The organism is Ferrovum myxofaciens, from assembly GCF_013181415.1.
GTDB classification, from domain to species: Bacteria; Pseudomonadota; Gammaproteobacteria; order Burkholderiales; family Ferrovaceae; genus Ferrovum; species Ferrovum myxofaciens.
In genome coordinates this window covers 2,409,548-2,466,617 of record NZ_CP053676.1, presented here as the reverse complement: position 1 = coordinate 2,466,617, position 57,070 = coordinate 2,409,548, and the positions used below count along the sequence as shown (strand labels likewise).

Sequence of the window (57,070 nt, the reverse complement as noted above, 5' to 3'; positions counted from 1 at the left end):
CCGAGATTGCCACCGCCGGCAAGAACGGCCAGTTCCGCACCCCGCGCCACATCATCAAGCTGATGGCCGATCTGGTGCAGCCGCAATTGGGCCACAAGATCGCCGATCCGGCCTGTGGTTCCGGCGGCTTCTTGCTCGGGGCCTACCAGTACATCGTCACCCAGCTCGCCATCAAGGCAGACACCAAAGACCTCGCACCCGACGAAGATGGTTTCGTGCGCACCTCGGTCGCCGCTGCCCTCACCGAAAAAGCCCAGGCCATTCTGGCCAGCTCACTGTGGGGCTACGACATCGACGCCACCATGGTGCGCCTGGGGCTGATGAACCTGATGATGCACGGCATCGACGAGCCGCACATCGACTACAAGGACACCCTTAGCAAGAGCTACACCGAAGAGTCGGAATACGACATCGTGATGGCCAACCCGCCATTCACCGGCAGCATCGACAAGGGCGATATCAACGAAAACCTGCAACTGGGCACCACCAAGACCGAGCTGCTGTTTGTCGAGAACATCTACCGCCTGCTGAAAAAAGGCGGCACCGCCTGCGTGATCGTGCCGCAGGGCGTGCTGTTTGGCTCCGGCGGTGCGTTCAAGATTTTGCGCCAGTTGCTGGTGGAGCGCTGCGACCTCAAAGCCGTGGTTACCCTGCCTAGCGGCGTTTTCAAACCTTATGCTGGCGTCAGCACTGCCATCCTGCTGTTCACCAAGGTGTGGGGGCCGAAGGACAAAATCACTCAGCCTGCCACCGAGCACGTCTGGTTCTACGAGATGGCCGCTGACGGATACGGCCTAGACGACAAGAGGCAAAAAGATCAGAAGAGCCCATTCGGTGATCTGCAAGACATTATTTCAAAATACCACGCACGTAACGCCGCCACCGATACTGACCGTACGGCCAAGTACTTCATGGTGCCGCGCGCTGAAATCTCGGATGAGAAAAACAAATATGACCTATCGCTATCCCGATACAAATCGGATGATTTTGAGGCAGTACGTTACGACGCGCCTGCCGTGATTCTGGATCGACTGATTCAGGCAGAAGTGGGTGAGGTGGACGAGGCGGAGCTGGCCCAGGTGCAAATCGGCATCGTGCGCGAGTTGCTGGAGCTGAAGGGGATGCTGGGATGATCCCAATGAAGCAAACCCCGTTGAGTCAACTTGCTACCGTTTCAGCAGGGCAAGCAGCACCGAAAGACGATGAATTTTCTGACCACGGAATTCCGTTTGTCCGAGCCGGTAGCTTGGATGGCCTGTTGTCAGGGAAAAGCGAGTCCGACCTTGAACTCGTCAGCGATGAAACAGCAAAGCTGCGGAAGCTGAAAACTTACCAGAAGGGCACCGTTCTCTTCGCTAAGAGCGGAATGTCGGCAACCAAAGACAGGATTTACGTACTTCAGAACCCCGCTTATGTCGTCAGCCATTTGGCAACACTGATCCCGAATGGCAATGCTCATCCAGACTATCTGCGTTTGGCCCTGAAGCGCTTCCCGCCTTCGGTGCTAATTAAAGACCCGGCCTATCCGGCAATCAGTCTCGGCGAAATTCAGAGCTACGAAATTCCTGTACCTGAACAGATCGAAGACCAAATCCGCATTACCCATCTGCTCGGCAAAGTGGAAGGGCTGATGGCCCAGCGCAAACAACACCTGCAACAGCTCAACGACCTACTCAAGAGCGTGTTTCTGGAGATGTTTGGCGACCCCATCCTGAATCCCCATGGATTTCCAGTAAGGCGGCTTTTGGAGTTCTATGTCAATCCGAAAGAGGGCACCAAGTGCGGTCCGTTCGGAAGCGCTTTGAAGAAAGAAGAACTGGTCGATTCCGGCGTGCCCGTCTGGAATATGGATAACATCGCCGCTGACGGTCAAATGGTGCGGCCCTTCCGCATGTGGATCACGGCCAACAAGTATGACAACCTCGCAGCGTATTCGGTACAGGATGGCGACATCATCATTTCGCGAGCCGGTACCGTTGGAAAGATGTGTGTGGCTCGCATGAACGGTCAGCCTGCAATCATCAGCACCAATCTCATTCGCCTTCGCTTGGGCGCTGAGCTACGACCCCTGCACTTCGTTTCACTAATGCTGTACTGCAAAGGTCGAGTGGGGCGTTTGAAGACAGGCGCTGACGGCGCGTTTACGCACATGAATACAGGAGTCCTGGATTCGCTTGAGTTCCCATATCCGCCCGTCGATCTTCAAGACCGATTCGGGGAAATTGCCAGTAAGGTTGAGGGTGCCAAATCCCGCTACCAACAAAGTCTCGCCGATTTGGGAACTCTTTACGGCGCGTTGAGTCAGCAGGCCTTCAGGGGCGAGTTGGATCTGTCGCGCATGCCCATGCCGGACACAAAACCTGAGGAAGAGAAAGCCATGCCAGCAGAACCCTTACAGGCTCGCACCGAACAAGACCTTGTCATCCACCTGCCCGACACCGACCACCTGCCGGATGCGCTGGAAAATGCTGAGGCGCGAGCGGCGCTGATCTCGCAGTGGCTGGAGGCCTATCGCAGGCAACTGGGCAGCACGCCGTTTTCGGTGCAGCACTTCATGGCGGCGGCGCAAACCCGCTTGGCCGAACTGCACCCGGACACCGACTTCGAGCTGGGCGCCAACGACTACGAGCATATCAAGACCTGGGTGTTTGAGGCATTAGCCGCCGGCATGCTGACACAGGCGTTTGATGACGCGGGTAACCGCATCGAACTCCGTGCCGTGCCGGCATGAAACTGCTGCGCCTCAAGATCACCGACCCGGCAGGCTTTCGTAGTCTGCCCTGTGGTTTTGAACATCACTTTCGCAGCGAATGGAGCTTGCAGGACGAGATGGCCCAGCCCGAAGGCTTCGCGCCTTTCGTGTGCGTCGGACCCAACGGCAGCGGCAAATCCAATCTGCTCGAAGCGCTTGCGGCGATTTTCTTTCAGCTCGAAATCCTGCGGGTGCGCCGTAGTTTTCTGCCAGAGGTGTTGCAGAACGCCGATCAGGGTTTTTCGCCCGTGGCGTTTGAGCTGGATTACCTGATTCAGCTACCCGCAGACTATGTGCGCCAAGGTAGCCCGGCATGGGCCAAAGTCTGCCTTAGAAAGGCGGTTGACAAGCCAATCACTTTTCTTTGGGAGGACTGGGCCACTTTCAATACAGATATATACCGAGACCAAAGCGCTCAGATCGTTGATCTATTGGCTCCCCAATACGTGCTGGCTTATTCATCCGGTGAAAACGAAATTCTCAGCCTACCTTTCTTCAAGCTGTGGTTCGTGCAATTCGACGAGTACTGGAATGCGCTGACCCGGCAATTGAGCTATCCCGGTCATCCGGAAACCCGCTTGGCATACCTCGACAACGGCTTCAGCCAAGCCATCTTGCTGTGTAACCTGCTGTTTCAGGATGAAGCCACCTTGCAACCCTTCCGCGAGGATGTCGGTATCGAGGCGCTGCGGGAGTTCCGCATCATCATCCGGCGCAGCATTCCCATCGCACTGGAGCAACTGGCCGCCTTCGCCAGCGAAGACCAGAACCAGCGCCAATCGCTTGATGACATCGTCAAAAGCAACCTCGCCTTGCGTAAAGAAACGGATGACGCTGGCAGCACCCGTTACCGCCTGAGCCTGATGCACCTGCTGGAGGGGGATGAGAAATCGTCGCTGGTGGTGAGCGCCCTCAAGCGCTGCGCCACATTGCATTACGAGGATGAAGACACTGACACACTGGTACTCGATTATTGGGTTAATGACGCCACCAAGGAGGCATTCCGTGAGAACTTCGATGGTTCGCCGCTGGCGCTGTTCCAGGCTTTTCAGGTCTTGCTGACACTCAATCTGTATGCCGTGAGCGATGCGCTCAAGGGCGATCTGTATCGGTCCACCAGCCATTACGCCAGCGAAACGGTGCCGACGCTGGCCTCTGACCAGCGCATCATGCGCTTCAAGTCCGTGCGCTTTTCTAAGCAGGGCGTGACCCAGCCGATGATGCTGAAAGAGCTATCGGACGGCGAGCACCAGTTGCTACACAGCCTGGGTTTGTGCCTGTTGTTTCGAGAGACCAACAGTCTGTTCCTGCTGGACGAGCCCGAGACGCACTTCAACCCGGACTGGCGCGCCAACTTCATCACCCGCCTGCGCCAGTGCCTGCCGGGCAATGGCGGTGTCGGGCAGGAAATGCTGATCACCACCCACACGCCGTTTCTGATTTCGGACAGCAAGCCGGACAAGGTACTTGTGTTCGCCAAGGACAAAGCCAGTGGCGCGGTCAGCATCAGTCAGCCGGGCTACAACACGCTGGGCGCTTCGATCAACAAGATCACCATGAACACCTTCGACAAGCGCGAAACCATCGGCGGCCGTGCGCAGGCACTGCTGGAGGCGCTGCGCGAGCGCTTTGAGAAAGGCGACGAAAACAAAGAAGCGTTGATTACGGAAATCCAACAGCAACTCGGCGACTCGGTGGAAAAAGTGCTGCTGATCAAGGCCATCCTCGACAGCGATCAGCAGGGTGATGGGGAGGCGCAGGGCTGATGCTGTTCCCGTACACCTACGTGCCGCACCAGATGGACAAGATGCAGTCGTTCATCGACTTCATTTTTCATGAGGTGTGGTGCAAGGCGCCAACCAGCGGCCCGTTTGGCCTGCACCTGTTCGACGCCAACGCGGAGTTGCGCGAAGTGATGGCGGCGTTCTATTACTCCGACGCACAAGGTGCCGATTTCTTTTATGGCCATGTGGAGCGAATCTACGACCTGTTTTCCGCATTGACCGCAGCGCAGATCAGCCAGTTTCAGCAGTGGTACCAGGGCAATAACGATCTGGAGAAAGTGTGCGTCAATGATCCGACGGTGCAACTCGCCCGTTACGCCGACATAGTGATTGCCCATAAAGACCTTGGCGAACAACTTGCCGTCTTTTTCAAGGGCTTGTACTCACAGTCGCTGCTGGACCTCGCTGCACTGCGAGCCAAGATCGGTGACATCGACGATCACTACCAGACTTTCGTGCAGATCAACAAAACAGGCAAATGCCCGTTTTGCGGCATCGGCGATATCAAGGGTGCGCATCACAGCAAACGGGAGGCCTACGACCACTACTTGCCCAAGGCGCTGTATCCGTTCAACTCTATCAATTTTCGCAATTTGGCGCCCGCCTGCCACGAATGCAATAGCACCTATAAGCTCAGCAAAGACCCCGCACACAATCCGGCTGGGCGGCGCAGGGCCTTCAATCCGTACGCAGAAGCGGGCTATGCCATTGAGCTGCGGGTGACCCTGCAGCATTCCGATATCGAGAAACTGGCACCCGCAGACGTCAGCCTGCAATTTGGCCCCGCTGCCATCAACGAGGAGATAGATACCTGGAAGGATGTGTACGGCATCGAAGAGCGCTATAAAGCCAAACTCTGCGGGGAAAACGACGGCAAGTACTGGCTGACGCAAGTTCTGGACGAATGCCAGGCGTATGACAAGCAGCCTGTCGACATTCTGAATATGCGCGCCCAACAGGCGCAGAGCCGACCGTACGCCGATTGCAATTTCCTCAGAAAGCCATTCCTCGACGCTTGCCAGCAGATCGGCGTTCTTTGAAAATTCCCACAGCAACCCGCAGATGTACTCACTTTATCCGAAGAAACGCGCTCGAGCCCATGGCGCTTTCGGCGGTAATCACCGATTTGCGGGGATTCCTGTTGCCGGTGCTGGCGTCCATCTCGGGACAGCAACCTAAAGATGGTGTGGCGGGCGGCATAGGGGTGGTAGTATGCGGACAAAACCGACAGGAGTGTCGGCGGTTGCTATTACCCCTTACACGAAAGTCAGCCGGCAATTTGTGTAGGTCGCCAATAGGTTTTCACGTCCTTGCCCCACCTGAGCCCAGCGGCCTCGACAGCGGCCGGAAGAATTCTGCGCATCCGTTCGCGGTTCAGATTCGTGTCCACGTACCAGCCGTCCACCAGCGTTCGGCTGTACCGCTGGGCCCACGCCGTCGGTTGGCCCGGGAACAGCTCGGCGAGCGTCTTGGCGACGTATGCGCGCGTCGTGCCATAGCAGCCCATTGCCTTCGCCATTGCTTCCCGCCGGTCCGGGAACTCAGTCCACAGCCGGCGCAGAAGTTCGGTATGGATGTCGATGTAGTTCCAGTGCACGGACATTGCCTCTCGATACTCAAGCCCGGGCCCGATCATTTTCATCGGTGCCTTCGTGATCACAAGCTGCGGGCGCGTGATGCGCTCTAGCTCTGCAGTCAGAGCCTCGCGACGATTTTCGAGTGTCGCGAGCCATTGCAGCGATGCCCGGATAGTGGACTCGATCTGTTCTAGTTCCCATATCGGAAACTGGGGTTGTGCGTTTGGGATAGTTTGCGTTTGCATTACTTTCTCCAGAGATGACGAGTGCGATGGCCCACGGTGATCGTGTGGCCGTCCGTGCTTTTCACCTTGTAAGCATCGAACCATTCCGCGAGCCGTGACACAGGGCGACGACCCAGGTCGCGCTCCATTTTCCTGATGCTGTCCTTGTTGAGGTAGAAGATGATGGCTCCGTGCCCGTCATGCTCTTCCTGCCCGTACAAGTCGAGCAGTTGATCGATCAGCGGTGGGATACAGCGTTGCTGCGCCCGAACTTCTGCATGCTTGGTGTTCATGGCAGGGGCTCCAGCTCTGCCAGCAACTCATCTAGCTTCGCGCGATGTTCCTGTTCGGCTCCGTGGCCGGGAATACGCCAATCAGGCATGTAACAACTCAGGCCAAGCAGGTCGTTGTTGCGCACTTTCTGTTCGAAAATAGTCGTGTACAGGTTGTCCGCTGGCGCGACGGCACCCGTAAAGTCGCGCTTGACCCGAATACTCTTGCCGCTCTTGGGCTCAATGTAATCCTCCAGTCCTGCGTCGTTGGCGTACATCTCCAGCCCGCTGCGGATCGCCCAGAATGGATCGATCATGGGCTCCAACGGATAGAACCCGTTCTGGAAGAACGGTCCATCATGTTTGTTCTCGGTCCAAACCTCGGTGCGCCACTCATCACCTAGGTTGCCGAAGAGCAGCGTGTTGACTACCTTCGGAGAGGCTGCCAGCAGCAGAAAAAGCCGGTTGAAGAATGCATCGCGCACGATACGTTTCCGGTTGCAAATCTCATTTAGACGAGCCGTCAGCTCCGACGGCAGCGCCAGGCTTACGAGCTTGCGATCAAGCCCGTCAAGCCGGTCGAAGACGTAGTCGTAGCTCGCCTGCGAGTTCGGGATGGAAACCTCTTCATCAAGCCAACCCAGCTCGACATCGAGGACTTTATTCAGGTAGGCATCGCGCCGAAGGCATGCTGTCTCTATTTTCGCGTCAAGCTTGTCGATAATGGGACGCCAGATCTTGACGGAGATCTTAGCCCATGTTTAACGCAGAGAATTTAATTTCTTTAACTATCAGTTTGTTACGACCACAAAAAAATCGGAGTGGCACTACATGCTCGTAATTTTGGTTTAACTGATCAGTTTTTTCGTTCCTCCTGGAGCCGGGGAAACTCCCAGTGCCCTGTAAATTTTCATCAAATCCGGTTCGGCTACGGTGCATTTTCGCACATTCAATGTGCGCCCATCACGTTGTTGGAATGAGGCGGTGACGCGCCGCTGCACGCTCATCGTTTCGCGTAGGCTGGCCCAGTTTTCGCGGATGTCTGCTTTCTTCAGTTTCGCTCGTAGCACCTGTACGGCCTGATAGGCCAGCACGGTGATGAAGAGATGTCCATCTGCGCGATCCTCTTTCGAATGATAGACCGGACGCAAACCCAACTCGCTCTTCAGGCTGCGGAATACGCTCTCCAGATCCGTCAGCATCGTATAGGTACGCCACAGTTTTTCTTCGTCCCAAGTGGTCTCGTTGCTGCGCAGGCAATAGATGCCGGGATGCGTCGCCATCGTGCCATCCACCGGCACCTTTTTCCATGCCAGACCCGTGACCAACTTGCCAGATTCATCCGCGATAAGTTCGACTTGGTAATGCTGGCTGGCTCCCCGGCTCTTCTCCTTGAGGCGACCAATGCGCTCCAACAACTTGCCATAACGCTTTTCGCCACGCGGCTTGGCAAGCCCCTCGACGATCTTTTTCAACCCGGCCTCAAAGCCCGTGGCAAAGCGCTCGACCATGGCGCTTTCTTTCTTCTCGCGGCCCAGGGAGTGACAATATAAACGAACTTCTTTGCCGTCCTCGCTGATCTCTTTCTGGATGCGCAAAGGATCACCCCCCGCAGTTTCAATGCTGATGACCTGGGTTTCGTCGAATTGCCTCACCCTGTCACGACTGACTACCAAATAGCGATAACCGTGTTCGATCAGCCAGCCGACATTGGCTTCAGTCGCAATTCCCCGATCCATGATGACCAATGCGCCTTGTGGTGCATTCAGACCCTTCAAGATCACCTCCAATGTGCCGCATTCGGCCACATTACCTGCAAAGGTTTTGGAGCGGCGCACAAAGCCGCTGCCATCAAGCACCAGGCCCAGTGTCACCAGAGGGCAGTCGCTACGTTTCTCTTTTGAATGCCCCCGTTGCGCTTTTTCATTGCCCTCGACATCACCCTCAAAATAGGTGTTGGTCAGGTCATACAGGGTTACCGTCTCATCCAGACCAAAAAGCGTCTGGACGGCAGAAAAGATATGGTCTTCAATGACCTGGCGGTGCTTCATCAATACATCAGAAGCGTGGTACAGGCGTGTGTGTGGCATGGCTTCAAAATCGAAGTCGATCAACTCGCCCAGCGCACTGTGCTGTTGCAGCCAGTTCCATGTCGCCAACTCCGATGCCGGTTTGGTCATGCGTCCGATTACATTGCCCAGAATCGCCGCGCGCATGACACCATTGACCCCCAGTTCGCTCAGTTTCTCGACAAAGCCGAGTTGCGACAGGGCATATAGCCCCAGACTCTCGACGCCGACCGAACGCGGTTTCATCAATTGCAATGAGCCGATATCCACTTCCTGGAAATCGTGCCCAGGAGTATCCGTGGCCGCCCCCGATTCGCTTGCTATATCCTGTGGCATCTCAATCAGGCGTCCAGCATAGCGTTGCGCGGCTTTCTCGATGGCTTCCGGAACAGTGTCCTGAATCATGACGGCCTGACCACCAATCAATTCTTCAATACGCCGACACAGCAAAGGCCAGTCTTCCTGCCGGATGGGAAAATGCCTCCCCAAATTCAGCAAGGTAACTTGACGCACCTTGCCACCGATGCGCTCCGTGCGCACGAGTCGATGGGTGAAGTAGGACTCCCCGGTGGCTTTGTTGTTGGTTCTGGTTTGGCGAATAAACATTCTACGATGCTACCAGAAAAGCAAGGGGTTTTAGCGAACATCGCAAAATATTATGGCACTACACAGAGATATCGTCAAAAACAAAAAACGCGAATACTTTATAATCAATGCATTATAGAAATTAATTCGGAAAAATTGTCGATATTTTCGCTTATTTCGTTAAAGGCGGGTTAGGGACTGTCTTGAGGGTCTTGGTTGCCATGCTGCGCTCCTGTGTTATGCACCGGTGGACACAGTATAGGCGAATGGTTGCGCAAAATGGAAAAAGAGTTATCTTTATCAATAGGCGGTATTTCAGCGGGGCTCGGGCGGTAGTTTACTTTGCGATCTGAATGGGAAGTTAAGATCCGCAACCCCGGGTCTATCATCGACTTCGTGGACACTGGCCATCCGGCGCTGCAGCGTATGTGGGACAAGCGGCAGAGCGGGTATCGGGCGATGGGGTACAGGATCGGGGCAGGAGTTCGATTGTGAAACAGGGGATCGAATCCTGGCCGTCAGCTGATTCCGGCTAGAACGTTTGACATAGTAAGGAAATTTCCTTACTATGAGTCCATTCGCCAGGAGCCGCGCCATGTCATCCATTCACGAAGTCGCTACCATCACCACCAAGGGGCAGATCACCCTGCCCAAGCCCATTCGGCAAGCCCTCGGTGTCGATGTCGGAAGCAAGGTGGCCTTCGATTTGCGCGGGTCCCAAGTCATCGTCAGCCGTGCGGAGGATGTCCCTCACGAAGACCCCGTCATCGCGAGCTTCCTGGGCCTTTTGGAAAAGGACATCCAGTCCGGGCAGCGTACCACTGCCTTGCCGGAAGATCTGGCGCGTTCGATGCTGGCGGCCCTCAAACAGCCCGTGGACCTCAATGCTGAGATCGAAGGTGACGTCGCATTGTGATGCAGCGGCACGGGTGGAATCTGCTCTTCCACGATTGTCTGATCGAGCAACTGAGAAAACTGGAGGCCGCTGTTCAACGGGCCAAAGCGCAAGATCCTCGAGGGTTCGAGTCGAACGCCAACGTCAAATTGTTCAATGCCCTCTCGCAACTGATGCTGGAAACGGTGCCAAGCGACCCCAATCGTGACGAGTACCGGCAGGGCAATACCATGGGGACGGAGTTCCGGCATTGGCGACGCGCCAAGATGGGGCAGCGCTTTCGGTTGTTTTTTCGATTCGATTCAAAGTCCAGGGTCGTCATCTTTGCTTGGGTGAACGACGAAAACACGCTGCGAACATCCGGCAGCAAAACCGACCCCTATGTGGTCTTTCAGAAGATGCTGGAACGCGGTCATCCACCGGATGACTGGGCCGCTCTTCAAAATGCCAGCGTAGCAGACTGGAAGTAGTGTGACCGGAAGTAGCGCTTCCGCAGCATTACTCATCAGCTGAATTAGTCGGATTCGCATTGGTAAACCATACGCCACCACTTCACCTAGGCCAGAACGTTCTCCGGCCTTTTTAGTGCCCCGCCGGAACGCCAATACTGGCGCGGCTTCCCGGTTTCGTGCGAAGGGCGGCAACTGTCGATACACCCCGAATTTCACCGTTTTCTACCCCCCTGCGCTCTCCGTTCTCTGTTTCTGCGAAGGGCGACCTTCGCACGACCCCCCCTATCCACGGGGGTTTCCGGCTTCCAGTATGAACGGAATCTTGTCCTTCAGAGGCGACACAGCATTTTTTAAGTGGGCGGGGTATCCATATAAATGCGGTAAAGCAGGCGTGATTGGAGGGGCTGACATAATAACTGCGATGGTTTCCACCTTTCTGAACAGCCAGGGTTGGGTCACGCTGGCTCTGGTGGTGCGTGTCCGATTGTGTTCGGCGCTGACCATCCCGATTCGTTTCTGGTTGGTCGAATCGTCCTGTTGTCGTGTTCTGCCCACCTCACTACCATGGAAAAGCAGTTCACAGGGACGGAGCGAAGCGACGCCTCGCAAAATCCAGGGCGGACGGGAGGGGCGTATGTCTAAAGTTTAGAAATGGATAAAAATTGATATAAATCAAAAATAATGGATATAAATTGATTTAGGAATCATAAAATAATAACGTGCACTTTTAAGTTGTGTTCGGTGTAATGGTGTAATTCCATTCGCCATGGAAACTATCACGATCCAAACGAATGGCTGCGAACTCGTCATCGGAAACCTTGATGCCTTTTGGATAGAGATTTGCTTGCCTATCCGGTTGTTTCCCCGCCACGTTCATTAGCACCAGGATGAGTCCAAACACCGGAATAAAGTTCGGCGTATGTAGGAGCAGCAACCTCTCTGGCGATGCCCATCAGGGAGCGGAAAGCGTTGAACGGGTAGAAGCGCCGGTTGAACCGAAACGTGAATTCATTGAGGTACGCTTGTAAATGCTGATCACTTACCCCGTGGTGAATGCCGTTAATCCAGGACTTCAAGTTAGCGAAGGCGGTGTGGATCATCGGAAGGAACTCATCGGCAACCTGCGGGTCGCCGCGCTCGGCGACGTGCATGTGCTTGTACCCTCTGTTGGGGAGATCGTAATAGCTTTTCCAGTCATCGGTAACAATAAGCGTGCCCGGCATAACCGACCTTTCGACGAAGCCGCAAAGCGACTTGGTGGTGCGGTCCGGCACGACAGCGAGCCGTATTCGCCCCGCGTACCTGCCGTTCTTCCGCTTGTCGAGTTTGCCGCCCGGTTTGCGCTGATGCACCTCAACAGCACAAGCGACAAGGCTCATGTCGTGGACGCCACTGCCTTTGCCGCGCGTCCTGCCGCCAACATAGGTCTCGTCGACCTCTACGTGTTCATGGGCCTTGCCGCCGATCCTGTCCTGGTCGGGGCGCACCATGCCTGCCCGGAGCTTGTGGAGAATCTGGAATGCCGTCTCATACCTGGGCAGTCCAAGTTGCCGCTGGAACTGCACGGCAGACATGCCGGGCGTCTGGCTGGTAACCAGATAGGCAGCCCAGAACCAGATGTTAAGCGGCGTATGCGACCCCTCCATCACGGTTCCGGCTTTCAAGCTGGTATCCCTGCGACACTCGCGGCACCGAAACACGTTTGGACGGTTCGCAAACCGAAGTGGCTCACCGCCTGCCTCGCAATGCGGGCAAACAAAACCGTCCGGCCAACGCAACTTCTCCAGGTAAGCAGCACACGCCCCAACATCTGGAAAAAGCCGCTGGAATTCCGGCAGCGAGTGCGGGAACGGCAGATCGTCACGTTGATGGATGTCCATTGTCATGGGTAAAAATCATAGCATCATCCAGCGTGGGAAACAACCGGATAGGCAAGGAGATTTGTATCCAGTTGCGCCTGAACCTTCAATCCTTTTCGTGTCGTAGTCGCTGCAATTAAATTAACGATAACCTCGTGACTCACCAATGGCTGCCCACGCCAATTCATGCTTATGTATGAGAACAGGCGATGCTCAATTTTGTTCCATTTGCTTGTCCCTGGTGGGAAATGACTAACCCGAATTGGGATGGCAAGTTCATCGGCAAGTTGTTGTAACTCAAACTTCCATAGCCGAACTCGCGAGCCGTTGCTTCCCCCGCCATCCGCCGTGATCATCAGTTCTTTGGCACTGGGGTAAAGTGCTTTTCCCATGGCAAACCACCAGCGCCGAACAGTAGCAACGGCAAAACTCGCCGTGTCGTGATCAGTACCCACGCTGACCCACGCACTATTGCTACCCAAGTCGTAAACGCCATAGGGATTAGCCTTGCCCAGTTCGCCCACAAAATCATGCACATTGACCTCATCCGGCCGTCCTTGCGGGTGCCATTCCTTTCCACCATTTTTGTACTGACCAACCAGCTCCTTCTTCTTGGTATCAACCGAAATGACGGGCTGCCCGGCATTCAAGGCTGTCTCTATTTTCTTGTTGATAAATTCAAACTGAGCATTTCGATCAGGATGACTGGCTCCCTCCAGTGTCTTGCGATTACCTTGCAGGCTATAACCAAGCTCTTTCAACATGGTGCCTACTGACACATGACTGATCTTGTGACCACAAGCAGCCAATTCACCCGACAACTGCATCAGACTTTTGCATGTCCAGCGCAATGGGGACTCCGGGTCGCCTCGCGTAACCGGCTCAACGAGCCGTTCCAGCGCCTCTTTCACCCCGGCGTCCAGTTCTGTCAACTTCTTGCGCCCAGCTCCTGCGCGCCTGATGCGACGAACTTCACCCGTAATCGTGGCTATCCCTTGTTCCAACTCCCGAAGACCTGCCAATATCGAACCTCGTGCAACGCCGGTAGCCTCATGAACGCGCTTGACCCCTCCGTGACCAAGCACCTTGGCTTCCACTGCCGCATACAGCCGCCTCTGATGCTCATCAAGAATGCATTCGAGAGCTTCGTACCGCGCCGTGATTAGTTTGTCTGCCTCCATGCACCAAGTGTAGCAGACAATGCATAAAAGTCCATTTTATTTTTTAACGATTCCTTAGGTGCCGTGTACGCGAATTCGTATCGTGACAAGCGCGCTCCACCCCGCGCGAGTCGGGAATACTGTCCCTGCACCGTCGCACGGGTTACCGATCTGAGTAAGGAAACGCCTGTGACTTTCTCGTCAAGCGATCGCTGGAACCGTTCCTGGTCGAGTGCCACATCGCGTAAGCCCCGCAAGACTTGATCTCTGAGTTCCGGACCCAGTTCGTTGAGCTTCTCGTAGTAGCTGTCATCCTGCCCGAGCGAGAAGAACTCCTCGCTGAGTTGATCGAATTGATCTAGTGTTTAATTGCATTAATAAAAGATATTAATTAGAATATCACCTCCAGAGTGCATTGACGGAGGTACCCCATGTCTCGCGTTGCAGTAAAACTATCATGCACAAATGAGCAAGAGATGGCGTTGAATAAACTCGCACGCAGCCGCACAGAGCAGGCCAGATTGGTTGAGCGGGCGCAGATCGTTCTGGCTTGCTTGTCGGGCAAGCGCAACGATGAAATTGCTACCGAGATGAAGTTGCGCCCAAATACCGTAGGCATTTGGCGTAATCGCTTTGCAACGCATGGCTTGGCTGGCCTGTATGATCACGCGCGTTCCGGCAAACCCGCCACCTATGACCATCCGGCTTTACGCCAACGGATTCTGACGCAACTGGAAATGCCACCACCAGATGGCATGAGCACTTGGGATGGTGGCTTGCTTGCGGTGAGCTTGGGTGTTTCGCCTGATATTGTTTGGCGCATTTTGCGCAAAGAAGGTATTCAACTGCAACGCCATCGGTCTTGGTGCGTTAGTACTGACCCGGAGTTTGCCGCAAAGTCTGCCGACGTAATCGGGCTATATCTCGATCCACCCCACAATGCCTTGGTGCTCAGTATTGACGAGAAGCCATCAATTCAAGCCATTGAACGGACTTGTGGCTATGTTCACACCAGCAGCGGTAAGATCGTGCGTGCCATGAAGAGCACCTATAAACGTCACGGCACGTTGAATTTATTTGCCGCGCTGCAAGTTGCTACTGGACAGATACAGGGCAAAATCACTGCAACAAAAAAGCGCATAGACTTTCAAGCCTTTCTTGATGATGTGATCGCAGAGCAACCAGAGGAGCGAGAAATTCACATTGTGCTGGATAACCTATCGACCCACAAAGGAAACGCCGACTGGCTTGCTGCGCACCCAAACGTGACGCTCCACTTTACGCCCACCTCGGCGAGTTGGCTTAATCAGATTGAAATATGGTTTGGAATTTTGCAGCGCAAAGCCCTGCGGGGAGCGAGTTTTGAAAGTATCGAAAAACTTACGCAAGCCATTGAGGATTTTACGGCTGCGTACAATAAAAGCGCATCGCCGTTCGTTTGGCGAAAACGTGAAGTCAAAGGGGCTCAACTTAGAAATACTATTGTCAACTTGTGCAATTAAACACTAGTATCTCCGATCGCCGCTGCCCCTCCCTCATCCCAAACTGCCCGATCTTGACCCCTCCGGCAACGAAGTCCTGGCCTTCAGCGTCATAGACGACCAGGGAGTACATCGTGCTGTAGGTGAACCAGTCGTCCCAGTTGTCGGTCAACAGAAATGCCTTCATGCGAGACCCCGCTGGGACTCGCGTTCCATGGGGGAGCACAGCAAAGAACATCGGCTATAGCCCCCCTTCAAAACGTCTTGTTCTCACAGTACCCGCTTCTCTGCCTAGCTTGCAGATGTCCAAACGCTCGCGCAGCAGCCCGATGGTCGTCGCAGCAATGGCCTCGTTGTAGCGCAGATCGACTTTGGTCTCTTTGTCCGTCGATATCATTTGTCCCCTCCTTGCTGTGGTTCAGTATCAGCTGTCCGATTAACTGTTCAAACTCGCGAGCACGGATAGGCAGGCTTGATGTAGGCGTGCATGAACTTGCCCTTCGACTCCGATGCCATGAGTTGCTGATAGATCGGCTCGGGAACGTTGTAATACTGATAGAGCCCACCGTTCTTGAACTCGACTTCGAGCGTGCTGCTCGTCGGCTCGTAGCCAATGGATAGCATGGTCGATGAGTCCACCATTTCTCGTTCCATGCTCTCTATCTCCTCTTGTGCAACCGGGGTGCGCAACACGCGCAATGTGGTCCAGGTAGGGTTTTGTGCGCGCCAGGACGCCGCAACACGTTCGTAGCTTTCCGGCAGACGAGCACCCTGCCAGCGCTTGGCGACATCAGGATCTTCGCTATTCGGTCGGTGCTTTTCGTCCGGCAGGGTGATACGACAACGGATAGGAAGACGCGCCGCCTCACCGGTAATGATTGCCTCCCCAACGCGCAGCACAGGCAGACTGTCAATCACGCCCGCCAGGTTGTCCGGCAACGATGCCTGAACCTTCGCGCGATCCGATGAGTTCGAAAGACGCAGCGCGATGAATGTGCCGCACTGAGAAAGGATGGTTTCGTCGACCTCAGATGGACGCTGGCTGACGACCATTGCACCGATACCGAACTTGCGCCCTTCCTTCACGATCCGTTGAACCATGGCGCGCGCTGGCCCATCGGCGTCTTTGGAGAGATAGCGGTGCGCTTCCTCCATCACCATGAGCAAAGGCCTTGCGATACCACCCTCGCTCTTTTCCCTGCCCCAGAAGAGTCCCTCATAGATGATCTTGAGAATTGCACCAATCAGACGGGCGACCACGGTGCTGGGAATCCCGGATAGATCGAGGATCGTGATGGGCTTGTCATGCCCCAGCCACGCCTGCAGCAGTTCTGGCAAGTCCTTCGCGGCTTTGCCACTGAGGTCGGGCTCCCATTCACCAGGATGCAGTAGGAAATCGTATTGGCGATCCAGCAAGCGGGATCGCATCTGATCCAAAGGACGGCGGATGCCCAGCACGCCGATCTGATTGATGAAAGGCGCTGCGGACCCGGCCCCATGAAGTTTGTAGCGCGGCGCTTTCAGCGTCGCTGCATCACCGGCTTCATCCAACGCCGGCTGCGTTCGCGGTTGGTCAGCCCATGTCTTGATTTCCGGTTCCAGCAATTCGAACCAGAGCTTTTTTAGACTGAACGGAACGGGACTGTCGGCCGTCATCGAGTTGAGGTCCAGACCGGCAACCGACGTGTCGTTCACCAGCTTGGTCTTGTAGTCAAAGATGCGATCAAGAATCTGTGACAGCGGCTTGTCGTCGAGTTTGCCCATCAAGAAGGCGAGGAGATCGGCCGGGTCAAGCGCCCAAAACGGGATGTGCAATGGCTGTTCATCAGCACTCGGATTGACGCGAAACACAGTTGATACCGAGCGCAGTGCGCGACCATACTCGCCATGAATATCCAGCAGCAGAATCCGCGCACTCGGAAACCCGGTGCCGCCCTCTGCGCTTCCGCCCAACGCGATCGATCGCAGCAAGCTGGCAATGGTCGTGGATTTGCCCGCCCCCGTAGAACCTAGCACGGCGCTGTGACGGGTGACGAGCTTGTCGAGATCGATGCGGACGGGGATGCCTTCGGCACTCGCCAGCCGTCCGATCATCACTTGGCCACTATCCTGATTGCCGTAAATGACCGCGAGATCTTCCTCAGTCACGAGATGGACTTCATCCTTGACGTTCGGATACTGGCTGATCCCGCGCTCGAACGAAGCGCCGACGATCTCTCCCACGAGTTGGATCGTCATCCAGCGGTCGCCGCGATCATTCGGTTCGCGCGCCGCTTCTGGTGCCGCATTCGCACCGACTTCGGCGACGATGCCATACAGGTCGTGATAGCCCTGCGGGATACGCACGAAGCTGCCGACTTGGCCGATGCGGTAGCTCTTGCGTATTCTGGTGAAGATGACCGGTGATTCTGGTTATCGTGACCGATGGTTAGGTCATGGGGTTACGCGCTTATATTGTACTGTGATCGGTCACGATGACTCGATATTTTCCTCCTTTTTCATGTTTTTCCCCCTGGCTTTTTGTCCGTTACTGCGTAACGGTCTTTCGCCTGCCTCCAGATATACATCCAATTCATCGCTACTTATCCCAGATAGGATCTTTTTCTCTTCTGCCACTACCAGTCGCTCAACCAATTCTCGCTTCGTTACGCAGTAACGGGACGCCAATCGCTGGACCGCCAGACTCGACTTTGGCTTTATCCTGGGGGGAGTAGGTCCGGGCAGGAAGTACCGAGGTACCGTAGTGGCGGGCAAAATCCAGTACCGTGTCGTTACTGCGGGGCTCATAGCGGTCCGGATTGGCAATCAATGCCTTGGGGTTATCCGGGACGATGAGTTGGGTGACCCCACCATAGAATTCCAGTGCCCGGATCGTTCCATTTATCCAGTCCTCCGTCGTCTCGCGGGGCGTGGCACAGGCGAAGGTATAGCCGGATGCCCCCAGGGCCGCCACGAAGATATGGGCACGATCTCCTCCCACCAAGGGGATAGTTGGACCGGCAAAGTCAATGAACAACTTCTCCCCCGCGCGGTGAACCTGGCGCATGGAGCGCTTGAGAGTTCGGGCAAAACGCTGGTAGCAATCACAGAATTGAGAATAACTGTAGGTCTGGCTGTCCGCATATTCAGCCTGGTATTCTTCCCACAGCAACATCAGGGTCATGCCCTTGCGGCGCAATTCCTGATGAATACGGCCAAAGTTCGGCTGAACATGTCGGCGGGTCCGATGTGAAGAACCAACCAACTTCTGTTGCAAACTGGTTTCATCCAGCGTTTGTATGGTGGCCCAATCCAGACCTGCCGCCGTGGTCAGCCCAACATACTTGGCGACTACCCCCTTGGAGATCTTGAGAGCCATCGCAATTTGCTCATGACTGAGCCCAGCATCGAGTTTTAATCGAAGAACATCCTTGATTTTACGCATAGCAATCCTTGGTGTGGGCATGCTGGCTCCAAAAACTGATCAGCATACCCGTTCAGCGGGTCCATGCGTAACACCATTACCCCGTCGTATGACGCCATTCTGGCATCGTGACCGAAGATTCTGGAAACCCGCCAAAATCGGTCACGATAAATCAGAACAGGCGGTCACGATAAATCAGAATGACCGGTCACGATGCCGGAATGAGCGGTCACGTTGGGCCAGAATACCCAGGCAGACACCATGAGAAAGAATACCGATGCCACGCTCGGTGACTGACGCACGCTGATCGCAGCGCCAGTCACGGCACCAACATGGCCAAGCAGTGTCGGCTTCGAATTCATGCGGCACCATCGACGGGTGCTGTCGCGGGCAACGCGACAGCAGCGTCCGGCGGTGTCGGCGCGACAGGAACTGCTGCATCCACAACAGGTGCAGCAAAGGGAAAGTGCTGAGCTGCACGCGATGATGCGAAGAATCGAGCGAGCCGGTCGAAGCGGCCGAGTTGGAATTGCGCGGCCCCACTCTTTTCATCGATGCCCCAATAGGTGGCTCGAATGGCGCCCCAGTCGCGCGTAGGCAGATCACCCGGCATCCACGGTGCCGCGATGCCATTGATCATGGCCTTGTCCGGGGAATACAAGCTCATATTGGCGCGGCGCCCCGCGATGTCGCGGGCATGAATTTCTTGTTCGAGCGGTTTGAACTGGAACGCGAACACGCTGGCCGACGGATTGGCGGCCAGGCATTCATCGATCCGCGCGGAAATGTGCGCGTCAGCGAAGGAAAACCCGGTCGCGATCAGCAACGTGTCTGGCATCATCAGGAACGCCCGCAAGCGGTCGAACAGCGCGGCATACGGTGCCTTCTGCGTCTGGTCGTATTTCAGATGTTCGGGGAACACCAAGTGGGTGGCATTCGCCTTCCCCGTGCGCACCACTTCGCCTCGCGCATTGGCGGCCCAGCCGAGCGAACCATGCAGCTTCCACAAGCGCGTCCAACGCGCTGGCAGGTCATTGCTCGCCACAGTAGACGGATCAAAAAAGGGTTCACTGGCACCGCTGAACCCGTCAAAAAACGGGACGCGCGTGCGCTCCAGCGCTTGCTCGAACAACAGGTCGTAGTTGGTGGTGAAATTTCCACTGGATGTTCGCGTCCCGTGCCGCTGATCCACGTCACGAACTCGGTGTACGGCGAAGGACCGCCGTGAAGGGGCTTGTTGACGATGGTGCCGATCTGCTCGCAGATAGCTTCGCTCAGTTTTTTGTACCCTTCCCCATTGATGTCATGAACCTTCGTCTTGCCAATGACGCCGGCCAAACTGCGCACTCGCGACAGGATCGTTTCAATGTTTGGGGTTTCCAGTTCGGCCCATACGGCGTCCAGGGGCTTGCCGTAGTCGGCTTTCAGCGCTTCCATTACCATGTCGGTGAGGCCTGCCACAGCAGGGATCAGTGGCTTGTCGCTACCGGGAGGGAAGATGCCAGCCGGCGCGCCCGCCCCGACCAGGAGGCCGATCCGCTTGCGTCCCTGGGCAATGATCTGCCGCAGGCTGGCCATATACTGGTCTGGATTGTGGATACTGACGGTCATCGAGCACTCCCTTTTTGGTGCAGCCTATGGCGATTTTTGCCTTTAAATTTTAATTGTTACATTTTACGCTCAATTTGTCTCCTAGAGGGAGACAAACTTGCCGCTGAATATCGTTGATGTTATATTTAGCGCGCAGTACGTTTCTTTTTGAGGTGCATATTGAGCGCAAAATATCATTTGCAAACGAAGACGCTAGGCCCACGCGCAGCGCAGCTCTTCACTGAACTGAATGAACTACGCCGGTCCACGTTCACCTTGGCGGATGTGGAATCGATCACCGGCCTGTCGTCGGCATCAGCCCGGAATCTCGTGCACAAGGCCCAGCAGCGAGGCTTGGTTACGCGACTGAAGCCTGGCCTGTACAACCTCGTGCCATTCGAACTCGGCCGGGCCACTGAGCACATCGACAGTCCGTACTTGATCGCGCGTGAACTCGCCGGTACGGCGCCATACTTCCTGTCGCACGGCACCGCACTTGAGTTGCATCGCATGGTGACGCAGCCGACCTTCACCGTGTATGTGTCATGCACGCGGCGCGTGCGTCCGCAGACGGTGGGTGGCTATGACTTTCGGTTTGTCCACATTACGGCGGAGCAAGAATTCGGGGTTATGAAGCACTGGATCGACAAGGAGCGCTTCGTGATGATCAGCGACATGGAGCGCACGATCATCGACGGACTCCGACACCCGGCATTTGTCGGCGGCATTACCGAAGTCGCCAAGGGTTTGTGGATGAAGCGGGACGTACTGAAAGTCGAACGGCTGGTGGACTACGCACGACGCCTCGGCGTCGGCGCCGTCGTGCGTCGCCTCGGTTACCTGCTGGAACACTATGGCCTGGCCGATGCGTCGGCGCTGGAACCATTGCACGGCATGCTGACGGCAACTTATCAGCGCCTTGATCCACTGCTCCCCGCCGAGGGAGCATTTCTCTCACGTTGGCGGCTCCAGCTCAACGTGACTCCCGAAGAACTCGATGCCGTGAGGCTTGGCTGATGATTCCACAACGCAACATTTCCCTGATCTCGAACACGCTGGTGAGCGCTGGCGGGCGGCGCATTCCCGAGGCCGTCATCGAACGCGATTACGTGCTGGCCTGGTTCCTGACCGGTCTGGCCGGTCATCCGCTACGCGAGGTGCTGGCCTTCAAAGGTGGCACGGCCCTGCGACGCTGCTGGTTTGAGGACTATCGGTTTTCAGAAGACTTGGACTTCACGCTGACCCGTCCGATCGCCCTTGAAGATATCCTTGCTGGGTTGGGCAAAATTTTTGCGGCGGTTGAGGCCGCCTGCGGCTTGCGGATCGCTTTCGACCGCGAAGACCGCCACGGCCACCAGAACAGTCACACGTTTTATCTGCGCTACCAGGGGCCGCTGCCCGCCGCGAACGACGTGAAGGTTGATATCACGATCAACGAAGTCCTGTGCTTCCCGCTGCAAGATCGCTCGATTCATCGCACCTACGACAGCTTTGACGACTTGCCCGAAGGGCCAACCGTGAAGGTCTACGCCATCGAGGAGATCGTGATTGAAAAGCTGCTGGCCTTGAGTGACCGAGCGCGCAACGAGCCGCGTGACTTGTATGACCTCTGGTATCTGTTTGGCGCGACCGACCTTCGCATTGCAGAGCTTCGCGCCGAACTCGATGCCAAGTTGGCGCTGCGGCAGCGCGTCGTTGCAGGCATGGAGCAGGCAATCGCCGCCAAGGAAGATCGTTTGCGGCGACTCTGGACTGCCCGCCTCGCGCACCAGATGAACCAACTGCCACCGTTCGATGACGTCTTTCGGGAAGTGCTGCGGGCCGTTCGCGCTGCCGACTTGCCAAAGGCGGGTGGCTGAGGGCAGCCTACGCACCAAAGGAAGTCCCATGGCCGATTTGCCTTCCTTCGGCCGACTTTACCCTCCCGAGTTTTAGGACTGGAAAAGTGTCAGAAGTAGCATCATACTTCTACCAGTCAGGAGATATCGCCATGCAGACCCTTGCCAAACAAGTCTTGGAACACTGCGTAGCCTGAAATTCATCGGCGAGACCACTGAGCGGAATCAAGATGATTGATGCTTTGATTTGCACGCTCTGTGATGGGTTGTAGACGGCTGTCAGAATCCGCATAAATCTGATGGTGGATTTGACTGAGCAATATTGTGACCGTCACGCAAATGTGAGAGTTGAGGGATTGCGATGAAGTGGTGAACGACCGCAGTGCTTATGCGGTGCTGAGTGGTGCAAATTGTTTGAGGGTTTTCCGGGAGCCAGGGATTTTGTTCCCATCCTCAGGAAGGGGGGGCCGGGCTGACCCAGAGGGGCTGCCCGGCTGAGAGTGCGAAGTTCAGAACAGTTCTTCGGTTACATTGGGACGATAGCCGAAAGCGGCGTTTTGCGAGGTGGCGCTGCGCGCCATCCCTGCGAACGGCTTTTCTGGAGGAATGAGTTGGTCGGCATGATGGCTCAGGATCTGGGCGTAGTAGGCTGCTTCAAAGCGGTGATACAACTGCACCAAAACATCGGCCAGCGCCGCTGCGGCATCATTGGAGAGTTCCGGAAGTTCAATGTCGAGGATGGCGGTGGGTGGACGCTTGTTACGGCGCGAGGTGAAGATCAACTTTCTCTTGGTCATGATTTTCCTTTGGGTCATTAGCGGGCCCGGGAGTTGCGCCGGGTTGAGTGGGTGGTGGAATTGGGGGAGGCAAACACCTCCAGGTAGAGTTTGTCATCCAGTACGGGTAGTTGGCGTTGTGCGGCCACAGCCAGGAGTTGTGCAGCCATGTTGGTCAGGAGCCGATAGTTTCTCCCGGCTCGTTCGCACAAGGTCAGACTTCCTGATCCCGACCGGGTTTTGAGTAATTTTTCAGGATTTGAGTTTAGCACTTTATTTTTTCATGAATTGGGAAAATCGGTATAAAATTGGCGTTGTATTTACAACCTGAAAGTTGATATGTTCAAGCAATCACTTCTTCCCGGCTTTCCTGATGGTGCAGATAAAATCGGAACTTCACTGAGCATCCTGACCAAAGAGGATCAAGTGACATATTTTGTGGGTGGTGATAATTATTTTTCACACCCGGCAGGAGATGAGCAAAGCAGACGTTTTGCACTGACGAGCCTGATGGCAAACGGTCACGTTCGAGCGCGCGACCTTGAAGGATCGCCCTTGCTGATTCCACACCGCACCCTGATGAATTGGACGAAACAGTACCGGCAGGACGGTCCTTGCTCGTTTTATCGCACAATCGGTCGTGCTGCGCCACGCGTGATCACCCCGGATAAAATTGCAGAATGCGCAAGGATTCTTGCAGACGGTATTCATCCATCGGAAGTTGCCAGACGGGCAGGGATCAATGAGTCGACCTTGCGCAAGGCGCTGAAGCGCAATGCGATTCCACAGTTGCCCTGCGTGCTGGATGAAGGTCTGACCAAGCCTGTAGTTGTCAGCAAAAGTGAGCGCAGCCGTATCGATGCGGAGGCTGCCAGCGCAATGGGTACGGCCTGCACGCGAGCCGATGAACGTGTTGCCGCAGCCATGGGCTTGGCCGGCTCTGCAAGCGCTCGATTCGAGGTGGGTCATGATGTTCAGATGGCGGGGCTTTTGACGGCCTTGCCTGCACTGTGCGCGAACGGCTTACTCAGCGGGATAGATCGTCATCTCAAGTTGCCGAAAGGGTTTTATAGTGTTTTGCATATTCTGCTGACACTGGGCTTCATGGCGCTTGCCCGGATACGCCGTCCGGAAGGATTGCGTCACATTCCACCGGGGGAGTTTGGTAAAGTCATCGGACTGGATCGTGTGCCGGAAGTGCGTACCCCTGCGTGAAAAAGATTACCACGATGGCTCGCACAGGTAATCCGCAAGCCTGGATGAAGGAACTGAGCAAGAGTTGGATGGAGAACGATCCTGATGAAGCGGGCTACCTTTATGTCGATGGTCATGTGCGGGTATACCACGGTGATCTGGCTAATCTACCGCGCCGATTCGTCTCACGCGAGAAACTGTGCCTGCGTGGCACCAGCGATTACTGGGTAAACGATGCGTTGGGTCGCCCCTTCTTTGTCGTATCGAAGGTCCTCAATGAGGGGATGGCGGATTGCCTGATTAAAGACATCGTACCCGAACTGTTAATCAGCGTTCCCGGACAACCAACCATGGAGGCGTTGAGTCAGGATCTGCGTTTGCACCGTTTCGTCATGGTGTTTGATCGGGAAGGTGCTACGTACAGTCTGTTCTCTGAACTCTGGAAGCAGCGCATTGGCGCGCTGAGTTATCGCAAGAATGTCAAAGAGGTGTGGCCGGAAGATGAATTTATTGAACAGGAGGTTCCTCAGCCTGGCGGTGGCAGTACGCGAATGAAACTGGCCATGCGGGAAACCCGGCTGGTTTCAGGCAAGGACTCAATGCCGGTCACCGAAGTGCGTCGTCTGACCTTGACGGGGCATCAGACGGCCATCATCACCAGCGCGCAGCATCTGGGAAATGGGGTCATTGCGGGCCGTATGTTCTCCCGGTGGTGCCAGGAAAACTTCTTCGGCTACATGATGGAACACTATGATATTGATGGACTTGTTGAGTATGGCGCGGAAAGTCTTCCTGGCACCTTATTGACTATCAACCCCACATGGCGCGAACTCGACAAACAGGTCAAAAAAGCACATCAAGCCGAGAGGAAACTTCAGGCAGAACTGACCAGACACACCCTGATGGACAGCGTGGATATTCAGAAAAAAGCCGAATCCGTCGAAGCACTTCAGACCGTGCAGATTGAACTGGCACGACTTCGTGCCGAGCGACGGGATATGCCCCGAAAAGTAACGCTGGGCAGTTTGCCCGAGGAGTTGAGAGTAACTCAGTTGTTGCCGTTGAATAAAATGCTGACCGATGTGGTAAAGATGATCGCCTACCGCGCTGAGACCGCCTTGGTGGCGATATTGCGACGTCACTTGAAAAAGGAAGACGAAGCGCGAGCGCTGGTGCGGGAGTTATTCGTGTCTTCTGGTGACATTGAGCCTGATGATGCCGCACAGACACTGACCATCAAAATTCATCGGATGGCAAATCCTGCTCATGACAAGGCGATTGCGAGCCTCCTTGAAGAATTAACGCGGCTCGCTTTTTGTCATCCCGAATCAGGTGCAAGAATGATTTACAAATTGGTATGAGGTGCCAAACTCACATCCTGCTAGATCAGGAAGTCTGAAGATAGCCACCAAACTCGCGGGTTCGAGCACCATCAGCGGAGTGGAACGCCTCGCCCGTTCCGATCGGCGTCACGCCGCCACCACAAATGAATGGGATGCCGATGTGTGGCTGCTCAATACCCCTGGAGGCATGGTGGATCTGCGCACCGGACGAATCCGCCCCCACGATCGGCACGACCGGATGACCAAGATCACTTCGGCCACCCCCAAGGGTGAATGCCCAACCTGGAAATCGTTTCTCGCCGATGTGACAGGAAATGGCCCGGAATTGATGGGGTACCTGCAGCGCATGGCGGGGTATTGCATGACAGGGGTCACCAGCGAACACGCCCTCTTCTTTCTGTACGGCACCGGGGCCAATGGCAAAAGCGTTTTTCTCAATGTACTGGCCACCATTCTCGGTGATTACGCGGCCAACGCTCCCATGGACACCTTCATGGAAACGCGCACGGATCACCATCCCACGGATCTGGCCGGGTTACGGGGTGCCCGTTTCGTCTCCTCCATTGAAACCGAACAGGGTCGGCGCTGGAATGAATCCAAGGTCAAAGGAATCACGGGGGGCGACAAGGTTTCTGCCCGATTCATGCGCCAGGACTTCTTCGAGTTTTTCCCGCAATTCAAACTGCTGGTTGCAGGCAATCACAAACCTGCCATCCGCAACATTGATGATGCCATGAAACGCCGTCTTCACCTGATTCCTTTCACGGTCACCATTCCACCCGAGCGCCGTGACGGAAAACTCACGGAAAAACTGCTCAAAGAACAGGACGGCATTCTGGCTTGGATGCTGGAAGGGTGTCTCGCCTGGCAGAAAGAAGGAATTCCCCGACCTGACCCTGTGGTTTCCGCCACCGATGAATATTTTGAATCGGAGGATTCCGTTGGCCGTTGGCTCGATGAGCGCTGTGTGATCGCGGTTCGCGCTAATTCACTGACCGCTGAACTATTCAATGACTGGAGACAGTGGGCAGAGGCCTCGGGCGAGTTTGTGGATTCCCAGCGGCGCTTCTCTGATCTGTTGATTACACGCGGGTTGGAAAAATGGCGCAATCCCGCCGGGGTCAGAGGATTTCGCGGCCTCGGGTTGAAGGAGCCAGTGAAAGATCGCTTCACCCCTTACTCCGAAAACTGAAAATTTTAACCCGTTGATTTTACTGAAGCCCGACGCAGCCGACTCAGTTCCCTATTTACCCCTATACGCGTGCGTACACGCGTCATATGGAAGATAACCGGATACTGCGCCATCTGCGTCGGGGAGCAACACTCACCACGAGAGGATCGATGAAATGAATGGCTTGATATTGCTGGCGCTGGATCTGGGTACCACCACGGGCTGGGCCCTGCGGGATCGTGAGGGACAAATCTCCCACGGCTATACCTCGTTTCGACCACAACGCTTCGAGGGCGGTGGGATGCGCTACCTCAGATTCAAGCGCTGGCCGACTGAAATCAAGGGCATCGCTGGCGATATTCACGCCCTGTACTTCGAGGAAGTACGCAGGCACGCCGGGGTCGATGCCGCGCACATCTATGGCGGATTGATGGCCACGCTCACCGCTTGGTGCGAACACCACAACATCCCGTACCAGGGCGTGCCGGTGGGCGCCATCAAGCGTCATGCCACAGGGCGTGGCAATGCAGGCAAAGACGAGGTGATCGCCGCCATGCAGGCCAAGGGTCATCCGGTCACTGACGACAACGAGGCCGATGCCCTGGCGCTGCTGCACTGGGCCGTTCAACTGCAAGGAGAAGGAGAATGACGACACCAAGACTGATTCCTGTCCTGACCGGGACGCTCAACGGTCAATCCGTCCAACTGGTGGATGCCAGGCACCTGCACGATTTCCTTGGCGTGGGGCGTGACTTCTCGAACTGGATCAAGGGGCGCATTCAGGAATACGGATTTGTTGAAAACCAGGACTACCTGCTCGCCAAAACTGGCGAAAACCACCCCATCGGTTCAATCGAGGACTTTACCCCTGTTTTGGGGAAGAGTCGCGGTGGCCGACCCTCAGTAGATTATTTCCTCACCCTGGATATGGCCAAGGAACTGGCCATGGTGGAATGCACGGCTCAAGGAAGAAAGGTACGACGTTACTTCATCGACTGTGAGCGCCAGATTCAGCAGTTGCAACAGGGGCTCACCCAAGCACGGTCCGTTGCTCTCATTGAACTTTCCCGTGCCGAGAGACAGGCCATCAACCGGCAGGCTTGGGCCGATGTTGCAGGGGATGCCCAAGCCAAATTCTACGTCCGGCGTGAAGCACTGCTGCGTCAATGTGTCCCATCTGGAGAATCTGGTCCCATCTCGTTACCTGACGATTTCCTGCCTGATTGGGCAAAATGAAGGAGCCTCTCATGAAAATCCATCCTCACCGTTATTCATCGCCACTTGGGCGTTATCAGCCGGAACCCATGGATATCGAAGCCACCAAGAGGGATGGCTGGCAGGAACAGCACATCCTGTTGGTTTCCGAAAACGATAATCGCCTCGATTTCGTGGAACGGGAATTCATCCGTCGCCTTGGCAATCGTCTCTATGGAGGGAAGCGCCATGGATGAATGGGACATCGACGATGTGGCCGCACGATTTGCCGAAGCTGCAGAAACGGGTCGACGACTTCCACCGGCTCGTGTGCAGGGCTATTTCAATGTCTGGCCAGCCTTTGCCCGCGATCTGCGGGAAACCTTTGCAATGGAAGAACCTGAATACCGATGCCTGCCCCCCAGTCCCGCCGCCATCGATCGGATGCTGGAAACCATGCACTGGATGCTGTGGCTCGAGGTGGAACAGCGGCACCTGGTCTGGATGCGAGCCAGGCAATATGACTGGCAGGACATTGCCAAGCGCTTCGGTTGTTGCAGAACCACCGCTTGGCGCCGCTGGCAGAGGGCTTTGCAGAAAGTCACCGATGAGTTACATGGGCAAGTGCGGATTCCAGAGAATCTGAACACATAGACCGGCAACGTGAACATCCAGACCGGCTTATTTGCGCAATTCGTAATATAATTGTAATCGAGAGATGACTGACCTAAGCGTATTCAAACCAAACAAGTTAAGTGAAGTCGCTTTACATTGTTGGCATTGCTTGTTACCTTTCGTCCTGGAGATGGCATGCCTCCCGGAACTTCTGCTCCGAACCGCCCGCAAGGGCTGATGATGCCTACCGATAACCCGGCAGCGGGGCGGTAGGCATTTTTTCTGCCTGCTCTGCCGGATCGATACCAATCTGGGCGGAGTAGTGGCATGGGCATTTACGGTTTTCTTGCAGTAGGTTTCGGCGCGGCTTTCGGTGCATGGTTGCGATGGTGGCTGGGCATTTTGCTCAATCCGGTTTTCCCCACGCTTCCCTTGGGTACATTGGCGGCCAACCTGATCGGCGGTTATCTGGTCGGCGTGGCGGTCGCGTTCTTTACCGAATATGCCGGCCTGCCGCCGGAAGTGCGACTGTTCGTCATCACCGGTTTCATGGGCGGGCTCACCACCTTTTCCACTTTTTCTGCGGAAGCTGTCACGCTCATTTCCCGAAGCGAGTATCTTTGGTCCCTGGCCCACATGGCTGCCCATCTCGGCGGTTCGCTCGTCATGACGGTACTGGGTATGCTGACAGTCAATCTGCTCAAAGCAAAAGGGGCAGCATGATGAACAACAGCTCGCAAAACTGTCCGTTCTGTCACCCTGAAGGCATCCTGTTCGAAAACGACTTGGCCTACTCTATTTTGGACAATAGCCCGGTCAATCCAGGCCACCTGCTGATCATCCCCAAGCGCCATGTCGCTGATTTCTTCCTCGCCACCTATGAGGAGAAAACCGCGCTGTTGTCGTTGCTCGACAGAGCAAAACATTACCTCGATGGCAAACATGCTCCAGCAGGTTACAACATCGGCATCAACGTGGGCGAAGTTGCGGGCCAAACCATTCAGCACGTCCACCTGCACCTGATTCCCCGCTACCGTGGCGATATGGAAAATCCGCGCGGCGGTGTACGAGGAGTAATTCCGTCAAAGATGTCGTACTAAAAATCAGACCAGAAGAGGCACACCATGAAAGGCACATCTCTCAAGTTTTACATGCACGAGAACCGCAATCATCAACACACGCTGGTTTATGAATGGCTGCTGGAACAAGCGAAGAAAATGGGTATACACGGAGGCTCTGCATTCAAGGCCATCGCCAGTTTCGGGCGTCACGGCATCTTTCATGAAGAACATTTTTTCGAGCTTGCGGGTGATCTGCCGGTGGTAGTGGAATTCATCGTGAATGACGATGAGGCTGATCGGCTTCTGGAGATGGTCAGAAGCTCTGGCTTGACCATGTTCTACGTCAGGCTGCCCGCCGAATACGGCGTCATCAATGGCGAAAAATCCATGAGCCCGCGAGGAGAAAACTCATGACGGAAATCTGGGGGCAGGCCGCTTTATGGCTGACGCTGGCGCTGCTGGCTTCTCTGCTGTCCATCTGGTTCAGGGTCGCGACGGCATTGTCTGAAATCGTCGTCGGCACCATCGCCCAACTCATCATCGGCGCATTACTGGGCAGCGCGATACTGGCAGGAGATGCCAGTTGGATCAAGTTTCTCTCGGGTGCTGGGGCCATTCTTTTAACTTTCCTGGCTGGTGCAGAACTTGACCCTGCTGTATTTCGCAAGGAATGGAAGCAAATCACGGTTATCGGCTTGGTGAGTTTCTTTGCACCATTTTTCGGTTGCGCCGCACTCGCCCGCTGGGGCCTGGGCTGGAGCGAAGAGGCCAGTTGGCTCGCTGGCATCGCCATGTCCACCACTTCGGTGGCGGTTGTGTACGCCGTGATGCTGGAATTTGGCCTAAATGCCACCAACTACGGCAAAGCAGTACTGGCAGCATGTTTTGTTACGGACCTGGCCACGGTTGTTGCACTGGGACTCATCTTCGCGCCATTTACCTTTAGAACTCTGGTTTTCCTGGGTACCGGTGTGGTCGTCTTCTTTGTTCTGCCCTGGATCGTGCCGCGTTTCTTCAAACGCTATGGTGGACGCCCTTCGGAACTGGAAGCCAAGTTTCTGATGGCCTGCCTGTTTGGCATGGGCGCATTGGCCACTTGGGCTGATAGCGAAGCAGTGCTGCCAGCCTACCTCATCGGCATGGTGCTGGCAGGAACGGTAGGCAAGGATCACGCGCTGGTGAGGAGATTACGCACGCTCACGTTCGGGCTGCTTACACCGTTTTACTTCATTCGCGCCGGATCTTTGGTTTCGCTGCCCGCACTGGTTGCTGCGCCGTTGGCGTTTATCGCACTGCTGCTTGTGAAGATGGTCACTAAAGTGGCGGGTATCTATCCGGTGACGCGCGCTTACGGTTCACCCAAACAGGAAGGCATGTACACCACGTTGCTGATGTCCACTGGCCTTACCTTTGGCACCATCTCTGCATTGTTCGGACTGTCTCACCAGATAATCGACCAAGCGCAGTATTCAGCCCTGGTAGCAACGGTGATCGGCAGCGCGGTGGTGCCAACTCTCATTGCCAATGCATTTTTCTTGCCGCGTCACTTGCTGAAGACATCCGATGAAAAAGACACTCACAATTAAGGAGACCACCATGATTCACAAACTGCTCATCGCTTACGACGGCTCGACTCCATCCAAGGCAGCCTTCGAATTTGCCTTGGATTTGGCCAGTAAATACGGCGCGGAATTGCATATTCTTGCGGTGGCAAGCGCGCCTGAGTTTGGCGCAGAAGTGGAGACCGAGGCCATCATCGAAAGCTCGATCCGTCATTACACCCAACTGTTGCACTCGTTGAAACCTAGAGTCGCAAGTTTAACGGTTAATTACGAAGTGATGCTCGGACATCCTGCCGAAAGTATTGTGATCTACGCCGAAGAACACGGTATAGATCACATCGTGGTTGGTCATCGCGGCCATAGCCTGTTCGAGCGCTGGCTGCTCGGTTCGGTAGCGCGGCAAGTCATTGCCTATGCGCCCTGCGCGGTGACAGTAGTGCGTTGAGTGCCGGGCGACGATGAAACTTGTGATCACACTTGCGGCGAAGGGACAATGCGCCTCCACGCCCTGCAGCGATGTTTGAGCGATGCCGGGACGCTGCCCGGCATTTCGCTCGCCGAGTTGCACGCGTTATCGGAGCGGGCAGATTCAAGCGCGTTCAATCTTGTCGTGGTGGGTGAGTTCAAGCGCGACAAGAGCAGTGTACTTAACGCCCTGATCAGCACGGATGTCCTGCCAGTCGGCGTAGTGCCCTTGACCGCCATCGCCACTATCCTTGAATACGGCGAGTTAGCGGCGGTGCATGCCGAGTTTCAGGGCGGTTTGGTACAGCAAGTGCCACAGGAAACACTGTGGGACTACGTTACCGAGAAAGGTAACCCGGCCAACGCCAAGGGCGTGCGCGAGATGCGCATCACTTGGCCTTCACCTTGGCTGAAAAGCGGTGTGCTCTTGGTGGATACACCAGGTATCGGCTCGGTGTACCGGCACAACACCAATTTCACCTACCGTATCCTTCTCAAAGCCGACGCGGTGCTGTTCCTGCTGTCTGTGGACCAGCCGGTTGGGCAAACGGAATACGATTTTCTCAAGGAAGTCCGAGAGTATGCAGGACGGATTTTCTTCCTGCTCAACAAGACCGACCTACTTTCCGAAGCAGACTTGACCAAGTCGACCGACTTCGCCTCCCGCGTTCTGGCCGAAGCCATGGGCGAGCCGGTAACCGTATTTCCGGTCTCTGCTCGACTGGCCCTGGAAGGACGCAAGGCCGGTTCAGAAGCACTACTGGCGCAAAGCCGCTTTCCCGCTTTTACTGAAGCGCTCGAACATTTCCTGATGGAAGACAAGGGCAACGTCCTGGTCGCCTCCCTCTCCAAGGGGTTGTTGCGGCTTGTCTCCCAAACCCGATTCAACGCGGAGCTTGCCCTGTCCTCCCTCTCCATGCCAGTGGAAGAATTGCGCCGCAAAGTAGAAGCCTTCGAAAAGAAACGTACTGAGGTAGCGCAGGAAAAGCACGACTTCACCGTCCTGTTGGAAGCGGACGTCAAACGCTTGGCAAATCAAGATGTGACGGCGGATGTGGAAGCCTTCAAGGCAAAACTGACCCTCGATATTGAATCAAAACTGAAAGCCCACTTCGAGGCCGTGCGTCACCTGCCTTCCGGCGAATTGCACGAGGACTTGCAGCGCTACGTGGTGGACGAGGTGCGCGCCGCCTGGGACGGCTTTCGCCGGGATGAGGATGAAAAACCGGATACTGTGTTCCAAGCCTTATGCGAGCGCTTCAGCGGAAAAATACATGCCACGGTGGACGAGTTATATCACTTTTCGTCGGAGTTGTTCTCCATCCCCTTCGAAGCCGTCAGTGCGGAAGTAGCATGGAACGCGAAATCCGGCTTCTATTACAAATTTTGGGAAACGCCAGGCAGCCTCACGATCATGACCACCTCGTTGCTGCACACCTTGCCCAAGTTCATCGGCGATGCGCTGATTCTGAAATCAGCACAAAACTATGACCGTAAACTAACCGACACTCAGGCTGGTCGGGTGCGCTACGACTTCGCCCAGCGGCTGGACAAAAGCATGCGCGATTTCAAGGTCGCCATGCTGGAACGGATAGAGACCACCCAGGCGAGCATTGAGGCCGCAGTAAAAAAAGGCATGGCAACCGGCGCGCGCGACGCAGCGCAGACCGACGAACACGCCCGCGACCTGACTGCCGGGCTGGCCCGCCTGCAATCACTTTCCGCACAACTGCAACCCTTGGTGGCTGCGGCATGAGCGGGCTTCCTTGTTTCCGCGCTGCGTATTTCGCGCCCGTCTTCCACAAGGCGGAGGGTTAATACATGGGACTGCTCCTTTTCTGGATGCTGCTGGCGGTTATCCTTTCCCACCTATGCTCATTGCTGGAGGTCACGCTTTTTTCCGTCCGCACCTCGGCGCTGCTGGAACGGCAGGCTGCCGGAAGCAGCGGCGCGGCCCGCCTGCTCGAAATCAAGCAGAACCGGATCGACGACGCCATCAGTGCCATCCTCATTACGAACACGCTCGCGAGCGTAGTCGGCGCAACATTCGTAGGCGCACAAGCAGTTATTCTGTTCGGGGAGGCATGGGTAGGTGCTTTCTCCGCAGTATTAACCGTGCTGCTGACGGTATTCTCGGAAATCATCCCGAAGACCATGGCGGCACGGTATGCCGGACGGCTTTCCGGTTTCTCCGGGTACGCCTTGTGGTATCTGATCGGGATAATGACGCCGTTTCTCGTGGTAACCGGAGTGATCATCCGTTTTCTCGCCCGCCGTCCCCGCGAACGGCTTACCCGCCGCGAATTTTCGATGCTGGTCGGTGCGGCTCCCCAGGAGGGCGCGATTTCGCTGGCGGAAGCGGTGCTGATCGGCAACCTGATCTACAGCCGCGAGGTGCTGGTGAAGGATGTGATGACACCCCATCGCGTCATGTTCATGATGGATGAAAGTCAGACGGTGGCAGATCTGGTCGCGGCGCCGGGCGCCGATGCTTTCAGCCGCATTCCGCTGTTCGAGGGCGACCGCAGGAATGTCATAGGCTACGTGTCGCACCGCGAAGTCCTGAAGGCATATGCATTGGACAGCGACGGAACGCGGCAGCTCAACTCTTTTCTGCGGCCCATTCCGGTGTTCCGCGAAACCGAGCAGGTGGCCAGAACATTCGAGCAGATCCTGCGGCAACGGGAATCTATCGCGCTGGTGAAGGATAAACAGGGCGAATTGGCCGGCCTGATCACGCTAGAGGACATGCTGGAAGCGATCCTGGGCATGGAGATCACCGACGAGGCGGACGCCATCGAGAGCCTGCGTCCTACCGTCGACAAGTCGCGCAAACAACGTGCCGAGCAACTCCGGCGCAAGCGAATGCAGCAAAACCAGCCGCCAACAAAGGAGGATGACCATGTCTGAGGATAACGGTGCGCACGAACCTCGCTGGCTCAACCGGAATATATTTGGCATGGGCATGGCCAGCCTGTTCAGCGACATGAACCACGAGATGGCCACCGCCGTGCTGCCCGCTTTCCTGTCGTCCGTGCTCGGCGCCCCGGCTTTTGCCCTGGGTGTGATCGAGGGAGTCGCCGACGGCATTTCAACGATCTTCCAGGTGTGGGCCGGCTGGTACAGTGACCGTATCGGCAAGTGCAAGGGGCTGGCCGCCATGGGATATTTCATCACCGCGTTCAGCAAGGCCAGCTTCGCACTCGCCACGAGTTGGTGGCATGTGCTGTTTGGCCGCACCGTGGGCTGGATAGGCTGGTCCATCCGTTCGCCAGTGCGCGATGCGCTACTGGTCGAATCCACCACGCCGGCCACGGTCGGACGCGCCTTCGCCTTTCACCGCACGCTCGATACGCTCGGCGCCATACTCGGACCACTGATCGCATGGCTGCTGCTGGACCACGTTTCCATCCGTACGATCTTCCTGGTTTCATTGATTCCCGGACTGTTGGCCTTCCTGTGCATCGTTCTGCTGGTCAAAGAGAAAGCGCGGATGCCGGAACACGGCAACACTTGGGAAAGCCTGCAGAACCTGCCCGCCGGTTTCCGCAAATTCCTGCTGCCGGTCGGTATCTTCGGCATCTCCAATTTTGCGCCGACCCTGCTGATCCTGCGCGCCCAGGATTTGCTGACGCCGGATTTCGGCGCAGCTCATGCCGCCGCTTTCGCGGTGGGGCTCTATACCTTCGGCAATATTGTCTATGCCCTGGTGGCCTATCCGATCGGGACGCTGGCCGACCGCTATGAAAAAAAGACAATACTGAGCATCGGCTTCGCCCTGTTTGCGATCATGTGTCTCGGCTTCATCCTCGCCGATGCGCAGAAATGGGCACTCGTCCTGTTATTCGCGCTGAACGGGATCTACACCGCCATCATCGAATCGTCGCAGCCCGTCCTTGCCTCCACGCTGCTGTGCGAACACGAGCATGGCACGGGCTACGGTGCCATGAGCTCGGTGGATGGGCTGGGGGATTTCTTGTCGAGCATCACGGTTGGCGTGCTGTGGAGCGTCTTCTCGCCTGCGATTGGATTCGGCTTTGCGGCAACGCTGGCGCTGTTCGCCGCCGTCCTGCTTTATGGCCTGCGCCTGGAATCTGCAAACTGACACCATGGCCAACGAGCGCGAAATCTATTGCATGAATTGCTTCTCGTTGATCCCGGCGCAGGCGGCAATCTGCCCCCTGTGCGGAGAGAGCGCCACCCGGTTGAGCGAACTGGACTACCGGGAAAAATTGCTGCATGCGCTGGAACACCCACTGGACGACGTGCGCATGCGCGCCATCATTGCGCTCGGCCTGCGCCGGGACACGGGCGCGGCGCTGCCGCTGGCTGGGTGTGCGTTGCGGCACCCGCTGAACATTGACGAGGGCATCGCGGTCGTGGCGGCGCTGAAGAACCTGCGCGCATTCCCGGATGGCGCGCGCGCCATGGAAATGCTGGCCGAAAACCATGCCGCCCATGCGGTGCGTACGGCAGCGCAACAGATATTGGAAAAGGAGCGTAACGATGGACGGTAATGGAGTGGGCCTTGCTTGAAATCTCCATTCCCGCCGCGGAGCGCATGTGCCTTGAGCATCTGGTGCTGGATTACAACGGCACGCTGGCCGTGGATGGCGCGCTACTGCCGGGCGTGTCCGAAGCGCTGCGGCAACTGGCCGGACAACTCACCATCCATGTCATTACGGCGGATACTTTTGGCCATGCCCGCGAAGCCCTGGCCACCCTTCCATGCACATTGACGATTCTGCACGCAGAAGGACAAAACGCCGCCAAGCTAGCGTACCTCCGGAACCTCGGCGCAGATCGCTGTGCTGCCATCGGCAACGGCCGCAACGACCGTTCGATGATCGGGTACGCAGCACTGGGTATCGCGGTGATCCAGAAAGAAGGGGCGGCGGTGGAAACCATGCTGGCAGCGAAAGTGGTGGCGCCCGACATCAACTCCGCGCTGGAATTACTGCTCAATCCGCAACGCCTTGTTGCAACGTTACGACTATGAAAGAACGACGAGCGAATGGAAATCAAATGACAACATGCCTGACGAAAAAACCCGGTACCTGCGCATGTCCGCTTTGCCAGACGGGGGCCAGGTGCGATACGGGTTATTTTGACCACCCCTTCGACGATCCGGATATCTTCGCGGGAACCAGCGAGGCCATATCGGAGACGCTCGGCTTCTGCCCCAGGCATGGCGCCAGCCTGCTCTCCAGGGAACCCTTGTTCGGGGGCGTCGTTGAGGTGATACACGATGCGATCCCCCGGCTCAGGTTGCTGCTGAACAAAAAATATTTGCAATGGCCTGTTCTATCTGCTGCTGGGCATCAACGGTTTTCACGCGCTGTGGTTGTGGCCGCTGTTTGCGTTCTACGGCCTGTTTCTCGCCGCCACAGAAGGCGCGGAAAAAGCCTTGGTGGCCGACCTTGCACCGCACAACCAATTGAGCACGGCCTACGGCTGGTTCAACATGACTGCCGGCGCGATGCTGTTGCCAGCCTCGCTGGTATTCGGTTGGCTTTGGCAGGGTATCAGCCCGCTTGCCGCTTTCGGCTTTTCCAGCGTTTGCGCCCTGCTTGCCGCGTTGCTGCTTAAATTCTGGGTCATCAATGGCAAAGCAACTTAGCCAACGGGGAGCAGTAAGTGTAGGCACAGGGTTGCAACTGTTAAGGTTAATCTGGATGAACAACTAAATTTCAAACGCTCAAGGAGGTTTTATGTACACCCGCATCGAAAAAATTCACGCACGTGAAATTCTGGACTCGCGCGGCAATCCCACAGTGGAGGTGGAAGTTACTCTTGAGGACAGTTCATTCGGTCGCGCCGCAGTACCGTCCGGCGCATCTACCGGGGTCCACGAGGCGTTGGAATTGCGAGACGGCGACAAGAAACGCTACGGCGGCAAGGGCGTGCAGAAAGCCGTCGGCCATGTCAACACCGAGATCGCCGATGCGCTCAACGGTATGGACGCACTCGACCAAGGCGCGGTGGATAGAGCCATGATCGGGTTGGACGGCACACCATATAAAGAAAAATTCGGTGCCAACGCCATTCTCGGCGTGAGCATGGCGACCGCAAGAGCGGCGGCGGATGCCTGCGAGCTCCCGCTGTTCCGTTACCTCGGTGGTACAACGGCAAACCGCCTGCCTGTGCCGATGTTCAACATACTTAACGGCGGTGTACATGCCAACTGGCAAGGCACCGACTTGCAGGAATTCATGATCGCTCCGGTGGGCGCTCCCAATTTCGCCGAAGCGTTGCGCTGGGGCAGCGAGATTTATCACACCCTGAAAACGGTGCTCAAGGACGCTGGCTATTCCACCGGCGTAGGCGATGAGGGCGGCTTTGCACCAGCCTTGAAGCGCAATGTCGAGGCGATAGAGGTAATCCTCAAGGCGATTGAAGGGGCTGGCTACCGGCCCGGCGAGGATGTGGTGATCGCCATCGACCCGGCCTCCAGTGGATTTTACGAAGATGGCCTGTACAACCTGCACACCGAGAAACGCAAGGTGAGTGCTGCCGAGATGGTGGCGATGTACGCAGACTGGGTGAAGAAGTATCCCATCGCCGTGTTAGAGGATGGCCTTGCCGAAGACGACTGGGACGGCTGGAAATTATTGAACCGCGAACTGGGTGACAAGATCGAGCTGGTGGGCGACGACATTTTCGTCACCAACGTCGAGCGCATCCAGCGCGGCATCGACGAGGACATCGCCAACGCAGTGTTGATCAAGCTCAACCAGATTGGCTCGCTCACTGAAACGATTGCAGCGGTACAACTGGCTTACGGCGTCAACTGGGGCGCAATGGTGTCGCACCGCAGCGGCGAGACGGTGGACAGCTTCATCGCCGACCTCACCGTTGCGTTGGGTACCGGTCACCTTAAGACTGGTGCGCCGTGCCGCGGCGAACGTCTAGAGAAGTACAACCAACTGATGCGCATCGAGGAATACCTGGGTGATTCGGCGGTATATGCAGGACGAAAAGCGTTTGTACGCTAAATGGATTGCGGAATTGAAAACAAGCGAAGGTTTCAAGAGTTACAGTGTAGCCGGAATCACGAATTTTCGGCGGTGTCGGCGCCTGAATGTATTCCTTGCCAAAAAATGACCACGTCCATGCGCTGATTTGATGACGGGTAAACCCAGTGTTTGCACCCCCGGATACCAATCATCTGGAACGTTGTCCTGCGGGTGATTCCCATGGAAAAAAAGAATTGGAATTTCTGCTGGACCGAAGTGGTGAGCGGAATCAAGATAAATGAGGGCAGGTTCCCGCTTTTTAATCAAATTGAGTGATGGTAAGGAATCATAAAATAATAACGTGCACTTTTAAGTTGTGTTCGGTGTAATGGTGTAATTCCATTCGCCATGGAAACTATCACGATCCAAACGAATGGCTGCGAACTCGTCATCGGAAACCTTGATGCCTTTTGGATAGAGATTTGTATCCAGTTGCGCCTGAACCTTCAATCCTTTTCGTGTCGTAGTCGCTGCAATTAAATTAACGATAACCTCGTGACTCACCAATGGCTGCCCACGCCAATTCATGCTTATGTATGAGAACAGGCGATGCTCAATTTTGTTCCATTTGCTTGTCCCTGGTGGGAAATGACTAACCCGAATTGGGATGGCAAGTTCATCGGCAAGTTGTTGTAACTCAAACTTCCATAGCCGAACTCGCGAGCCGTTGCTTCCCCCGCCATCCGCCGTGATCATCAGTTCTTTGGCACTGGGGTAAAGTGCTTTTCCCATGGCAAACCACCAGCGCCGAACAGTAGCAACGGCAAAACTCGCCGTGTCGTGATCAGTACCCACGCTGACCCACGCACTATTGCTACCCAAGTCGTAAACGCCATAGGGATTGGCCTTGCCCAGTTCGCCCACAAAATCATGCACATTGACCTCATCCGGCTGTCCTTGCGGGTGCCATTCCTTTCCACCATTTTTGTACTGACCAACCAGCTCCTTCTTCTTGGTATCAACCGAAATGACGGGCTGCCCGGCATTCAAGGCTGTCTCTATTTTCTTGTTGATAAATTCAAACTGAGCATTTCGATCAGGATGACTGGCTCCCTCCAGTGTCTTGCGATTACCTTGCAGGCTATAACCAAGTTCTTTCAACATGGTGCCTACTGACACATGACTGATCTTGTGACCACAAGCAGCCAATTCACCCGACAACTGCATCAGACTTTTGCATGTCCAGCGCAATGGGGACTCCGGGTCGCCTCGCGTAACCGGCTCAACGAGCCGTTCCAGCGCCTCTTTCACCCCGGCGTCCAGTTCTGTCAACTTCTTGCGCCCAGCTCCTGCGCGCCTGATGCGACGAACTTCACCCGTAATCGTGACTATCCCTTGTTCCAACTCCCGAAGACCTGCCAATATCGAACCTCGTGCAACGCCGGTAGCCTCATGAACGCGCTTGACCCCTCCGTGACCAAGCACCTTGGCTTCCACTGCCGCATACAGCCGCCTCTGATGCTCATCAAGAACGCATTCGAGAGCTTCGTACCGCGCCGTGATTAGTTTGTCTGCCTCCATGCACCAAGTGTAGCAGACAATGCATAAAAGTCCATTTTATTTTTTAACGATTCCTTATTCTTCAAATTCCGCATTCTTGAACCGCAGCACGTTGCAGTTCTCCTTCACCGTACGCTGGATGCTGTCATCGAAGCCAGTGGTCGCCTCGGCCTGAATCTCGATGGCAATCTTGACCTTTACGCCGGGCCGCGACGTGAATTGCAGAACGACCTCGTCAACCAGATCGGCAAACTGCTTCTTGGCCTGGATGGCGTCAAGTTCGATGCTGCCGTAGAACTGCTTCTTGAGTGACTGTAGTGTTGCGCCACTACCATTTGGGTAGGTCGGTTTGGCAGAGTCTTCGGCCCTCGGCGGGGCTTCGCCGGTTCCGGTAGCGCCAGGCGCAGTGTCCGTCGGCTTCGGTCGTGCGGCCTCCTCGGCGGCGCGTTGTGCTTCAGCATAGCCAGCTGCGGTAACAGGCTCGATTAGCAGCAGGGACGAATCCAAAAACAGCGATGTGCGCTTGCCGAACGCAAAGCCAACGTAACGGCCATCTTCTTTTCCCTGCGCAAAGCCGAAGAAGTCCCGGCTCTCAGCGCCCGCAGTCAGCGTGTGCAGGAATGCCGCGTTGTCCTTCAGGCGTGGCAAGTAGAGTTGCTGGCAACTCTGCTGCCACACGTTAAGCGCATTGGCTTCCTTGACGTCATCCTTCCAGAACCAGTTCTTGAGCACCGTGGCCAAGTGGATCGGAGCCCACTCGGAGATCAGGAGTTCGTTTTCCTTCAGCACGCGCTCAATTTCCTGAGACAGGTTCTGAGCACCCGGGTTGACCTGGAAGTGCTCCCACTGGACCTCGGACAGGCCCTTGCCGGGTCGAGCCTCTTGCATAGGCGCGACCATCCATTTGTAGGCATCGCGGATCATCCGTCTCAGAACCTCGTTGGAGTCCTCCATGCTCTTACTTGCCTGTCGAGACTGGAACTGATCGAGGTTGAGCTTCATTTCCTTGATGTCGCTCACGATGGATTGCCATGCCAGAGTAGAGCGCACCTGATCCTTTAGGCGGCTGACGCTGTCGTAGTTAGCAGCGAGAAAGATCAGGCGGTTCTGCTTGAAGCGCGGCTGGTCGCCACGGTTCTTCAGAATCTCGGTTGCGCGGTCGATGGCGAGACTCTGACCGCTGCGGCTGAACGCGGCGTCGGGCGGCAGTACCACGAGGCGCAATTGCCAGTCGTCGGGAATATCGCCACTTGCCGTAAAGACGTGGATTCCGCCGAATACGCCGCTGGCAAAAGTCTTCTGCACGCGGTCGCGGATGGCGGGAAATACATCCTCTTTGTCCTGAAATCGACGCTTGCGCTCCTCCATCTCACGGCGCAGGTTCGGGCGGGTATCGAACCAGAAGCGATTGTTGCCGCTGTTCAGGTAATGCAGGCGGTCGCCGAGGCTGCGCAGGGCATCTTTGTAGATGCCAACCTGCTGACCTGGCTGCGCCACGCCCAGTGCGACCCGTTCGAGTTCAATGCCGCGTACCATCTGGTTTGCCGTGCTCGGCGCGCTGCCAAGAAAGATCGCACGTGCCGAACGGCGGCAGGCCTGCACGCTGCCCAGTCGGGGGTCGCGGTTCTCGATCTCGGTGGTTTCGGCACGATCGCCATCCACATCGCGCTCGACGACGGGATCCCAACCCTGCGGCAGGTAATAAATCATCTCGTTGCGAGTATCGGCGTCCTGCAACGGGAAACTGCCCGGCATGATCAACGGGTCTTTGTCGTTGTCCTTCCACAGACGGTGGATGACCTTGGCCATCAATTTCAGCACACCCCGGGTGCGCTGAAAGTTGTCGAGCGACGACCAATCCTCGTACAGGCGGTCGAATACTTCAGGGTGGATGGGGTAAGCGTGCATCAGCCGATCAAAGTATCGGCTCTCCTGAGTCTCGTGCGGAAAATCCTCGCCATTTGCCGTGTAATAGTCGGCGAATGCCCGGCACACTGATTCCGCCGCGAGCTTGTCGTTAATGCTGGAGAACAGACGGCGACGGACGATCTCGAACGCCTCCTCGGTGCCCACTGGCTTCCACAGTGCCTGGATGCGTCCGAAGTAATGCGCCAGGGCGGCGAGTGCATTCACTCCCCGTTGACTGCCGGCTTCCTTGTCCGATTCCGGCAACGAGGCCAATAATACCGCCGTCGGCACGGCTTTCAATGCTTCGGTCAACGCCTGTACAAAACTCAGGTTGGAATCAAAACTGCCCCCGGTCAGCGTCTTGCCCTCTTCGAATTGGCGCACGTAGGCCACCAACTCGTCAATCAGAATGACGCAGGGTGCGTAGCGGCTAATGAGCGTCTCCAGTACGGCTTTGCCGGGAGAGGTGCCCGAGGCATCGGCATCAGCCACCAACGCGTAGCCCTCAGCCTTGCCCAACTGCCAGGCCAGATCACCCCACAGGGTGCGGATCGCCTGACCATCATGCACCACTGGCTGGTTGGGCGAGGACTTGATACCGTCCAGCACGGCAATCCGTGCGCGGGGCAGTTCGGTCACGCCGGCCGCATCAAGGATGGCGGGAACACCCGGCAGGTCGCTGGCGACAGCATCCCCACGGGCCAAGTGATAGACAGCCAGCATCGTGTGGGTCTTGCCACCGCCGAACGCGGTCTGCAACTGGATGACCGGATCGCCCCCGCAGCCTGCAAGCCGCTTGACCACGGAATCGAGCAGCAGTCGCATACCTTCGGTGATAAAGGTGCGCTGGAAAAACAGCGTTGGGTTCTGGTACTCAGGCGTCGCCGTGCCATCATGCACACGCGACAGATCGGCTGCGAATTCGGCTTGCTGGAATGTCCCTTTCAGCACATCTTCATGCGGGACGGCGACTTCGCGCCAAGGTTTCAAACTCATTGTTGTTCTCCCCCGGATTCAGATGTGTGCGGCAACTGGCCGCTGGTGGCGCGCTCGCGGGCCAGTGCAACAATGCGGTGTAATTGCGCCCGCAACAATTTCATGTCAGGAATCTTGTCCAGATATTCTGCCACACGGATATTGGCGCTGTTCAAGTCCAACAACTCGACCTGCTCGGTATCTGCTTCGGTACACAGAATCAGGCCAATCGGCGACTCCTCGCCCTCGACGCGGTCGTACTTGTCCAGCCAGCGCAGATAGAGCTCCATCTGTCCCTTGTGGCTCGGCTGGAATTTTTCCAACTTTAGCTCGACCGCCACCAGACGACGTAAGTGCCGGTGATAGAACAACAAATCAAGGTAGAAATCATCTGCGCCAACACTGATGCGTTTCTGGCGCGCAACAAAGGTAAAGCCAGCACCGAGTTCCAGCAGAAAGCGCTCCATGTCGCGCAGAATGGCCGCCTCAAGATCGCGTTCGCTATAGCCATCGGGCAAACCAAGAAAATCCAGCATGTAGGGGTCGCGAAACACCATATCTGGCGTCATTTGTCCGCCTGCACGCAGATGGCTGATTTTGGCCTCCACCACCGCTTCTGGTTTCTTCGCGATGGCTGAACGCAGGTAAAGTTGACTGCCGATGCGCTCGCGCAAGGTGCGCACACTCCAGCGCTCGATGCGGCACATCTCGGCGTAAAACTCGCGCTCCAGTGGTTTCTTGAGTGGTATCAACGCGATGAAATGGGTCCAGCTCAATTGTCGTACCAGCGATACGACAATCTTCTCGTCAGGAAAAACCTCGGCAAACTGGATCATCCGCGCCAAATTTTTTGCGCCGAAACCCTGCCCATAAGTCAGCATCAAGTCTCTACTCAGTGCAGAGACAATCTGCTCGCCATACCCAGCCCGTCCATCGTGCAACACCTCACGGCGAATACGACTGCCGACATGCCAGTAAAGCATCGTCAGCATACTGTTGGTCGATTCCGCAACCTGGGCTCGCGCTTGCTCGATCAACCCACGTATGTCACCCAGCAAGACATGATGTGCCGGCGATTCGGGTTTTTTTGGGAGGGTCATTATTAATCCTCAAATGTCCAACAATGCCTGCGAGCCGACGATGCCCGCATCCGCCGACGCTTGTTCAATTCCCGACCAAGCGGCGACCAGTTCGTTGTAGGCGCGCGCTTCTTCGGCCCATCCCTTGCGCTCGCACAGCGTGTAAAGGCGGTAAGCCAAAGAACGTATCGGTTCAGCGCGGGCAGGCATGCGGGCAAGCAGCGCACCGGCAGCGGATTCCCCATCCTGATTGAGTGCTCGGATCAGTTGATGCAGCGCCTCCCACACTGGTGTGCGGGTATCAGTTTCCGGCGACCAATCCTTGGGAAGTTCGACCCAGCGCAGCAACCGCAGCTTGCCGCCACCGCTATCGACAACACCGGATGCCTGGAGACCCCCAACGCTGGTACCCTTGGCACGGGCCAGCACATCGGCCTCACCATACCTGCCTTCGGTCCAGCCCTGACCCTCAAACCAGTGCAAGCAGAACTGGGTGTCGTGATCAAAATCGTCCTCAGCGAAAAATCGATTGATGAGTTGCAACGCGGTGCGCACGCTCATTGGCTTGCCGTCGGCTTCGAGCACAGCGGTGTACTGGCTGAATATCGCCATGCCGGGGCCGATGATGGCTTGCGACAAGTCAACCGGCGCGACCGGCGAATTGACCCCGCCACGGGTCATGTCCAGCAACGCCTCAGGCAATGCAGCGTTGAGTTCCCGCAGAAAATCGCGGCGGCTCACCGTCGGCGCATCCAAAGCGCGTTTGCGGCAGACGAGGATGATGCTGGAAGCAAGGGCGTTGGTGCCAGAGCCGATCATGCGATTGCCAAGTTCCGTGCGCATCGGCCAGGTTCCTGTGAGTGCGAAACCTGCGCGCAGCACCGCATCCAGAAAGGTCTCCCAGCCTGTACTATGGGTTCCCGCGTCGCTCTTGGTTTCTGCCTGTTTGAATGCATAATAGATGGTGACGGGGAAAGCCGGATGCGCTTGCTCGGCCAGATTGTGCATGGCGCGCGTCATGCCGTCGAGAAAGAAGGATTCGGCCTCACCCTTGCCGCCATGACGGTAAGGCGTGGCGACCAGTTCTTCGGCTTTGGGCACCGCCAGCGTCGCGTAAAGGCCGGGTTGGGACTTTTCACAGTGCGTGCCCATAGCCAGGCAATGACTGTAAGTTGTTGCCCAACCAATGGCTTCAGATCGGGTCTTTCGGCGGCCATGTCGGCGGTAATCTTGATCTTCGGGTAGAGGTGACCGATGCGCTTTTCGGCCTCGGTACGCATCCACGCGCCGTAACGCCGTACATCTTCGGCCAGCCCATGTGCGCCAGACCAGTGTTCATGCAACTTTTCCTGCCTGTCACTTTCAACGCGCGGCCCGACCGGTGCGCGCCCGGCGAATTTGGGCGGAATCTCGATCATCGCCTTGTTGATGGTCACTGCCACCGGGTTGAGGTCGGAAGCATAACTTTCAAGTCCTAGCCGCTGCGCTTCGAGCGGTAACGCGCCACCACCTGCAAACGGATCGTGGAAGGCGGGCAGTTTGTCGGGATTGAACAACTCGGCGGCCTGTGGATGTCCCTTGTTCAGTTCACAGGTTTCGCGCCAACTGCGCACAATCTCGGCGCGGGCTTGCGCCAGCACTTCCTCGTTGTTGGTGTTTTCCCACAGTACCAGATCTTCGATGATTTTGAACAAACGCTCGCGCTCGATGGCTGCCTTTTCCTTGTTCACGCCATACTTAAAGCCGCCGCCCTGTTGGTAGCCGGGATCGTTGACCATTTGCGCAAAGATGACAGCCCGAGCGGCGGCCAGCGGACGACGTGCCCACCACAGGTGCAGCGTCGACGGGTGACCGTGACGGATGGATTTCTCGCGTGCTGCCGCTACGTTGATGGCATCAAGAGGTAAAGCAACCTCAATCAGTTTCTTGGGCGTTTTAATGGAGATCATCGGTCTGCTCGGTCAGATGGAGGTCGCCAGAATGTGCCGGAACGGTGCATTCAGCAGGAATGACGGTAAGTCGTTGGGTGCTTGCGCCAGAACAGCCACCGCGCTTTTAAGCCAGCGTCGGCGTTCATCGACTAGGTTGGAGTCCTTGTTAAGGCCAAGCATGTCGCGGGTCTGGTGTACCTGATGCATCCGGTTCCGATTCAAGCCCACAATGGGCTCAATGGTGCCGGCAGTCGATAGCGTCCAGTCGGCATTGCAGCCAGGACCAGGTTCAATTGGTAGCAGGCCGTTGTTCTTCTTTTGCCCACAAGTTTTTGGGTTTATGCAACTGTGGGCGTAGTTGGTGTAGGTGAAGCACAAATGCGGGTGAGCGTTCGGTCCGGCTTTTGGCTTAATGTGTTCCACCTGCCCCTTGCTGCTCTTAAGTTTGCTTTCGCAATAGACGCACAAACCACCCTGATCCTGATTCAGGTCGGCCTTCACTGCGGTCTTCACCGGCTGGAATCCGAGGCTGTCAAAGTCAGGGACACCGATACCGGGGTGCAAAGCGACAAAAACCGTCAGTGCTGGCGTGGGAATCTCTCGATGCTGAAGTTCAACCATGCTCAGCCCGCCTTGCCTGTCTTGTGCGTAGCAAGAAAACGCCAAGTCATCAGGTCGCTTTCATGTATCTGGTAACCTACCCTGTCGAGTTCAGCCTTCAGTTTGATTGCATCGGGTGTTTCTTCCTGCCCGGAACGGACCAGTTGCTCGTAGCTTCGGATGGTTTCCTGCAACGGTAGTTCGGGTTCCCTGTGTGTGCCCATCACTTTGGCCAGGGCATCGCCGGATTCGTGCGCCAGGGGGCTGAAGTCCGGCTTATTGGCCTCGAAACCAGCTTCGGTGGGTTGGAGAATGCGGATGTGATCACGGTTCACCGTAGTCAACACCTGCGGACTGTGTGTGGTGACGATGAATTGCAGCGCCGGGAATGCCGTGGTCAAGCTTTGCAATACGACTTGCTGCCATTCGGGGTGCAGGTGCATGTCCACCTCGTCGATCAACACCACACCTGACGTTTTACTGGCTGCCAGAAAGCCAAGCTGCGGGTTCAGTTTGGTTGCGCGAAAGGCGATGTCGGCCACCATGCCTATCATGTTGCGAATGCCGTCGCTAAGCAGCGCAACAGGTAATTCGCCATGTTGATCATGGTGGGCGACGAGTTCCTCGCGAGACAGCGAATAGGCGATATCTTTCCATCCTCCTGGGATAAGACATGTGTTGACCGCGCTGCTAATCGATTCAAGGTAGCGATCAAACTCGGTAGGTTCGTAATTACGACCAGCTTTGCTTGCTTCCAGTTGCCCCTTGAATGCGTTGGTGCTCCAATACCGAAACCACGCGACGAAGGACTTGTAGCTGGAGCCTGGATCCAGGCAATCGGTATATCCAATCGTGCGGGATGTGCGGGGTAACTTGCCCTCCATGAGTTTCTTTTGCTGCCACAAGCGTCCCGTGCCGTAGTAGGCTAGTAAAGGCAGCGTGGCATCGGCACCAGGAGTCCGCACGGCCTCTTGCAGGCGCTTGCCGTAGTCGATCAGCTCCTTGGCGTCCTTGATGGTGGTTTTTGCCTTGGTTGGCCCGGCCAGGCTGCGCTTCCATGTTGTGCTGGGATGTCCGCCATCCAATTGGTCAATCAGACTGCCAGGAATGAATCCTGTCGCCTCCAGACGGACGCCCTTGGGCGCGTACTCCATCTCATTGGTTGCTGTCTCACGGACACTTGTCAGACGGATATCGCTCGGTTCGAAATGCCTCCCTACGCTTTCGTCGAAAGCTCCGACATACGGCCCGAATGCGACTGCGATGGCATCCAAGATGGAGGTCTTGCCAGCGCCGTTTGAAGCCACGAGGACAGTGAGTTGCTCGTGAAAGTCGATATCAATTGAGTCGAAGCAACGGTAATCCCACAACCTTAGTTTTTGTATGTTCAAGTTTGGCATAGGGCCTCCGCTCGTTTCAGAAGTTCATTCAAACCCATATTAATGCTGGTGACTGCCCAATCCGGCTCCTGTGTGAACGGCTTGGTCACGTAGAACGGCCCCTCGTGCCGGTCGCCATCTACCAGGACGATGGCCAGGATGAACTTGTCCTGCTGATTCAGTCCGTAGAGGATTTCGTTGCGGGTGACGGTAATCGTGCTGCTACCCTTGGCGCGACCCTTAACCTCGATGTGGCGCGATGCGGGCAATTTGCCATCAACCGCCTTCGGCAGACTGGTGACGTCCCAGCCGCACTTTTGCGCCGAGACATCGATGACCTCGTGGCCGAGGCCACGCTCGACATCCATAACGGCATTCATCGCCACCCATTCCACCCGCGCTCGGGCGTCGGCATCCGCCGTCCACCCGGGCTGCCCTTGGCGCTGCGCCAGCAGCCCAGCAGGGATCACCAGCGCGCCACCGGCCACCACGGGTGTAGCGGAGATCACGTGGCGCATGGCCAGCAGTTCCTTCTCGCGGGACTCCCGGCGTGCTGTTAGATCGTCAATGGTGCGGCGGACGTTTTCCAGGGTAAGGCGCACGTCCTTGCCTGCTGCGATATCGTCCTTCAGCTTGATATAACGATCCGACCAGTAGTTGATTTCCTTGACCAGTCGCTCTTGAACAGCGGCCAGGGTCTTGTCCACATGCTTTTCACGACGAGTGCGTACTTCGTCGAAGTGCCCCGGCACTAAATGTGTGGAAGCGTGAGCCAATGCCTGTTGCTCGAGGTTTTGCGTGATCCACGGCGCAGCCAATACGTCATCGATCAGGCTCATTTCCGACTTGCCGATGGGCTCGAGGTCGAGGTGAGGCGCCCAGCCAGCATTGACCGCCCCGCCCTGTGGATCGATCTCCACGAACTGCATGCGGCGGGAAACGACGTGGGCGGGGTCGCCACCTTCCTTCACGGAGTGGTCAATGATGAACATCACCTTGGGCGTGATGCCCATGTCGCTGGGATCGACCAGCACCGTACCCTGTTTGAGCTTGTTGCGGTGTTGCTCCATGACGAGGTCGGTGACCGATTGCATCAATGGATGACCCGGATGCATCAGGCTGGCCATCGGCGCGCCGATCCGGTCGGTGAGGCGCACGTATTGCTTCTCGAAGCACACGCGTTCGTATTTGCGTAGAACGGGGTCGAGGTTGCGGCGATCGCGCCCGGTGATCTGGCGGTCGCGTTCGCGGATGTTGGCCGGAACGTGGGTGATCTCGTAGCGGCCGGGCTCGCGGGGGCGCAATGCGCCGCCGAGTTGCTGGAATGCCTGGTTGAAGAATGAGCGGATGAAATAGGGTTGAAGTTTGCGGGCTTCGGCCTTTTCCATCTCCTCCTTGACGGCGAACAGTCGCCGCTCGTCCATCACTTCTTCACAAAGGGCGTTACGCTTGATGATGGTTTCGAGATGCTGGGTATCAAGCGCTCCTTCAACCTTGCGGTGCAGGCGAGCGCGAACTTCGGGGTCGGCACCGTAGCGGATGGCCTCAATCAGCAGATCTTTGAGGCTCTTGTCCTCAAACACTTCACCAAGAATGTCGAACACGCGACCACCCAGGGCGGCACGCTCGATTTCCAGTTTTTCAAACAGGCGTTGAAAAACGTCACCCTCTCGGGTCTCGTTGGCTACCATGTTCCAGAGATGGCAGACCTCGGTCTGGCCGATACGGTGGATGCGCCCGAAACGCTGCTCCAGACGGTTAGGGTTCCAGGGTAGGTCGTAATTGACCATCAGGTTGGCGTTCTGCAGGTTGACGCCTTCACCCGCCGCGTCGGTGGCAACCAGCACGCGCGTGGTCGGGTCGTTACGGAATAACTCCTGCACCTTGCGGCGTTCCTCGCGCTTGACGCCGCCGTGGATCACCACCACGGCTTCTTCATGGCCGATCAGACCACGAATCTTGACCGAGAGGTAATTCAGCGTGTCGCGGTGCTCGGTGAAGATGATGAGTTTGCGCTGACGACCTTCGGTGTCGTGCATCTCGGGTGTGTTCTGCAGCAGTTTGGATAGCTCGTCCCACTTGCGGTCCTGGCCGGAGTGGACGACCTGCCGGGCCTGCTCCTCCAACCCTTCGAGGATGATGATCTCGGCCTCGAGTTCCTGGATCGTCTGCGCTGCCGTGGCCTGATCGACCACGGCTTCCTCGAAGTTTTCGTAATCGTCGGGCGAGAGCGCGTCGTCGGATTCCCAAATATCCTCGGGGGCGTTGTTAAATCCATTCGGCCCTAGAGTCTCAGCCAACGACTGGCCACGCTGGCGCAGTTTTTCTTCTTCGACCCGGCGCGTGAGTTTGTGGCGGCGACGCTTGAGTGACTGGTAAATAGCTTCCGGGCTGGAGGCCAAGCGGCGCTGCAAGGCTGTGAGGGCGAAGCCCACCGTGCCCTTACGTTGCCCATCGAGCTGATCCGCTCGATTCATTTCCTCCTTCACGTAGTCGGTGACGGCGGCGTAGAGCGCGGCTTCGGGATCTGAGAGCTTGTAATTGGTGGTGTAGGCGCGGCGTTCGGGGAACAGTCGCGTACCATCGAAACGCAGCATGTCTTCCTTGACCATGCGATGCATCAGGTCAGTGACATCAACCTTGTGCGCACCGTCGCGGAACTTGCCGTAGAAGCGGTCGGAATCCAGTAGCGACATGAACAGTTGGAAGTCTTCTTCCTTGCCGTTGTGCGGCGTAGCAGTCATCAGCAGGAAGTGGCGCGTGACCGATCCCAGCAGTTCGCCCAACTGGAAGCGCTTGGTCTTGTTGACCTTGTTGCCGAAGTAGCTGGCCGAGAGCTTGTGCGCTTCGTCCACCACAATCAGGTCCCAATGCGACAGGCGCAACTTTTCCTGCAGGTCTTCGTTGCGGGACAACTGGTCGACTCGGGCGACCATCAGATCGATGTCATCGAACGGGTTGCCACTACGGGACTGCTCAACCTGCTCGCGCGAAAACAGCGTGAATGTCAGGCCGAATTTCTCGAACATTTCGTCCTGCCACTGCTCAACCAGGCTGCCAGGGGCCACAATCAGCACGCGCTTGGCGTCGGCCCGCATCAGCAACTCACGGATGAATAGGCCGGCCATGATGGTCTTGCCAGCACCGGGGTCGTCCGCCAAAACGTAGCGCAGCGGCTGGCGCGGCAGCATCGACTCATACACGGCCGTGATCTGGTGCGGCAAAGGTTCTACGTTCGACGTGTGGACGGCCATCATCGGGTCGAACAGGTGGGCCAGATTGATTCGGTAGGCTTCGGCGGCGAGTTTGAATTCCTCGCCCGGCGCATCGAATGCCCACGGGCGACCGGCCTCGGCAAGAGACAATTTGGCCTCATCCGTGCGAAACAGCATCCGCTCCAGAAGCTTGCCATCCGACGTCTTGTAGTAGACGGTGAGCGCGTTGCCGCCAACGGGCTCCGTTGTGACGACGCGCACCACTTGCCCAGGCTCAATGCCGGAAATGGCAGCATTCTTCTTGATGTCTTCGAGTTTTAGCATTTACAATTTCTTTCCTAAGTCTCGTAACCGGGCGCAAGCACGAGGTTGGTTACTCCATAGAGCGCCTGTCGATTTTTGAGCCACAAGTGGAATTCGGTACCCTTGAGACTGTGATCCTCCGTGCAGTCTACATTCCATCGGCGCATCAGGTACCCAGCCATCGCCGCACGCACGCGCATCCGCAACACTCCGTTTTGCATGCCGTATTCGGCCTCAATCGTGTCTGGATGCTGCACATTGGCCGGGTGGGGCACCAACTCAATTTCCGCAATCCGGTTCCACTGAATATCTTGATCCGCAGTTTCATGCTCCTGCACAGGTCCCGCGAGTAGTCGCACGTCTGCGATTCGATTCAGCACGAAATCCCGGAAATCTCCACTACGACGATCGAAGCCCCGCACATGCCATCTCTGACCGTTATCGGCCAAAGCAAAGGGAACGAACTCTCGAGTGGTTAAGCCGCTCGAGAGTGCACGGTACGAAAGCTCCACCGCTGATTTTTTGTAGATCGCCCGCGTTAACACGGACAGCATTTCGAGGTCGAGATGACTCGACAGGGTAGACCCCTCGCAGGCAACTAACGAGCGCAACCGTGACGGCTCTCCATCGCCAAACCCCAGCGACAGCCACGTCAGCACGCGTTCCGCCGAGAACTCAAACGCCGGGCGGAACCAATCGCTCCGGACATATACTTTGACCCTGGTGTCGTAATCGAGATTGCGGGGTGCGATATCCTTGTACTGGCCGATGTCGCGGGTCGCCGCGGCCGCCTGAATGCCAAACCGTGTGACCAAGTCCTGACGGCGAATCTCGCCAAGAAATCGCAGCCGCAACTCGATGAATGCCAGGCGGTCGCGTTGTGGCTGGGTCATATCTGAAATCTGTGTGCTGGACATCTACCTATGGTTCCGGGCGGTCTATCGTCATTTTATCGCGCAGTTTATGCGTATGAATATACTCTGTCAAGCATTGTATTTTGTTATTGCGTGCGACGCTTTTTGATTACGATATGCCTGCAAGCAGCCGACCACTCAGCACCAGAATGACCGGACAGGGAAACAACCATAGAAAACAAACACGGTAAATTTGTTCTCAATTTCTGAGCGACACAGTTGCCGAATTGTTTGTCATCCGCAGGTAGTCGAAGACGAGGCGTGTGCGGAAGCTGAGTTTGCGCATCAACTCGGCGATGGATTGATTGGGTTTCTGGAATGACTTGAGTATCCCGACCGCGAAGCGGCGCAGACGGGAAATGTTTTCCGGGCCAAAACCGGTATGGATACGGCTGCGATCCTCATCATAGTTCCAGTCGATGATGTAATGAACGCTTTCGATGCTCCAATGCCCTCGGTTGACGGCCAGCACCCGTTGCGGTGAGGCTTCTTGCGGAGTGCGGCTCGTCAACCCCAGTGCAATTTCACGCGAATAATCCCCGGTTTTTTTCCCGGATGGATTCACGCTCGATCAGAAAAAACCTGACCAACATGGGGGGAAATCGAGGTAGGCATTGAGCGCCGTGCTGCACCAAATACGCCGCGTCTCGATGCGACCATGATCGGCAGAACTCATCTCGACGAAGTCGGCGGGCCCGCGCTTCTCGAACAGCAACGCGATATCGCGTTGCAGCCCGGGTTGGTTGCCGCCCTGGCGGTGAAGTGATAATGCGCCTGCTGCTCAACGATATAGTTTGCCAGTGCGCGCTGGGTCAGCAGAGCGTCGCCCGTGATATCGACACCTGCGAGGTCACAGGTGTCGAGCAACGGAATCGCCATGCCGATTTCGTTCGTGCGCTTCTGCTCATCACTGCCCCTTTACGGGCAAGGTACCGACTTTTTTTGGGCGTGACAGATTTTTGGATTGATGCCCGACAACGCTCATGATATGAGCCTGATGTCCCGCCTCGTCAATGGCATTCTTCATGGTCTTGCCATCGAGTGCCAACGCATCGTCTTTCTTCCCCCCACGCCGCGTTCCAGGCATTGAGTGCCCGATCCAGCGCGTCCGGTTCGATGCGAACCAGGCAGTCGCGAATGACGAATTCACTAGGGACGACATAACTTCCCTTCTCACGCCGACAACCGAACCGCTCGCGGGCTTTCTGTCCCAAGGCATCGGCCCAATCAGAGATGGCTTTATAGCCGCGCATGCCGCACAGCGTTGCTCCCGCCGCAATGCCCAGTACGACAGGCAGGCGATGACGTATCCCATGAGCGCGGCGCGGATCGGAAACCATCGTGAAACACTGCGGCAGCATGCGCATCTGTTCGGCATTGAGCATGATCTTGGGGGGCTCCTGTGAGTTGAAGGTGTGCTCGGTTGGGATGGGTCAATTGCCCCCTGAGGATTGCGACACAGGGGGGGCGAACAAAGACCCGCTTGGGGGGCATCGGCTTCCGCGCTGTAGCCTTCTCGGGTACGTCGATATCCCTGGGTCAGTCCCAACTCGATCCAGTTGGCTGCGCGATACACGCCACCATGGAAGCGCCGGGGGATCGACAAAGGTCTCCAGCAGCAGTAACGGATGACCAAAGCGCGTCTGCCAATCAGTGACGACCCGGCGTTCGGTCAGCGACAGAACGCGTGAGCCAATATTCGGCCGGTGCCAGTCGGGAAGAATCAAGAAGCGACTATTGTTGGCGATCAGTTTGAGCCGTCCATACTGCGAGCGAAAGTCCCAGCCGATCCACCGGTCACGAACGCCGCATTTCAGCGCCGCCGCCGATATACTCAGTTGCGCTACCCATTCTTCCCGCCAAGTCGCAACGTACCACACCGTTTCACCGATCTTCGGTAGTCCTCCAAGGTAATGGTGGCGCACCATCTGCTCTTGATAGCGCGTCTCCTCGCCCCGTTCCACAGGGCGTACCTGGATCTCTGATAGCACTTTGCTGGCGAGGTTCGTTGGTTCCATTCGGTGATTTATACCGGAAGTCTTCGGCAATGTCCAGCCCTACATGGTAACCAGCTGGTTTTAGTTGCCGTTTACAGGAGGGCAAATTCACCCTGAGAAAACAAATGGCCAAGATTGCCACTGGCACCGAAATGCGGTAGCGGGTTCGATTGCGTAAAAGGGAATCGAACTGACTGTCGTGCGGAAACATGTGGCGGGCGTCAATTTCAGACGAAATCCAGTACGGTTTATGACAGTAACATTCTGATTCCGCAGTGTTCCTAACCAACCCGCACATTTCCGCAAGTGGGGTATTCAGCTTAGTGCTGTGCCTAGCTTCTCCATGGGTGCGAAGGCACAGAAATATCCAGCGAAGCTGGCGCTTTATGGCGAAGCTTGGCTGACACCGCGAACTCATGCGCCACAACTTTTGGCTTGGGATTAGCTACAAGCTCACGGAAGGACATAGGATGCATGGAAATGCACTGTTCGATCAACCTGTAGAAGAGCATGCCCCGATGCGTGGACTTGCGGCGGTTGAACCGAAACGCGAATTCGTCGAGATAGGCCTGCAGGTGTTCCTCCTCGAAGGATCCTTGGTGCGTGCCCATCAGCCAGCGCTTAACCAGCGCGGCGACGCGGTGTACACCCGGCAAGACCTCGTTGGCATCTTTGCCGGAGCCTTTGACGGACGTTCCATGGTGGAGGTATTCGTCTTTGATTGCGCCTGGGTAGGATGTCAGCCCGTCGGTGTAGATGGTCGAGCCCGGTTTGATATGCTTCTGAATAAACGTCTTGAGCGCTTCGGTTTCGGCGTTGGGGATGATTTGCAACCGGCAACGCCCGAAACCCTTGGGGGAAAGAAACTCCACGGCGATGGCGACCAGCACCTTGCCTCCGGCACCGCGCCCGCGCTTGCCGTGCCTGACGCCACCAAAGACAGTCTCATCCACTTCGACATGTCCGGACAGCATGTCGTGCCCCGCATGGCTGATCGCGCACCGGAAACGGTGCAGCATCGCCCAAGCGGTAGGGTAGGAGCCGAAACCAAGGATCCGATGCAGTGTCATGGCGGAAACGCCATTCTTGGCGAAGGTAAAATGCCAGGCAGCGGCAAACCAGACGGTAAGCGGCGTTCTGGTGCGGTGAAAGATTGTCCCCGCCGTGCCGGATATACGGGTAGAGCATCCCTTGCACCACCACCGACCGCATTTCATGCGCCACGCCGTGGAGCCTCCACAATCCGGGCAAACAAAGCCGTGTGGCCAGCGAATCCAATCGAGATAGTCGAGGCAGGCGGCATCATCTGGGAACCACGCCTTAAATTCTGCGTAGTTGCGTGGGTAGTCGACCCCGGCGCGGGGCGCGACGGATCGAACTTGCGGAGTTTTTGATTCCATTGCATAATTCTAACATCACAGCACTAAGCTGAATACCCCACTTCTGGATTTAGTAGACAAGATATTTGCCGAGCCAAAAAAACTATGAGGTAGTCCTGCTGGTTGGAATAGCGAATAAGATTGTGGTGCAGACGAAACAGAAGAAGCGTTTGGGAGATGAGCCGAAGATCTACAGTTTCCATGTGCCCGAAGTGGAGTGCATATCGAAGAGGAAGAAGGCAAAGTCAAATCTGGTCGGTCAGTATTATGATGCGTCAGGCGACGAGTTTCTGCTGAACCGACCATCTACAGACGACCACCTCGAAAGAGGTCTTATTTGACCAGTTTCGACCACAGCACACCCATTTACCCGGGCACATTGATCACACTGACCACCGCGTGTTTGGATTTCCAAATATCCTCTAGCATTGCATCGACACCGGGGCCTATGACCTCCACAACACAAAGAGGACGCGAGTGATTTTGAAGAGTGACATAGGTTATGACTCGGAGTTTATGCTTCTTGGCCTGCTCTGCTACCAGAAAGAAAACATCTTCTCCCTGGGAAATATCAAAAGTGATCCGTTTTCCAGGGGATGATGCCTCGAAAATACTGACAAAGGCCTTGAAAATATCAGATTCTGAAATCAAACCCACCAGCACATCATCTCTAACCACTGGAAGGGCACCAATCTTGTGTTCCCGCATCAAACGCGCCGCGCGTTCGATGGGTTCGTCGGCAGTAACCGTCAGGGGATTACTTTTCATGATCTCTGCAGCAGTGATAACAGCCTCACCAGATTGTTTATACCTCTCTGCCAAGATATCCGCCCCAACGACGGAGAAAGGGTTAATTTCCGCTGGAAAAGCATGCAGAATGTCTGTATGTGAAATAATCCCCAATAGTTTTAAGCCGTTGGGCAATTTTTCTACCACAGGAAGTCGGCGAATGCGCCGGGTTGCCATCAAATTTGCAATTTCATCGATTGGCGTCTCAGGATTCACCGTCAACAGATCCCATGTCATCCACATGCCAACAAACATTTTCACTCCATCGTAACGATATTAACGCGCATTGCCAATTATCAGGCTCACCCCGTATGATGAAACATCAGTGGTGGAGTTTGCCACCAGACCAAAGTTAGAGGCACCAGGGATGGTGCTTGACGGAGGCGGATGTGCATTGCACATCTTACTACGATTCACTACCATGACCGCCGTACACGGTTTCGTGTTGTCGCCTCAGCACCACCACTTCACCTAGGCCAGAACGTTCTCTGGCCTTTTTAGTGCCCCGCCGGAACGCCAATACTGGCGCGGCTTCCCGGTTTCGTGCGAAGGGCGGCAACTGTCAACATACCCCAAATTTCACCGTTTTCTGCCCCCCTGCACTCTCCGTTCTCTGTTTCTGCGAAGGGCGACCTTCGCACGACCCCCCTATCCACGGGGGTTTCCGGCTTCCAGTATGAACGGAATCTTGCCCTTCAGAGGCGACACAGCATTATCTAAGATAGTCCTATCCGGGCTTGCCATCCAGCCGAGGACGCGTCAA

General features: G+C 56.2%; 55 protein-coding genes, 6 pseudogenes and 1 riboswitch (2 of these 62 cut by a window edge). Of the genes and pseudogenes, 32 read left to right on the top strand and 29 right to left on the bottom strand.

The features are described from left to right. The 4 genes in view from HO274_RS12210 to HO274_RS12195 are tightly spaced (each overlapping or abutting the next) and all read left to right on the top strand, a layout consistent with a single transcriptional unit that may run on beyond the window. A protein-coding gene (locus HO274_RS12210; RefSeq protein WP_273120029.1) for a type I restriction-modification system subunit M crosses the window boundary here: on the top strand, positions 1-1,133 show its 3' portion. Its footprint begins 538 nt before the window's first position; 1,133 of the gene's 1,671 nt are visible here — the last part of the coding sequence; its start codon lies off the left edge, out of view; its stop codon occupies positions 1,131-1,133. Continuing rightward, a complete protein-coding gene (locus HO274_RS12205) occupies positions 1,130-2,731 on the top strand; it encodes a restriction endonuclease subunit S (protein ID WP_273120028.1) in 1,602 nt (533 codons plus the stop codon). Before HO274_RS12210 ends, HO274_RS12205 begins: the two co-directional genes overlap by 4 nt. Next, positions 2,728-4,518 (top strand): restriction system-associated AAA family ATPase, encoded by a 1,791-nt coding sequence (locus HO274_RS12200; protein ID WP_273120026.1) that lies wholly within the window; start codon positions 2,728-2,730, stop codon positions 4,516-4,518. Before HO274_RS12205 ends, HO274_RS12200 begins: the two co-directional genes overlap by 4 nt. Beyond that, on the top strand, positions 4,518-5,576 hold the full coding sequence (locus HO274_RS12195) for an HNH endonuclease (RefSeq protein ID WP_273120023.1): 1,059 nt from the start codon (positions 4,518-4,520) through the stop codon (positions 5,574-5,576). The genes HO274_RS12200 and HO274_RS12195 overlap by 1 nt, the downstream gene beginning before the upstream one ends. A gap of 227 nt (positions 5,577-5,803) precedes the next feature. Here HO274_RS12195 and HO274_RS12190 read toward each other — a convergent pair whose 3' ends face one another. From HO274_RS12190 to HO274_RS12175, 4 genes are all read right to left on the bottom strand, one after another. Then, positions 5,804-6,358: a hypothetical protein gene (locus HO274_RS12190; protein WP_273120020.1), complete on the bottom strand. Its 555-nt coding sequence runs from the start codon at positions 6,356-6,358 to the stop codon at positions 5,804-5,806. Continuing rightward, positions 6,358-6,630, bottom strand: a complete 273-nt coding sequence (locus tag HO274_RS12185) for a hypothetical protein (protein ID WP_273120019.1) — start codon at positions 6,628-6,630, stop codon at positions 6,358-6,360. The genes HO274_RS12190 and HO274_RS12185 overlap by 1 nt, the downstream gene beginning before the upstream one ends. After that, positions 6,627-7,094, bottom strand: coding sequence for a hypothetical protein (locus tag HO274_RS12180; protein ID WP_273120016.1), 468 nt, complete (start codon positions 7,092-7,094; stop codon positions 6,627-6,629). The genes HO274_RS12185 and HO274_RS12180 overlap by 4 nt, the downstream gene beginning before the upstream one ends. 363 nt (positions 7,095-7,457) lie before the next feature. Then, positions 7,458-9,284: an IS1634 family transposase gene (locus HO274_RS12175; RefSeq protein WP_273120013.1), complete on the bottom strand. Its 1,827-nt coding sequence runs from the start codon at positions 9,282-9,284 to the stop codon at positions 7,458-7,460. A gap of 363 nt (positions 9,285-9,647) precedes the next feature. On the opposite strand from HO274_RS12175, the pseudogene HO274_RS13640 reads away from it, so the two are divergent. The 4 genes and pseudogenes from HO274_RS13640 to HO274_RS12160 form a co-directional block, all read left to right on the top strand. After that, positions 9,648-9,758 (top strand): annotated as a pseudogene (locus HO274_RS13640) (helicase); the annotation flags it as partial. Between the two features lie 100 nt (positions 9,759-9,858). Then, positions 9,859-10,179, top strand: coding sequence for a type II toxin-antitoxin system PrlF family antitoxin (locus tag HO274_RS12170; protein ID WP_273120011.1), 321 nt, complete (start codon positions 9,859-9,861; stop codon positions 10,177-10,179). Further along, positions 10,179-10,628, top strand: a complete 450-nt coding sequence (locus HO274_RS12165; RefSeq protein ID WP_273122312.1) for a type II toxin-antitoxin system YhaV family toxin — start codon at positions 10,179-10,181, stop codon at positions 10,626-10,628. The genes HO274_RS12170 and HO274_RS12165 overlap by 1 nt, the downstream gene beginning before the upstream one ends. Before the next feature lie 403 nt (positions 10,629-11,031). After that, complete coding sequence (locus tag HO274_RS12160; RefSeq protein WP_273120007.1) at positions 11,032-11,259, top strand: hypothetical protein; 228 nt, start codon at positions 11,032-11,034, stop codon at positions 11,257-11,259. Positions 11,260-11,337: 78 nt separating this feature from the next. Here the strand turns inward: HO274_RS12160 and HO274_RS12155 are convergent. The 3 genes and pseudogenes from HO274_RS12155 to HO274_RS12145 form a co-directional block, all read right to left on the bottom strand. Continuing rightward, positions 11,338-11,451 (bottom strand): annotated as a pseudogene (locus HO274_RS12155) (ISAzo13-like element transposase-related protein); the annotation flags it as partial. Positions 11,452-11,458: 7 nt separating this feature from the next. Beyond that, positions 11,459-12,496 carry an IS1595 family transposase gene (locus tag HO274_RS12150; protein WP_273119521.1) on the bottom strand — a complete coding sequence of 346 codons (1,038 nt, stop codon included), beginning with the start codon at positions 12,494-12,496 and terminating at the stop codon, positions 11,459-11,461. Positions 12,497-12,549: 53 nt separating this feature from the next. Next, positions 12,550-13,650 (bottom strand): annotated as a pseudogene (locus tag HO274_RS12145) (ISAzo13 family transposase); the annotation flags it as partial. Positions 13,651-14,060: 410 nt separating this feature from the next. Here HO274_RS12145 and HO274_RS12140 point away from each other — a divergent pair. Continuing rightward, complete coding sequence (locus HO274_RS12140; RefSeq protein WP_273119781.1) at positions 14,061-15,131, top strand: IS630 family transposase; 1,071 nt, start codon at positions 14,061-14,063, stop codon at positions 15,129-15,131. Here the strand turns inward: HO274_RS12140 and HO274_RS12135 are convergent. The 6 genes and pseudogenes from HO274_RS12135 to HO274_RS12110 form a co-directional block, all read right to left on the bottom strand. Further along, a complete protein-coding gene (locus HO274_RS12135) occupies positions 15,115-15,297 on the bottom strand; it encodes a hypothetical protein (RefSeq protein WP_273120004.1) in 183 nt (60 codons plus the stop codon). The genes HO274_RS12140 and HO274_RS12135 overlap by 17 nt on opposite strands. Before the next feature lie 54 nt (positions 15,298-15,351). Beyond that, a complete protein-coding gene (locus tag HO274_RS12130; protein WP_273120000.1) occupies positions 15,352-15,507 on the bottom strand; it encodes a hypothetical protein in 156 nt (51 codons plus the stop codon). Positions 15,508-15,554: 47 nt separating this feature from the next. Then, complete coding sequence (locus tag HO274_RS12125) at positions 15,555-17,456, bottom strand: helicase HerA-like domain-containing protein (RefSeq protein ID WP_273119996.1); 1,902 nt, start codon at positions 17,454-17,456, stop codon at positions 15,555-15,557. 334 nt (positions 17,457-17,790) lie between these two features. Beyond that, a pseudogene (istA, locus tag HO274_RS12120) lies at positions 17,791-18,555 on the bottom strand (IS21 family transposase); the annotation flags it as partial. 143 nt (positions 18,556-18,698) lie between these two features. After that, complete coding sequence (locus tag HO274_RS12115) at positions 18,699-18,875, bottom strand: hypothetical protein (RefSeq protein ID WP_273119993.1); 177 nt, start codon at positions 18,873-18,875, stop codon at positions 18,699-18,701. Beyond that, a complete protein-coding gene (locus tag HO274_RS12110; RefSeq protein WP_273119990.1) occupies positions 18,872-19,705 on the bottom strand; it encodes an SIR2 family protein in 834 nt (277 codons plus the stop codon). Before HO274_RS12110 ends, HO274_RS12115 begins: the two co-directional genes overlap by 4 nt. Before the next feature lie 32 nt (positions 19,706-19,737). Here HO274_RS12110 and HO274_RS12105 point away from each other — a divergent pair, with 32 nt between their 5' ends. Genes HO274_RS12105 through HO274_RS12095 form a run of 3 tightly spaced genes read left to right on the top strand, consistent with a single transcriptional unit; the run spans position 19,738 to position 21,962 of the window. Further along, positions 19,738-20,241: a hypothetical protein gene (locus tag HO274_RS12105; RefSeq protein WP_273119988.1), complete on the top strand. Its 504-nt coding sequence runs from the start codon at positions 19,738-19,740 to the stop codon at positions 20,239-20,241. 42 nt (positions 20,242-20,283) lie between these two features. Further along, a complete protein-coding gene (locus tag HO274_RS12100) occupies positions 20,284-21,120 on the top strand; it encodes a type IV toxin-antitoxin system AbiEi family antitoxin domain-containing protein (RefSeq protein ID WP_273119986.1) in 837 nt (278 codons plus the stop codon). After that, on the top strand, positions 21,120-21,962 hold the full coding sequence (locus tag HO274_RS12095) for a nucleotidyl transferase AbiEii/AbiGii toxin family protein (protein ID WP_273119983.1): 843 nt from the start codon (positions 21,120-21,122) through the stop codon (positions 21,960-21,962). The genes HO274_RS12100 and HO274_RS12095 overlap by 1 nt, the downstream gene beginning before the upstream one ends. A 488-nt stretch (positions 21,963-22,450) precedes the next feature. Here HO274_RS12095 and HO274_RS12090 read toward each other — a convergent pair whose 3' ends face one another. Together HO274_RS12090 and HO274_RS12085 are read right to left on the bottom strand one after the other, a co-directional pair. Further along, positions 22,451-22,738: a hypothetical protein gene (locus HO274_RS12090; RefSeq protein ID WP_273119980.1), complete on the bottom strand. Its 288-nt coding sequence runs from the start codon at positions 22,736-22,738 to the stop codon at positions 22,451-22,453. A 17-nt stretch (positions 22,739-22,755) separates the two neighbouring features. Next, positions 22,756-22,989 carry a hypothetical protein gene (locus tag HO274_RS12085; protein WP_273119977.1) on the bottom strand — a complete coding sequence of 78 codons (234 nt, stop codon included), beginning with the start codon at positions 22,987-22,989 and terminating at the stop codon, positions 22,756-22,758. Between the two features lie 67 nt (positions 22,990-23,056). Here HO274_RS12085 and HO274_RS12080 point away from each other — a divergent pair, with 67 nt between their 5' ends. The 19 genes and pseudogenes from HO274_RS12080 (at position 23,057) to eno (ending at position 38,317) form a co-directional block, all read left to right on the top strand. Further along, complete coding sequence (locus tag HO274_RS12080) at positions 23,057-23,932, top strand: putative transposase (protein ID WP_273119975.1); 876 nt, start codon at positions 23,057-23,059, stop codon at positions 23,930-23,932. After that, positions 23,929-25,272, top strand: a complete 1,344-nt coding sequence (locus tag HO274_RS12075) for a putative transposase (RefSeq protein ID WP_273119973.1) — start codon at positions 23,929-23,931, stop codon at positions 25,270-25,272. The genes HO274_RS12080 and HO274_RS12075 overlap by 4 nt, the downstream gene beginning before the upstream one ends. 37 nt (positions 25,273-25,309) lie before the next feature. Next, positions 25,310-26,446 (top strand): annotated as a pseudogene (locus tag HO274_RS12070) (phage/plasmid primase, P4 family); the annotation flags it as partial. 154 nt (positions 26,447-26,600) lie between these two features. Continuing rightward, a complete protein-coding gene (locus tag HO274_RS12065; RefSeq protein ID WP_273119969.1) occupies positions 26,601-27,074 on the top strand; it encodes a crossover junction endodeoxyribonuclease RuvC in 474 nt (157 codons plus the stop codon). Next, positions 27,071-27,661: an antA/AntB antirepressor family protein gene (locus tag HO274_RS12060; RefSeq protein ID WP_273119966.1), complete on the top strand. Its 591-nt coding sequence runs from the start codon at positions 27,071-27,073 to the stop codon at positions 27,659-27,661. The genes HO274_RS12065 and HO274_RS12060 overlap by 4 nt, the downstream gene beginning before the upstream one ends. A gap of 11 nt (positions 27,662-27,672) precedes the next feature. Then, complete coding sequence (locus tag HO274_RS12055; RefSeq protein ID WP_273119964.1) at positions 27,673-27,876, top strand: hypothetical protein; 204 nt, start codon at positions 27,673-27,675, stop codon at positions 27,874-27,876. Further along, a complete protein-coding gene (locus tag HO274_RS12050; protein ID WP_273119961.1) occupies positions 27,869-28,273 on the top strand; it encodes a DUF6362 family protein in 405 nt (134 codons plus the stop codon). The genes HO274_RS12055 and HO274_RS12050 overlap by 8 nt, the downstream gene beginning before the upstream one ends. A 138-nt stretch (positions 28,274-28,411) precedes the next feature. Beyond that, a riboswitch (Fluoride riboswitch) is annotated at positions 28,412-28,488 on the top strand. Between the two features lie 73 nt (positions 28,489-28,561). Then, entirely contained in the window at positions 28,562-28,957 is a 396-nt protein-coding gene (crcB, locus tag HO274_RS12045) for a fluoride efflux transporter CrcB (RefSeq protein WP_273119958.1), read from the top strand. After that, positions 28,954-29,334, top strand: coding sequence for an HIT family protein (locus HO274_RS12040; RefSeq protein ID WP_273119955.1), 381 nt, complete (start codon positions 28,954-28,956; stop codon positions 29,332-29,334). The genes crcB and HO274_RS12040 overlap by 4 nt, the downstream gene beginning before the upstream one ends. Positions 29,335-29,358: 24 nt before the next feature. Next, complete coding sequence (locus tag HO274_RS12035; RefSeq protein WP_273119953.1) at positions 29,359-29,709, top strand: DUF190 domain-containing protein; 351 nt, start codon at positions 29,359-29,361, stop codon at positions 29,707-29,709. Next, on the top strand, positions 29,706-30,881 hold the full coding sequence (locus HO274_RS12030) for a cation:proton antiporter (RefSeq protein WP_273119951.1): 1,176 nt from the start codon (positions 29,706-29,708) through the stop codon (positions 30,879-30,881). Before HO274_RS12035 ends, HO274_RS12030 begins: the two co-directional genes overlap by 4 nt. Positions 30,882-30,891: 10 nt before the next feature. Then, a complete protein-coding gene (locus HO274_RS12025; protein WP_273119949.1) occupies positions 30,892-31,302 on the top strand; it encodes a universal stress protein in 411 nt (136 codons plus the stop codon). Positions 31,303-31,350: 48 nt separating this feature from the next. Further along, positions 31,351-33,078: a dynamin family protein gene (locus tag HO274_RS12020; protein WP_273119946.1), complete on the top strand. Its 1,728-nt coding sequence runs from the start codon at positions 31,351-31,353 to the stop codon at positions 33,076-33,078. Positions 33,079-33,143: 65 nt separating this feature from the next. Next, positions 33,144-34,232: a CNNM domain-containing protein gene (locus tag HO274_RS12015; protein WP_273119945.1), complete on the top strand. Its 1,089-nt coding sequence runs from the start codon at positions 33,144-33,146 to the stop codon at positions 34,230-34,232. Then, positions 34,225-35,427: an MFS transporter gene (locus HO274_RS12010; RefSeq protein ID WP_273119943.1), complete on the top strand. Its 1,203-nt coding sequence runs from the start codon at positions 34,225-34,227 to the stop codon at positions 35,425-35,427. Before HO274_RS12015 ends, HO274_RS12010 begins: the two co-directional genes overlap by 8 nt. A 4-nt stretch (positions 35,428-35,431) precedes the next feature. Further along, complete coding sequence (locus tag HO274_RS12005; RefSeq protein WP_273119940.1) at positions 35,432-35,839, top strand: hypothetical protein; 408 nt, start codon at positions 35,432-35,434, stop codon at positions 35,837-35,839. Between the two features lie 11 nt (positions 35,840-35,850). Next, positions 35,851-36,321: an HAD family hydrolase gene (locus HO274_RS12000; protein ID WP_273119938.1), complete on the top strand. Its 471-nt coding sequence runs from the start codon at positions 35,851-35,853 to the stop codon at positions 36,319-36,321. A gap of 345 nt (positions 36,322-36,666) precedes the next feature. Continuing rightward, a complete protein-coding gene (locus HO274_RS11995; RefSeq protein WP_273119935.1) occupies positions 36,667-36,942 on the top strand; it encodes a hypothetical protein in 276 nt (91 codons plus the stop codon). Positions 36,943-37,033: 91 nt separating this feature from the next. Further along, entirely contained in the window at positions 37,034-38,317 is a 1,284-nt protein-coding gene (gene eno, locus HO274_RS11990; RefSeq protein ID WP_273119934.1) for a phosphopyruvate hydratase, read from the top strand. A 330-nt stretch (positions 38,318-38,647) separates the two neighbouring features. Here eno and HO274_RS11985 read toward each other — a convergent pair whose 3' ends face one another. The 9 genes and pseudogenes from HO274_RS11985 to HO274_RS11940 form a co-directional block, all read right to left on the bottom strand. Beyond that, positions 38,648-39,859, bottom strand: a complete 1,212-nt coding sequence (locus HO274_RS11985) for an ISAzo13 family transposase (RefSeq protein ID WP_273118831.1) — start codon at positions 39,857-39,859, stop codon at positions 38,648-38,650. 54 nt (positions 39,860-39,913) lie between these two features. Next, on the bottom strand, positions 39,914-42,742 hold the full coding sequence (locus HO274_RS11980) for an ATP-binding protein (protein WP_273119931.1): 2,829 nt from the start codon (positions 42,740-42,742) through the stop codon (positions 39,914-39,916). Continuing rightward, positions 42,739-43,821 (bottom strand): PDDEXK nuclease domain-containing protein, encoded by a 1,083-nt coding sequence (locus HO274_RS11975; RefSeq protein WP_273119930.1) that lies wholly within the window; start codon positions 43,819-43,821, stop codon positions 42,739-42,741. The genes HO274_RS11980 and HO274_RS11975 overlap by 4 nt, the downstream gene beginning before the upstream one ends. 9 nt (positions 43,822-43,830) lie before the next feature. Beyond that, positions 43,831-45,749 (bottom strand): annotated as a pseudogene (locus tag HO274_RS13635) (DUF1156 domain-containing protein). A 12-nt stretch (positions 45,750-45,761) separates the two neighbouring features. Beyond that, complete coding sequence (locus HO274_RS11960; protein ID WP_273119924.1) at positions 45,762-46,352, bottom strand: retron system putative HNH endonuclease; 591 nt, start codon at positions 46,350-46,352, stop codon at positions 45,762-45,764. Between the two features lie 2 nt (positions 46,353-46,354). Then, complete coding sequence (locus HO274_RS11955; protein ID WP_273119922.1) at positions 46,355-47,731, bottom strand: AAA family ATPase; 1,377 nt, start codon at positions 47,729-47,731, stop codon at positions 46,355-46,357. Continuing rightward, positions 47,719-51,249, bottom strand: a complete 3,531-nt coding sequence (locus HO274_RS11950; protein WP_273119920.1) for a helicase-related protein — start codon at positions 51,247-51,249, stop codon at positions 47,719-47,721. Before HO274_RS11950 ends, HO274_RS11955 begins: the two co-directional genes overlap by 13 nt. 14 nt (positions 51,250-51,263) lie before the next feature. After that, positions 51,264-52,145: a helix-turn-helix transcriptional regulator gene (locus HO274_RS11945; RefSeq protein WP_273119918.1), complete on the bottom strand. Its 882-nt coding sequence runs from the start codon at positions 52,143-52,145 to the stop codon at positions 51,264-51,266. 196 nt (positions 52,146-52,341) lie between these two features. Next, the gene (locus HO274_RS11940; protein WP_273119916.1) at positions 52,342-52,707 is read right to left on the bottom strand and encodes a hypothetical protein; all 366 of its coding nucleotides are present in this window, start codon (positions 52,705-52,707) and stop codon (positions 52,342-52,344) included. Between the two features lie 203 nt (positions 52,708-52,910). On the opposite strand from HO274_RS11940, the gene HO274_RS11935 reads away from it, so the two are divergent. After that, positions 52,911-53,129, top strand: coding sequence for a hypothetical protein (locus HO274_RS11935; RefSeq protein WP_273119914.1), 219 nt, complete (start codon positions 52,911-52,913; stop codon positions 53,127-53,129). A gap of 23 nt (positions 53,130-53,152) precedes the next feature. Here HO274_RS11935 and HO274_RS11930 read toward each other — a convergent pair whose 3' ends face one another. From HO274_RS11930 to HO274_RS11910, 5 genes are all read right to left on the bottom strand, one after another. After that, a complete protein-coding gene (locus HO274_RS11930; protein ID WP_273119912.1) occupies positions 53,153-53,527 on the bottom strand; it encodes a transposase family protein in 375 nt (124 codons plus the stop codon). A gap of 48 nt (positions 53,528-53,575) precedes the next feature. Then, on the bottom strand, positions 53,576-54,160 hold the full coding sequence (locus tag HO274_RS11925) for a Druantia anti-phage system protein DruA (RefSeq protein ID WP_273119910.1): 585 nt from the start codon (positions 54,158-54,160) through the stop codon (positions 53,576-53,578). Between the two features lie 311 nt (positions 54,161-54,471). Then, positions 54,472-55,539, bottom strand: a complete 1,068-nt coding sequence (locus HO274_RS11920) for an IS1595 family transposase (protein ID WP_273119908.1) — start codon at positions 55,537-55,539, stop codon at positions 54,472-54,474. 345 nt (positions 55,540-55,884) lie between these two features. Further along, positions 55,885-56,562 (bottom strand): CBS domain-containing protein, encoded by a 678-nt coding sequence (locus HO274_RS11915; RefSeq protein WP_273119906.1) that lies wholly within the window; start codon positions 56,560-56,562, stop codon positions 55,885-55,887. A 472-nt stretch (positions 56,563-57,034) separates the two neighbouring features. Further along, positions 57,035-57,070, bottom strand: the 3' portion of a protein-coding gene (locus HO274_RS11910) for an NnrS family protein (RefSeq protein ID WP_273119904.1). The gene runs 1,164 nt beyond the window's last position; only the last 36 of its 1,200 coding nucleotides appear in the window; its start codon lies off the right edge, out of view — the gene reads right to left on this strand; it ends in the stop codon at positions 57,035-57,037.

What these genes read in the sequence shown, in the direction of transcription:
- HO274_RS12205 (WP_273120028.1), top strand. Translation starts at nt 1,130, where the DNA reads ATGATCCCAATGAAGCAAACCCCGTTGAGTCAACTTGCTACCGTTTCA.
- HO274_RS12200 (WP_273120026.1), top strand. Translation starts at nt 2,728, where the DNA reads ATGAAACTGCTGCGCCTCAAGATCACCGACCCGGCAGGCTTTCGTAGT.
- HO274_RS12195 (WP_273120023.1), top strand. Translation starts at nt 4,518, where the DNA reads ATGCTGTTCCCGTACACCTACGTGCCGCACCAGATGGACAAGATGCAG.
- HO274_RS12190 (WP_273120020.1), bottom strand. Translation starts at nt 6,358, where the DNA reads ATGCAAACGCAAACTATCCCAAACGCACAACCCCAGTTTCCGATATGG.
- HO274_RS12185 (WP_273120019.1), bottom strand. Translation starts at nt 6,630, where the DNA reads ATGAACACCAAGCATGCAGAAGTTCGGGCGCAGCAACGCTGTATCCCA.
- HO274_RS12175 (WP_273120013.1), bottom strand. Translation starts at nt 9,284, where the DNA reads ATGTTTATTCGCCAAACCAGAACCAACAACAAAGCCACCGGGGAGTCC.
- HO274_RS12170 (WP_273120011.1), top strand. Translation starts at nt 9,859, where the DNA reads ATGTCATCCATTCACGAAGTCGCTACCATCACCACCAAGGGGCAGATC.
- HO274_RS12165 (WP_273122312.1), top strand. Translation starts at nt 10,179, where the DNA reads ATGCAGCGGCACGGGTGGAATCTGCTCTTCCACGATTGTCTGATCGAG.
- HO274_RS12160 (WP_273120007.1), top strand. Translation starts at nt 11,032, where the DNA reads ATGGTTTCCACCTTTCTGAACAGCCAGGGTTGGGTCACGCTGGCTCTG.
- HO274_RS12150 (WP_273119521.1), bottom strand. Translation starts at nt 12,496, where the DNA reads ATGACAATGGACATCCATCAACGTGACGATCTGCCGTTCCCGCACTCG.
- HO274_RS12140 (WP_273119781.1), top strand. Translation starts at nt 14,061, where the DNA reads ATGTCTCGCGTTGCAGTAAAACTATCATGCACAAATGAGCAAGAGATG.
- HO274_RS12135 (WP_273120004.1), bottom strand. Translation starts at nt 15,297, where the DNA reads ATGAAGGCATTTCTGTTGACCGACAACTGGGACGACTGGTTCACCTAC.
- HO274_RS12130 (WP_273120000.1), bottom strand. Translation starts at nt 15,507, where the DNA reads ATGATATCGACGGACAAAGAGACCAAAGTCGATCTGCGCTACAACGAG.
- HO274_RS12115 (WP_273119993.1), bottom strand. Translation starts at nt 18,875, where the DNA reads ATGAATTCGAAGCCGACACTGCTTGGCCATGTTGGTGCCGTGACTGGC.
- HO274_RS12095 (WP_273119983.1), top strand. Translation starts at nt 21,120, where the DNA reads ATGATTCCACAACGCAACATTTCCCTGATCTCGAACACGCTGGTGAGC.
- HO274_RS12090 (WP_273119980.1), bottom strand. Translation starts at nt 22,738, where the DNA reads ATGACCAAGAGAAAGTTGATCTTCACCTCGCGCCGTAACAAGCGTCCA.
- HO274_RS12080 (WP_273119975.1), top strand. Translation starts at nt 23,057, where the DNA reads ATGTTCAAGCAATCACTTCTTCCCGGCTTTCCTGATGGTGCAGATAAA.
- HO274_RS12065 (WP_273119969.1), top strand. Translation starts at nt 26,601, where the DNA reads ATGAATGGCTTGATATTGCTGGCGCTGGATCTGGGTACCACCACGGGC.
- HO274_RS12060 (WP_273119966.1), top strand. Translation starts at nt 27,071, where the DNA reads ATGACGACACCAAGACTGATTCCTGTCCTGACCGGGACGCTCAACGGT.
- HO274_RS12055 (WP_273119964.1), top strand. Translation starts at nt 27,673, where the DNA reads ATGAAAATCCATCCTCACCGTTATTCATCGCCACTTGGGCGTTATCAG.
- HO274_RS12050 (WP_273119961.1), top strand. Translation starts at nt 27,869, where the DNA reads ATGGATGAATGGGACATCGACGATGTGGCCGCACGATTTGCCGAAGCT.
- crcB (WP_273119958.1), top strand. Translation starts at nt 28,562, where the DNA reads ATGGGCATTTACGGTTTTCTTGCAGTAGGTTTCGGCGCGGCTTTCGGT.
- HO274_RS12040 (WP_273119955.1), top strand. Translation starts at nt 28,954, where the DNA reads ATGATGAACAACAGCTCGCAAAACTGTCCGTTCTGTCACCCTGAAGGC.
- HO274_RS12035 (WP_273119953.1), top strand. Translation starts at nt 29,359, where the DNA reads ATGAAAGGCACATCTCTCAAGTTTTACATGCACGAGAACCGCAATCAT.
- HO274_RS12030 (WP_273119951.1), top strand. Translation starts at nt 29,706, where the DNA reads ATGACGGAAATCTGGGGGCAGGCCGCTTTATGGCTGACGCTGGCGCTG.
- HO274_RS12025 (WP_273119949.1), top strand. Translation starts at nt 30,892, where the DNA reads ATGATTCACAAACTGCTCATCGCTTACGACGGCTCGACTCCATCCAAG.
- HO274_RS12020 (WP_273119946.1), top strand. Translation starts at nt 31,351, where the DNA reads ATGCGCCTCCACGCCCTGCAGCGATGTTTGAGCGATGCCGGGACGCTG.
- HO274_RS12015 (WP_273119945.1), top strand. Translation starts at nt 33,144, where the DNA reads ATGGGACTGCTCCTTTTCTGGATGCTGCTGGCGGTTATCCTTTCCCAC.
- HO274_RS12010 (WP_273119943.1), top strand. Translation starts at nt 34,225, where the DNA reads ATGTCTGAGGATAACGGTGCGCACGAACCTCGCTGGCTCAACCGGAAT.
- HO274_RS12005 (WP_273119940.1), top strand. Translation starts at nt 35,432, where the DNA reads ATGGCCAACGAGCGCGAAATCTATTGCATGAATTGCTTCTCGTTGATC.
- eno (WP_273119934.1), top strand. Translation starts at nt 37,034, where the DNA reads ATGTACACCCGCATCGAAAAAATTCACGCACGTGAAATTCTGGACTCG.
- HO274_RS11985 (WP_273118831.1), bottom strand. Translation starts at nt 39,859, where the DNA reads ATGGAGGCAGACAAACTAATCACGGCGCGGTACGAAGCTCTCGAATGC.
- HO274_RS11980 (WP_273119931.1), bottom strand. Translation starts at nt 42,742, where the DNA reads ATGAGTTTGAAACCTTGGCGCGAAGTCGCCGTCCCGCATGAAGATGTG.
- HO274_RS11975 (WP_273119930.1), bottom strand. Translation starts at nt 43,821, where the DNA reads ATGACCCTCCCAAAAAAACCCGAATCGCCGGCACATCATGTCTTGCTG.
- HO274_RS11960 (WP_273119924.1), bottom strand. Translation starts at nt 46,352, where the DNA reads ATGGTTGAACTTCAGCATCGAGAGATTCCCACGCCAGCACTGACGGTT.
- HO274_RS11955 (WP_273119922.1), bottom strand. Translation starts at nt 47,731, where the DNA reads ATGCCAAACTTGAACATACAAAAACTAAGGTTGTGGGATTACCGTTGC.
- HO274_RS11950 (WP_273119920.1), bottom strand. Translation starts at nt 51,249, where the DNA reads ATGCTAAAACTCGAAGACATCAAGAAGAATGCTGCCATTTCCGGCATT.
- HO274_RS11945 (WP_273119918.1), bottom strand. Translation starts at nt 52,145, where the DNA reads ATGTCCAGCACACAGATTTCAGATATGACCCAGCCACAACGCGACCGC.
- HO274_RS11935 (WP_273119914.1), top strand. Translation starts at nt 52,911, where the DNA reads ATGCGCCTGCTGCTCAACGATATAGTTTGCCAGTGCGCGCTGGGTCAG.
- HO274_RS11930 (WP_273119912.1), bottom strand. Translation starts at nt 53,527, where the DNA reads ATGCTCAATGCCGAACAGATGCGCATGCTGCCGCAGTGTTTCACGATG.
- HO274_RS11925 (WP_273119910.1), bottom strand. Translation starts at nt 54,160, where the DNA reads ATGGAACCAACGAACCTCGCCAGCAAAGTGCTATCAGAGATCCAGGTA.
- HO274_RS11920 (WP_273119908.1), bottom strand. Translation starts at nt 55,539, where the DNA reads ATGGAATCAAAAACTCCGCAAGTTCGATCCGTCGCGCCCCGCGCCGGG.
- HO274_RS11915 (WP_273119906.1), bottom strand. Translation starts at nt 56,562, where the DNA reads ATGTTTGTTGGCATGTGGATGACATGGGATCTGTTGACGGTGAATCCT.